Below are 55,981 nucleotides of genomic sequence, written 5' to 3'. Positions count from 1 at the left end.
CTTCCACAATCTTGAGGCCCTCCACGTAGAAATGGCGGGCCACCCGGTTTACAATAAAACCGGGCGCATCGGCCGCCCGCACGGGCTTTTTGCCCAGTTTCTCCGCCAGGGCAAACACCGCATCGGCTACGGCCGGAGCCGTGGCTACTCCGCTGATAACCTCCACCAGCGGCATAAGCGGCGCCGGGTTAAAGAAGTGCATGCCCACCACCCGCTCGGGGTGCTGAATGGGCGCCGCTAGCCGGGTGATTGGCAACGACGAGGTGTTAGATGCCAGAATAGTGGTGGGCGGGTTCAGCGCCGCCAGCTCCTGAAACAGCTGGTGCTTCACGCTGAGCTTCTCCACCACGGCTTCCACAATCAGGTCGGCCTGCACGGTGGAAAGGTCGGTGGTAGGGCGCAGGCGGGCCAGGGCTGCTTCCCGCTCTTCAGCAGTTAGCTTGCCTTTGTCCACCAGCTTGCTCAGGCCGGCCGCAATGCTCTGCTGGGCTTTCGTTAATACTGCTTCGTTGATATCGAAGAGGATGGTGGGAAAGCCGTGCTGCACGCACACCTGCGCAATGCCCAGCCCCATGGTGCCCGCGCCCACAATAGCAATGGTAGTAATGCCGGGTTGCTGGTTGGTGGCGCTGAGGGGTTGGGCAGAGGAATCAGACATAGAAAGCAGGCGTTATTTCAGAAGAACTTAGCTCAACGTAGTTTATTGCACGCCTTCAAACTGGCGCAGGAAACGCATGTCGTTTTCCGTGAACAGGCGCAGGTCTTTAATCTGGTACTTGAGCATGGCAATGCGCTCAATGCCCATGCCCCAGGCGTAGCCGGAGTAGCGTTCCGCATCAATGCCGGACTGCTCCAGCACGGCGGGGTCTACCATGCCGCAGCCGCCAATTTCTACCCAGCCGGTTTGCTTGCAGATGTTGCAGCCCTTGCCTTTGCAAATCAGGCAAGTAATGTCAATTTCGGCGCTGGGCTCGGTGAAGGGGAAGAAAGAGGGGCGGAAGCGCACCTGCACATCGGCTCCGAACAGCTCCTGCACAAAGTAGTACACGGTCTGCTTGAGGTCGGCGAAGCTCACGTTTTCATCCACGAACAGCGCCTCCACCTGATGGAACATCATGTGGGCACGGGCCGAAATGGCCTCGTTGCGGTACACGCGGCCGGGCATAATGCTGCGGATGGGCGGCTGCTGGGCCTTCATCACGCGCACCTGCACCGGGCTGGTGTGCGTGCGCAGCACCCATTCCTGCTCGCCGGGCGTGCGGTGCACAAAGAACGTGTCCTGCATATCCCGGGCCGGATGGTTTTCGGGGAAGTTCAGGGCCGTGAAATTGTGCCAGTCGTCCTCAATTTCCGGACCCTCGGCCACGTTAAAGCCAATGCGGGCCAGAATGCGCGTAATTTCCTCGCGCACCAAGCTTAGTGGGTGGCGGGTGCCCAGCGCATTGGGTACGGTGGGCAGAGAGTAGTCGAAGGTAGGGTCGGCGGGGGCATTGCTGGTAGCGGCCTCCAACTGTTGCTGGCGCTCGTCGAAGCGGGCCTGCGCCAGCTGCTTGAGCAGGTTAAGCTGCTGACCCACAGCGCGACGGTCTTCCTGGGGTACGGTTTTCAGCTGATCAAATAAATCAGCCAGCTGCCCTTTGCGACCGGTGAAAGCAATACGGAACTGCTCCAGCTGTTCCGGGGTTGTGAGGTCGTAGGTTTCAATGGCGGTCTGCAGCCGCGTGATATTCTCCTGCATAGTGTTACAAAGGTACACGCTCCCTGCAAACCGTCGGCACTCACTTTTTGATGGACTTTCTTCCCGCAAAAGCGTATTGAATCATTTCAGGTTGATAGCAAAATAGTATTAATGTGATAAATTATATGATTTATATAATAAATAACATTCCTTTTTTGTAGTTTACTCCTCTGCTTTTCATCCACCGACTCTCACTCGTAGAACCTCATAATTGCCATGCAAAAATCTGTTTTCTTCTGGCTTCTGGCAGCCACTACCGTCAGTAGCTCCGTAGCCCTGGCGCAACAAACCGCCACCCCGGCTCCGGCTACTCCCGCCACTACTACGCCGGCACCCGCTACTACCCCTGCTGCCTCCGATGGATTTGGTGCCCCTACCAATACCACCAGTGATATTGACGGCATGCAGGTAGCGCCGGGGTTTACCGCCGCCCCCGCTGCCCGGGTTACTACCGACTACCGCGGGCGGCCCATTCCCCGGTACGTGCGGCGTAAAGTGGCCGAGCCCTGGGGCGTGCCGGCCCCGGCCGCTGCGGCGCCGGAAGCGGCCCCTGTTATTGCCACTGATGCTAATTCGCAGGCCGGTGATGCCTTGGGTGGCCAAAGCGTAGAAGCCACGGAGCCAGCGGTAAAAGCAATGGTTCCTGCCAGCACGGCTACTACGGCCAAGAAGCCCGCCAGCACCACCTCCACCAAAGCGCCTGCTAAAAAAGCCCCCGCGCCCGCCAAGAAAAAAACGACTTCTGGCTGGGATTCCGGCGGATGGTAGTCAGGAAAGATATTTTGTAAGGAATGCCCAAATCTTATGGTTTGGGCATTTTTATTTTCAGCGTATTGGCTTGCTATTTGCTGATTATTAATCAATTAAATATTAGTCGAATGCAGTTTTTTGAGTGCTCACCGCTTAAGTCACCTTCTATATTCCACTTATACCCGCACGCAAATGAAATCCAGCACCCTATTACTCCTGGCAGCCGCGCTTCTCTTGCTGAGTGCACCCGCTGGCCTGGCCCAGAACAGGAAGCCCACTAAGGCTGCGTACCACCGCAGCAGCAGCACGCACCCGAAGCCCCGTGCCGGCGCCTACTCCCGCTACGATGCATCTAAGCGCCGTGGGGAAGAACATTTACAGCTGGCTCCCGGCATGCGGCTGAATATGCCCAGCCCACCTACCACCGACTATATGGGCCGCCCTCTGAAAAAGAAGCCCGCCAAACCAGTTTCCGGTGCTTCCAGCTTATCCTCTAAAAGTGGGGGTGAAGCCACCACCAAACAGCCGGCGGCTACCCCCGCAAATCTCCTAGAAAGCGCTAATACCCAAAGCGTATTCCTCGGCTTAACCAGCAGCACTGACCTCTTCTGAGTCAGCAGTGGTGGCTACGCTTGCCTGCGCGTGGTAGCGCAAGGTGCTGCTATTTTCGGGGCGCAATACCTCCTGTGCCGCAGCCAACAGCCCTTCCGGGGTTACGGCCTGAATCTGGGTACTCTCCTGGTTAATTAAATCAGCATTCCCCATCAGCTTGCAGTAAGCCAGATTCATGGCCCGGTTCAGCAACTCAATTTCGCCGAATACAATACTGGCTTCGGCCTGATTTTTTACTTTTTCCAGCTCTTCGCTGCCTACCAGGGTAGTGCGAAGCTCAGCTACTACCTTCTCTACGGCAGCTTCGGCCTGCTCCAGAGAAACCCCGGCATTCAGGCGGCCGCTGATAACCACCAAACCGGGCTCCAGGGAGCCGGTAACGGAGGCGGAAATCGAGTTAAACAAAGGCTCGTCCTTCACCAGCTGCTGATACAGGCGCGAGGACTTGCCCCGGCCCAGCACATCACTCAGCAAGTCCACGGTATAATACGCCTCGTCGGTGCGGGCGGGCATGTGGTACACTTTGTAGAAGGCATTCAGGGGCACATCGGCGGATACGTCCAGGGTGCGGGCCTGGGTCTGGCGCGGCTCCTGGGGCAGGTTGCGCTCATAGCGTGTGCCGCCCGGAATAGGGCCAAACCACTTTTCGGCCAGGCGCTGGGCCTCGGCGCGGGTTACGGCCCCGGCCACTACCAGAACGGCGTTGGCGGGCGAGTAGTGCTTGGCAAAGAAGTCGCGCACCTGTTGCATGGTGGCGTCTTCGATGTGGCTGATTTCCTTGCCGATGGTGGCCCAGTTATAGGGGTGCGTCTGGTAAGCCAGCGGGCGCAGCTTCAGCCACACGTCGCCATAGGGCTGGTTGAGGTAGTTCTGCTTAAACTCTTCCACCACTACTTTGCGCTGCACTTCCAGACCGTTTTCAGAAAACGCTAGGCTCAGCATCCGGTCCGATTCCAGCCAGAAACCGGTTTCAATATTGGCGGCCGGTAGCGTGAGGTAATAGTTGGTGATATCGGGGGAGGTGAAGGCATTGTTCTCGCCGCCCACCAGCTGCAGGGGCTCGTCGTAGCTGGGAATATTCACCGAGCCGGAGAACATCAAATGCTCAAACAAGTGCGCAAAGCCGGTATGCGCCGGGTCTTCGTCGCGCGAGCCTACGTTATATAAGATATTGAGCACGGCCATGGGCGTGCTGTGGTCTTCGTGCACAATGCAGCGCAGGCCGTTATCGAGGGTAAATTCTTCGAAATGAATCATAGGAGGGTGGGCAGCAGATGGGAAGCGGCGTCCTGGCCGCAGCCCGTTGTTCCGACTTAAACAGGGAAAGCACCCAAATGGGTGCTTTCTGTTCTTCAAAAATAGAAAAAAGCCGCTAGCGAAAGTAGCGCGAAGCTCCGGTTTCGCGCACGAGCGCAGCGAGTAGCAGGCGTATGTTCATGTCTGCACCCACGTGGGAACTCGCGTTGCTCGTGCGCAAAGCCGGAGCTTCGCGCTACAGGGGGTACCGCGCCTTATAGAGTGGCCTGCACGCCCAGCAGGAAAGTACGGGCGGTGGGGTAGGCGCCGGTATCGAGGCCGGCCTGTTGGCTATCGGCGCCCGCGCTGCTTACGTTGGGGTCAAAGCCGCGGTACTTAGATAGCACCAGCAGGTTGTGGCCGCCGGCCCAGACGCTGATGCTGCGGACTTCTTTTTGCCATACCTTACAGATGAGCGTGAGTGAGGTCAGGCGCACATGGTTGCCGGATTGCAGGTTATAGGAGGTCATGCCATACTGGGAAATATCCTGCCCTGTCCGGGGTACATCGGTTTCCTGATTATCAGGCGTCCAACGCTCGAGTATGCGGCCCGAAGCGTTGAATCCATAGACTATGGGGCTATCCAGATAGCGCAGGGGCACATTGAAAACCTGATAGCCAAACATACCATCCAGCTGCGCATCCAACGAAAAGCGTTCATACGAAATCTGTTGGCCTATACTTATCAGTTGGCGTGGCAAACCGCTCCCCAGTGCCTGGCGGTCCTCGTTGTTAATTTCGCCGTCGCCATTCGCATCGTGGAAGCGGGGTGCGCCGGTTGCGTCTACTCCCTCATAGCGCAGTCCGAAAAAGGTGCTGAATGGCTGTCCCTCGGTGGTGCTCTGGTAGGGGAAGCGAAAGGGGTAGAGCTGCGACTGGTACTGATTATGGTTGGCGGCAGCGGCCAGCGTAGTAGTGCCAGTAAATCGTCCGGCCTGCCACCGGCCAGTTGCTGTTAGTTCCAGACCGGTGTTCTGGACCTTGTAAAAGTTAGGTTCGTTGTGACTAAAAGGATAGGATTTGACTGCATTGCCTATGCCCGACCGGCGGGAATAAGCCGTTACGCCTGCCGTTAGTCTGTTCTGCCACAGGCCAGCCAGTATGCCGGCTTCCAGCTGGCGTATCCGGTCATGTACTAGCATAGCCGCTCTTCCGTCCGGGGTACCAGGGCTGGGTACCGCTATCTGAAAATAATTCCGCCCCAGATTACCCGAGCCGGAGGTATGGCCCCAGCCCACCCAGGCATCCAGCTTGCTGATAGCGTCTTTGCGCGGTAGAAAGCTTTCCTGGGCTACGTGCCAGGTGGCCTGAACGCCCGGCAGCCATTCCCACCGGTCATTTAGGGCGAAGGCACTGGAAGCATCACGGCGCAGGCTGCCCTGCAGCTGGTAGCGGTTGGCAAAAGTATAGCTGGTTTGGAGCAGGGTGCCCAGCTTTTCAGACTCATAACTAGCGCCACTTTTTCCTATGGCCCATCCGCCGGATATTATCCGTGGGTCCACTGGTACGTACTCTTTCCGCATATCCTCATAAAGGCTTTTCTGTGCTAAAGCCTCCAGGTCTGCTGATAGTATGTGTCGGCCTTCGCCCAGGCTATGCGTGAAGCGTAGTGCCGGATTCAGAGTCCAATCCTGATACGTGGCCTGCAATTCACCATGTGCCCCTGCCGCGTCACCCGGGTAAGGACTGCTGTAGGAATTACTGCGCAGAGATGCTTGTTCCAGGTTGCCTTTCACAGCCAGCAATAAGCCAGGCAGAAACTGGTAGCGCGCTTCCAGGTAAGTCAGCAACCGGTCTTGCCGTGGGGTCTGGTAATGTTCTTTCGCCTGTTTCACCGGGTTTACTACAGAGCCGTCGATAGTGTAGCTGCCATCCGGGTTGCGAACGGGAGTAGTAGGCGCCGCATACAGGGCATTTTCAAGTACATAATGAAAAGGCAGCCGCTGCCGGGTTTGGCTGATTCCTATTCCTGCCGCCAGATGCAGCCGCTGGCCCACCTGCTGTTCCAGGCCCAGCCGGGCACTGGCCCGGCGCAAGGTGGAGTTGAGCAATATCCCGTTCTGGCTCAGATAATCGGCACTGGTATAATAGTGAGTGCGGGCTGTGCCGCCATCCACACTCAAATGATGGTCCTGCACCGTGGCCGTGCGCAGCAGCTCGCTTTGCCAATCGGTGCCTTTGCCCAGGCGGGCAATTTGCTCCTCGGAAAAGAGAGGAGCCTTCCCTGCGTTGAGGCTGCTTTCATTGGCCAGCACGGCATACTCCTGGGCGTCCAGCAACTGGTAGCGGCTGCGCGCCTGCTGCACCCCGCCATAGCCTGAATAGCGCAGGCGAGGCGCCCCGGCCTGCCCGCGGCGAGTAGTGATGCGAATCACCCCATTCACGCCCTGGAAACCATAGCGTGCCGTTTCCAACGCACCTTTCAATACCTCCACGGAGGCAATGTCTTCAATTGGAAGACTAAGCAGCGGGTTGTTATCCAGCTCCAGCGCTTCCACGGGCTGGAAGCCATTTCCGGTTGGCGTTACCGCATCGTGATTAAGCTTGAACGTGTGTTGAAACGCCGGAACGCCATCTACCACATACAACGGCTGGGCTTCCTGTGCCAGGCTGGCTGCTCCCCGAATCCTCACCACCATGCCCGCCCCTGGCGCCCCGGAGTACGGCGTTGCCTGCACGCCGGCCACCCGCCGTAGCTGCTCCTGTAGCGGCAGGAAGTTGGTTAGCATAACACTGTCGCCAGGAATAGTGGTCAGCTGCGGAGGCTGGTAGCGGTAAGCTGGCAAGGTAGCGGCCGAATCAGGGTTTTGCGCCTGACCCGGAATAGCGGAACTGCTCACCAATAGGAAAACCAAGGGTAAACGATGCTTCATAAAGTAGAATAAACGATAAGAATCAGCGCCGAAGATAGAGGCTGCCCACCTGCTTCTTGCATTATGCCGCCGCAATGATTTTCCATCCAACCCAAACCCGTACTTTTGGCGCCATCATCTTCCCACCCGCCTGCTTTCCATGAACTTCGACCGCAAGGACTACTCCAACGACCAGCTTCTCCACCTGTACCAGGGCCTGCTGAAACCCCGGATGATTGAGGAAAAAATGCTCATTCTGCTGCGCCAGGGCAAAGTGAGCAAGTGGTTTTCGGGCATTGGGCAGGAAGCCATTTCGGTGGGCAGCACTCTGGCCCTGGACGAGGATGAGTACATTCTGCCCCTGCACCGCAACCTGGGCGTGTTCACTGGCCGCAACGTGCCCCTGGACCGCCTTTTTGCCCAATGGCAGGGCAAAACCACCGGCTATACCAAAGGCCGCGACCGGAGCTTCCACTTCGGCACCAACGAGCACCATATCGTGGGCATGATTTCCCACCTCGGCCCGCAGCTGGCCGTGGCCGGCGGCATTGCCCTGGCCGATCTGCTGGACCGCCGCAATAAAATCACCGTCACCTACAGCGGCGACGGTGGCGCTTCGGAAGGGGATTTCCACGAGGCCCTGAACGTGGCCGCCGTGTGGCAGCTGCCCGTCATCTTCATCATTGAAAACAACGGCTACGGCCTCAGCACGCCCTCCCGCGAGCAGTTCCGCTTTCGCTACTTCATTGATAAAGGCCCCGCCTACGGCATGGAAGCCGTGCAGGTAGACGGCAACAACGTGCTGGAAGTGTACGACACGGTGCGCCGCCTGGCCGAGGACCTGCGCCAGAATCCGCGCCCCGTGCTGCTGGAGGCGCTTACCTTCCGCATGCGCGGCCACGAGGAAGCCTCCGGCACCAAGTACGTGCCGCAGGAGCTGTTTGAGGAGTGGGCCCAGAAAGACCCGGTGCAGAACTACGAAAACTGGCTGATGGAGCAGGGCGTTCTGAGCGAAACCGCCCGCCACCAGTTCCGCGAAAAAATAAAGGCCGAAATTGAAGAAGGCCTGCGCGTGGCCGATGCCGTGCCCATGCCCACCGCCAGTCTGGAAGAGGAGGTGGCCGATATGTACGAGCCCTTCCAGGCACCCGACCGCGCCCCCGCCGCCGATGCGCCCGCTACCGACAAGCGCTTTGTAGATGCCATTTCCGATGGCCTGCGCCAGAGTATGGAAGAGTACCCGAGCTGGTGCTAATGGGCCAGGATATTGCCGACTACGGCGGGGTGTTTAAAATAACGGAAGGCTTTGTGGCCCAGTTTGGCAAGGAGCGGGTGCGCAACACACCCCTCTGCGAGTCGGCTATTGTGGGCGCCGGCCTGGGTTTGAGTATCAAAGGCAAGAAAGCCATGGTGGAAATGCAGTTCGCTGATTTCGTGACCTGCGGCTTCAACCAGATTGTGAATAACCTGGCCAAGAGCCACTACCGCTGGGGCCAGAATGCTGATGTGGTGGTGCGCATGCCCACCGGGGCCGGTTCGGCGGCCGGTCCGTTCCACTCCCAGAGCAACGAGGCGTGGTTTACCCACACGCCCGGCCTGAAAGTAGTATACCCCAGCAACCCCCACGATGCCAAAGGCCTGCTTTGCGCGGCCATTGAAGACCCGAACCCGGTGATGTACTTTGAGCACAAAATGCTCTACCGCAGCATCTCAGGCCCCGTGCCCGATGGCTACTACACTACGCCCATTGGTAAAGCGGCCCTGGTCCGTGAGGGCGAGGAGCTGAGCATTATCACCTACGGCATGGGCGTGCACTGGGCCACCCAACTGGCCGCCGAACTGAACCTGGACTGCGACATTCTGGACCTGCGCACCCTGCTGCCCTGGGACGAAGAAGCGGTACGGAAAACAGTAGAGAAAAACGGCCGCGTCATTATCCTGCACGAAGACACGCTCACGGGCGGCATCGGGGGAGAACTGGCCGCCTGGATTGCCGAGCACTGCTTCGAGAGCCTGGACGCGCCCGTGCAGCGCGTGGCTTCCCTGGATACCGCCATTCCGTTTGCGCCCCCGCTGGAAAAGCAGTTCCTGCCCCAGCAGCGTCTGCGCGAAACGGTAGAGAAGCTGCGCAACTATTAAAGTGTAGCGCGAAGCTCCGGCTTCGCGGACGAGCAACGCGAGTTCTGACGTATGCAGATGCCTGCTACTCGCGTTGCTCGTCCGCGAAGCCGGAGCTTCGCGCTACTTGCGTATCTTACCAATTGATTTTCCGCGGATAGTAGTACCCATGCAATTTTTCTCTTCTCTTAAGGTTGGTCGGTTCCTGAGTTTGCTGGTGCTGGCGTGTACGCTGCTGCTGGGCACGGGCTGCCACCGCTACCGTATTCCCAGCCCCAAAGGCCCGCCGCAACCCAAGGTGAAGCTGGGCAAAGCCAACAAGAATGGTACGGGTGTCTCGGCGGCTATATCGGATCTGAAGAACTCCAAAAACAGGTTCGATAAGCATGACATGCTGAAGCAGAAAAAGTATAAGCGCCGCCGATTGAAACACAAAGTGGGGCAGCGCAAGTTTATGGGTATCGTTTTCTAAACCAATTCCTTGCCCGGGCAGGCGGCCGGCTGCGTATACATTCTCAGGCTCTCCCGGTAATTACCTTCTGCTATTTCATATCCTCTACCACCATGGCTTTTCGCACGTTTTTCACCTCGGGGGTGTTGCTGGCTCTAACCTGCTGGCTTACCAGTGCTCCGGCCTGCGCCCAAACCAGCTATTCCAGCCCCGCTCAGCAACGAGCCGAAAACCGGAAGGCCCTCCGGGACGCCCGCCGGATCCAAACGCCCTACCAGGACTCGCACCTGGCCGTGACGCGGGAAACGTTTAAAGCCGGCGACAGCGGCAACCAAAAAGACCGGCCGAACGACGGCCGGGAGAAATATAAGTTCGACCACGAAGGGATTCCGCGCGTAAGCGTGCCCATGTCGGCCATGCTGCCCACGCATTGGCTGCGCCTACCCAAGAAACAAACGAAGAAGCCTACCACCACTCCATGAATTCCTGGATTCAACTAACCCAACCAGAACAGCTGGTCGATATCGTTCGCGAATCGGAAGAGCAGACTGTTCTTATTTTCAAGCACAGCACCAGCTGCTCCATTAGTGCCGCCGCCAAAAGCCGCCTGGAGCGCCAGTGGGCCGATGCCGGCCTGCAGAATGTAAAGCTGTACTACCTGGATTTACTGCGTTTCCGCCCTATCTCCAATGAAATTGCTGAGAAGTTTGGCGTGCGCCATGAGTCGCCCCAGCTGCTGCTGATTAAGCAGGGCGAGTGCCGCTACGATGCCTCGCACATGGGCATCCGCTTGAGCGACGTGCAGAGCCAGCTCTAGAATCCGTCAGGCCTAAAACAAAACGCCCCGCGTTGACTTCCATAAGTGGAATCAGCGCGGGGCGTTACTATACGGAAACGGCCGGAACCAGCGTTACCGGTCGTAGGTGAACTGAACCTGCTGCTGTATTTCGGAGTTCAGGCTAAGGGCTACCGGGCACGTACGGGCCGCATTTTCCAGAATGGTGCGTTCTTTGGCCGGCAGGGCAGCGGGCATATGAAAGTGCACATCTACCTGGGCAATGCGCCGCGGCTCGGCACTCATGTGCTTGGTTACTTCAAAGGTAGTGCCGGTTAAATCTACTTCGTGGCGGTTGGCCACGATGCCCATAATCGTCATCATGCATGAGCCCAGCGCCGTACTAACCAGGTCGGTGGGGGAGAAGGCCTCGCCCCGGCCGTGGTTATCCACGGGGGCGTCGGTCAGAATGGTGTTGCCGGAAGCTACGTGCGTAGCTTCGGTGCGCAAATTGCCGGCGTATTGAGCTGTGGCGGTTGACATATGCTTATGAAATTGAGCTAGACGAATGGTGGTAAATTTACGTACTTTCGAGAAGTCACGCCGGGCTGAGTTGGCCCTTGGCGGTTGGATGTTCCACGTTTTTTTCTTTTCGGGCGCTGTGCGTACCCATCTACTCTTTGGTTTTGCCCTGCTGGCTGTCTTGTGCGGCAGCCTGGCCCCGGCGCAGGCACAACAGGCCACCGAAACTCCTACCTACCAGAAAGAGTTTGCCTATGGCATCAACTTTAACACCAACGGCGGCCTCATTGGCGGCGGCATGGTGCGCTCTACCCATCAGCTGACCGCCGATATGGCGCGCTTCTGGATGGTGGAGGTGGTAGAGGTGAAACACCCCAAAGAGCAGCGGGTGCAAAATCCCTATACCGGCGGCGTTTATGTATTCGGAAAAACCAATTCGGCCTTTGTGCTGCGGCCTTCCGTAGGCGCGCAGAAGGTTATTTTCCGCAAAGCGCCCGATTCCGGCGTGCAGATAAACGGCCTGGTAGGCGCGGGCCCTTCGGTAGCTCTGCTGCTGCCCTATTATATCTACTACGACTACACCAAGCGGGATGCCCAGAACCGGCCCATCTCGCAGGAGGACATCCGGGCCGAACCTTATAGCCCGGAGAAGCACCGCAACGATGTTTTTATCTATGATCATGCCCCGCTCTTTTCGGGTATTAATGATCTGAAGCCCCAGGTAGGGGCACACGTGCGCGGCGCCCTCACGTTTGAGTACGGCCGTTACCGCGACGCCATTGCGGGCGTAGAAACGGGGTTTCTGTTTGAAGCGTATCCCAAGCCGGTATTATTGATACGCGCCCTGGGCACCCCCGATGATCAGTTAAACAACCGGTACTTCACCTCGGTTTATCTGACCATATACATCGGCAGCCGCAGCTAAGGCCAAAACAAGGCCGGTACATTCTTTACCAATAGCTGCCAACTGCCGCCTAGCCCCTACCTTTGTAGCATGGATGAAATGCTGACCCTGCCCGTGATTCAGCCGGAGGCTGCTGCGCCGGCTCGTCCGCGCAAGCCCGACTGGTTGCGCGTGAAGCTGCCCGTAGGCCCCGAGTACGCCAGCGTGCGCCGCCTGGTAGATGAACATAAGCTGCACACCATCTGTGAAAGCGGCAACTGCCCCAATATGGGAGAGTGCTGGGGAGCCGGCACGGCTACCTTCATGATTTTGGGCAACATATGCACGCGCTCCTGCTCGTTCTGCGCCGTGGCCACCGGTCGCCCCACCGAGTATGATACCGATGAGCCCCGCCGCGTGGCCGAAGCCATTCAGCTGATGGGCGTGAAGCACGCCGTGATTACCAGCGTAAACCGCGACGAGCTGAAAGACCGTGGTGCCAGCATCTGGCTGGAAACGGTGGTACGCATCAAGCAGCTCAGCCCGGAAACCACCATCGAAACCCTGATTCCCGACGTGAAAGCAAATTGGGAAGCCCTGGACGTAATGATTGCGGGCGGCCAGGAAGTGGTATCCCACAACATGGAAACCGTAGGCAGCCTCTACCGGCTGGTGCGCCCCCAGGGTAAGTACGACCGCAGCCTGGAGCAGATCCGCCGGACCAAAGCCGCCGGCCGTCGCACCAAATCCGGCATTATGCTGGGCTTGGGCGAAACCCGGGATGAAATGTACCAGGCCATGGATGACCTGGTAGCCAATGGCCTGGATATTCTCACGCTGGGCCAGTACCTGCAGCCTACCAAGCGCCACCTGGAAGTAGCCGAGTTTATCCACCCGGACCTCTTTGCCCACTACCGGGAAGAGGGCCTGCGCCGCGGCCTGAAGTACGTGGAAAGTGGCCCCCTGGTGCGCTCCAGCTACCACGCCGAACGCCACGTAAACGTTCCGATTTAATCGGAAGCTGCTGGCTATTAGCTGATAGTTGTTGGCTTTTCTTTAAGTCAAGCCCTAAAAAGGAAAGAGCCTGCTTCCATGGAAGCAGGCTCTTTCCTTTTTGCATAAAAGCCATCAGCCAATAGCCAGCAGCTCTTATCGTTGGGCCTGGTTATCCTGGGGTGGATACGTGCCCAGTACGCTGCCTACAATGCGGTACACTTCCGGCTCGGTAATGGTCTGGTTATCTACCCGCGCCTGGCCGTAGCCGCGCCAGGCCAGCTGCTTACGCTTAGCATCCACAATGTCGATGATAACGGTGCCGGCCTTGTAGTTGTCCACAATGTTTTGCTGCCGGCCGTAGCCATACCACCGGTACCCGTAGGGATAAATGCTGTTGTAGGCGGGGTCTACGCGCTGCTTGTCTTCCACTTTAGCGCTGTAGGCTACATACACGTCCGGGGTTTTGTCCGTAAGTGTCAGGCCTTTGCGGCTCATTTCTGCTTCCACGGCTTTGCGAATGCGCTGGTCCAGAAAGGAGTTGTAGCCCTGCGCGGGGCCACCTTCAGCATCAGAGGGCTGCTGCGGGTACCAGGCCCAGGTTTTGTAAGAGCGGAAGTTAATGCTATGGTCAAAATCAGCAGTAACCCCCACCCGGCCAGAGGTGGCGCAACCAGCACTACTCAGCAATATGCCCAGGCCTAGCACAGCAACAGCCAGGCGGCAAGAGAATAAACGAATGAGAGAGTTCATATAGCTTGGATGTAAAAGTAAAGTGAGCGAAGGCCCGCATAACTTACGTGCTTTTAGCATCTACAGGGCACGAAAAAGGACATTGCGGGCTTTGTTTTTTAACAGTTTGCTACCTCTCTCCGTTCCCTGTTTTGTAGAAGCCAACATGGAATCGGACAATTTTTTTTATTAGCACAACCTTTTGCAGTATCTTTTGGAATCTTAATACCACCTACTTCAGCATTATGGGTCGATTTCTCCTCTTCTTTTCCATCATTGGTCTTCTGTTTTCCTGCAGCTCTGCCTCTGAAACGTCTTCTTCTAAGCGCAACCAGGGTCCGGTAGCGCATAACACTATTGTAGACTGTGTGCTCTACGATGGTATGTCTAAAACGTCCAAAGAACTGGTGAAACTCTCGCCGGAAACGGAAGTACAGGTAACCGATACAGTGGACTATTATTTTATGAAAGTGCGTGTAGTAAAGGATGGCCAGACCTATAACGGCTATCTGCACCGCAACTGTTTCGGCATGTAGTTTACCAGTCCTGGAAAGTAGGCTGCCGGCTTACCGCCCTACCTACTTTTAGCGTAAACAAAAAGCCCCGCGCCAGATGGTGCGGGGCTTTTTGTTTGCTTGCTGCCGGGGGCCGGCCTGGTTAGTAGGAAGGACCCTTATCCGTAGGCACCAGCTGTTCTTCGGCATCTACGTACTGTTCCAGCGGCGTGCAGGAGCAAATGAGGTTCCGGTCGCCATAAGCTGAGTCGATGCGGGCTACGGTGGGCCAGAACTTGTAGGCGCGGGCGTACTCCGTGGGATATACTGCCTGCTCCCGCGAGTACGGACGCGTCCATTCGTGCGTGAGCACGGCGGCCGCCGTGTGCGGGGCGTGCTTCAGCATATTGTCCTTGGCATCGGCGCGGCCGGCTTCTACCTCCGCAATTTCCTTGCGGATGCCAATCATGGCCTCAATGAAGCGGTCCAGCTCCTCCTTACTTTCCGATTCCGTGGGCTCCACCATCAGCGTGCCCGCTACGGGGAACGATACGGTGGGCGCGTGGAAGCCGTAGTCCATCAGGCGCTTGGCAATATCCTCTACCTCAATGCCCGCCTTTTTGAACTGGCGGCAGTCGAGAATCATTTCGTGGGCGCAACGGCCATTGCTGCCGGTGTACAGCACGGGGTAGTGCTCTTCCAGGCGGGCCTTGATGTAGTTGGCGTTCAGAATGGCAATGCGCGTGGCCTGCGTCAGCCCCTCGCCACCCATCATGTTGATGTAGGCATAGGAGATGGGCAGAATGCTGGCTGAGCCCCAGGGCGCCGAGGTAACGGCGCCGTAGGTGCGGCCATCGGCATCTACCAGCACGTGACCGGGCAGGTAGGGAGCCAGGTCGGCCACTACGCCAATGGGGCCTACGCCGGGTCCGCCGCCGCCGTGCGGAATGCAGAAGGTTTTGTGCAGGTTCAGGTGGCACACATCGGCGCCAATGGTGGCGGGCGAGGTAAGACCTACCTGGGCATTCATGTTGGCGCCATCCATGTACACGCGGCCGCCGTGGTTATGAATGGTCTGGCAGATATCGATGATGGTTTCCTCGTACACGCCGTGCGTGCTGGGGTAGGTCACCATCAGGCAGCTGAGCTTATCCGCGTACTGCTCAGCTTTAGCTTTCAGGTCGGCCACGTCAATGTTGCCCTCCTCGGTGCTCTTCACCACTACTACCTGCATGCCCGCCATAACGGCCGAAGCAGGGTTGGTGCCGTGCGCCGAGGCCGGAATCAGGGCCACGTTGCGGTGCTGGTCGCCGCGGGCATCGTGGTAGCCTTTAATGGCCAACAGGCCGGCGTACTCACCCTGGGCACCCGAGTTAGGCTGCAGCGATACGGCGGCAAAACCGGTAACCTCGCACAGCCAGGCTTCCAGGTCCTTGAAAATCTCCGCGTAGCCCTGCGCCTGCTCCCGCGGAGCGAAGGGGTGCAGCCCACCAATTTCCGGCCAGGTCACCGGAATCATCTCGGCGGTGGCGTTCAGCTTCATGGTGCAGGAGCCCAGGGAAATCATGGAGTGAGCCAGGCTCAGGTCCTTGTTCTCCAGCTGCTTCATGTAGCGCAGCATCTCGTGCTCCGAATGGTGCGAGTTGAAGATGGGGTGCGTCAGGTACTCGCTGGTGCGGATCAGGTTGTCAGTCCAATTCACCGATACTTCAGCGGGCAATTCTACCGCGGGGGCGTCTTTGCCCAGCACTTTGCTGAACACGGCCACGATGTCGCGCACGTCTTCAATTTCGGTGTTCTGGTTCAGGGAGATGCCTACGCGGGGCGAGCCATGCTCTTCGAAATAGCGGAAGTTGATGCCAGCGGCCTCGGCTTCCAGCTTGATGGCATTTTGCAGCTCTACGCTTTCCAGCTTGATGTCCAGCGTATCGAAATAAAACTCATTCCGCTGATTCAGACCCAGATCTGACAGCGCGCCGGCCAGCGTTTGCGTGAGGCCGTGGATGTTGGAAGCAAACTGCTTGATGCGCTGCGGGCCGTGGTATACGGCATACATGCCGGCCAGCACCGACAGCAGCACCTGGGCGGTGCAGATGTTGGAAGTAGCTTTTTCGCGGCGGATGTGCTGCTCACGGGTCTGCAGGGCCATGCGGTAGGCCTTGTTGCCAGCGGCATCAATGCTCTGACCAATGATACGGCCGGGAATTACGCGCTTGAAGGCGTCTTTGGTAGCCAGGAAGCCCGCGTGCGGTCCGCCGTAGCCCATGGGCACGCCAAAACGCTGGGAGTTGCCCACCACGGCATCGGCGCCCATCTCACCGGGAGGCGTGAGCAGCGTGAGAGACATCAGGTCGGCGGCTACGGTCACGAACAGGCCGTGGTCGTGCGCTTTCGAGATGAAATCGGTGTAGTCGTACACGGCGCCATCGGCGGCGGGGTACTGCAGAATAGCCCCGAACAGGGACTCATCGGTGAGGTCGAAGGTGCGGTGGTTGCCTACTACCAGCTCAATGCCCAGCGGCGTGGCGCGGGTGCGCAGCACGTCAATGGTTTGGGGCAGCACCTGCTCCGAGACGAAGTAGCGGGTAGCATTCTTCTTCTTGGACAGGGAGTGGAACATGTGCAGTGTCTCGGCGGCGGCAGTGCCTTCGTCGAGCAGGCTGGCGTTGGCAATTTCGAGGCCCGTGAGGTCAATTATCATCGTCTGATAATTGATCAGGGCTTCCAGGCGGCCCTGGGCAATTTCGGCCTGGTAGGGCGTGTAGGCAGTATACCAGCCCGGGTTTTCGAGGATATTCCGCTGAATAACGGCCGGCAGCTGGGTGTCGTGGTAGCCCAGGCCGATGTAGTTTTTGAATAAGCGGTTTTTACCGGCAATCTGCTTGAACTTCGCCAAAAAAGCCCGCTCCGTGAGGGCAGCGGGCAGGTTCAGCGGCTTTTTCAGGCGAATAGCAGCCGGCACGGTTTCGTCGATGAGCTGGTCAATCGATTCCACACCGATGGTGCGCAGCATCTCGGCCACGGCCGTGTCGTCGGGCCCATTGTGGCGGTCCACGAACACATCGGCGGGCTTGGTTTTCAGCAACATAAAAGAATGGGTGAGGGTGGCAACAGCAAGGCTCCGGAAAGAGCCCTGACAAAGGTAGCGCGAAAAGGCTTCATGCTTAAACCCTCCAACCCGCAAAAGTTTAGGCTTGTTCCGGGAAATCTTTTTGCGGGGCCTCTCTGCTCATTAGATGGCATTTTGCAAAGTTGATTCTGTGTATTCCTGCGGAGAGCCCAAATAATTTAACCAGTTTTGGGGCCAGATTGCCACCCACCCCTTCTACTGCATGCGCTCCATCACCCTAGGCCTTATTCGTGAAGGCAAAACCCCGCCCGATAAGCGTGTTCCGCTCACTCCCAAAAAGTGCCTGGAAGCGCAAACTCAGTTTCCCGGCCTGCGCATTGTGGTGCAGGAAAGCCCGGTACGGTGTTTCACCGACCAGGAATACCGCGACTTGGGCCTGGAAGTGCGGGCTGACGTGGCGGACTGCGACATTCTGCTGGGCGTGAAAGAAGTGCCCCTGGCGCAGCTCATTCCCAACAAAACCTACCTGTTCTTCTCGCACACCATCAAAAAGCAGCCCGCCAACCGGGAGCTGCTCCGCCAGATTCTGCAAAAGAATATCACCCTCATCGACTATGAGATGCTCACTAATGCCCGGGGCGAGCGGATTGTGGCGTTTGGGCGTTGGGCTGGTATTGTGGGGGCCTACAACGGGCTGCTGACCTACGGCCACAAGCACGGCCTGTATGCGCTGAAACCCGCCTGGCAGTGCATTGATATGGAGGACATGCAGGAAGAGTTCTTCAAGGTGAAGCGGCTGCCGCCCATTAAAATTGCCGTTACGGGCTCGGGCCGCGTGGCCCAGGGGGCGCTGGAAGTGCTGGACCGCATGGGGCTGCGCCGGGTGAGCGTGTATGATTATCTGTACCTGGACTACAATGAGCCGGTATATACCCAGCTGCGTAGCTCTGACTATAACCGCCGCCGCGACGGCCGCGTGTGGGATACCCCGGATTTTCACAAGCATCCGCAGGAATATGAGTCCACCTTCGGGAAATTTCTGCCGGTAACGGATTTGCTGATTGCCTGTGCCTACTGGGACCCGGCTGCCCCTAAACTCTTTACCGAAGCGGATACCCGCCGCTCCGATTTCCGCATCAACACCATTGCCGATGTTACCTGCGACGTGGACGGCTCCGTGCCTACCACCAAGCGCAGTACTACCATTCAGGAACCGGCCTTCGATTATAACCCCGCTACCGGCGAGCTGGAGCCCCCGTATTCCCGGCCGGGCAACATCACGGAAATGGCGGTGGATAACCTGCCCTGCGAGCTGCCCCGCAACGCCTCCCGCGACTTCGGCCGACAGCTTATCGACAATGTGTTTCCGCACCTGCTCAGCGACACGCCCGATGATATAATTGAGCGCGCTACCATTACCAAAGGTGGTCAGCTAACGGAGCGCTACCAGTACCTGGCCGATTACGTGGCGGACTAAGGATAACTTGCTTATCAGGCGGCCGCCTTATTCCTGAATTTAAAAAAGCCTCCCGCAGAAATCAGATTTCCGTGGGAGGCTTTTTAAGTGGTTCTACGATGTACAACCAGCGTAGAGCGGTGCAGCAAAAGGCTAAATGCCGTTCAGTACGGGGTATTTTGCCCGCACCAGCATGTAAAGGCCGTAGGCCATCAGCCCCAGGGCTACCACGGCCAGAGCAGCAGGGCCCATGGCGGCCAGGAAATCAAAAGCTTCATCAGTGGTGCCTACGGCAGCAGCACGGTGCTGGCGCCCGGCCTGAATGAAGAAGTAGCCAATAATACCCAACACAATGCCCCGGGCCGTGTAGCCCAGCTGGCCCGTACGATACACAATTTGCTGCTGATTGGCCGGCAGGCCACTATCATTTACGTGTTTGCTGAAGGAGCCGGAGTAGGCGCGGTATAGCTGGTACAGGCCGGTGCCGATAATAATCAGGCCCAGCAGCATCACCAGCCACTCACCGGCCGGCCAGTTCAGCACTTTCGCTACCAGATGCTGGCGGGAGTTGCCGCCTTTATCGGCATAGCCGTTTATAGCCAGCTGGGCCGCATACCAGGCCACGCTGGCATATACCAGTCCGCTGCCGGCGTAGCCCAGCCGCCGCACCAAACCCTTGGCATCGGAGCCTTTGTTTTCGGTATCGCGCAGGGCCTGCGTAAAGCGCCAGATAATGTAGCCCAGCAGCCCAAAGGCAATCAGCCCCAGCAACACCTGGCCGCCGGGTAAGCTTTGCACGGTTTGTACGGCCTGTGCCTTATCAGCCGTTTGGCCACCCTGCTGCCCGGTAGCAGCCAGCAGCGCCAGAATGCCCATCAGAAAGTACACGACGCCTTTGGCCGCAAAACCAAAGCGGGCCAGTGCCCGAATGCCGGCTGAGGGCGAACCGGGTACTGCAGAAGAAATAGTATTGGCGAGCGACATAGAAGGAAATGAAAAGGGAGAGAACCTTCCCGCCTACGAAGAACAAGCGCAGCATGGCTAAATGAAAGCGCCCCGCTCCACCGGTTTCGGTGGAGCGGGGCGCTTCGCTTGGGGTTCTTCGTTGCTTAAAACGTGCGCTGAAACCAGGATTTGATGTCACTCAGGGTTTCGCCGGTTTTCTCCTGCATCCGCCCAAACCATTCGTCCTGCTTGCCTTCTTCATAGTCCAGGTCATTATCGGTGAGGTTACCCCACTTCTGCTTGGCCTGGCCTTTAATCTCATTCCAGTTTCCGCGGGCACGCAGCTCGGTCTTATCGTCCAGGTTATTACGATTAACGTCCATGACTAAAGGGAATTAGTGAAAAAAGTAAAAGATACTTTCCCCATGTACGTCCCATATGCAGACGTGGTTGAGTTTTTATTGCCACTGGGTAAGAGCAACAATCACTGCCACGCTCACTACTACCAGCGCCGCCCCTGCGCCCACGCCAAAACCAGCTGCTGCTTTGCCTAGCTTCTTGTTTTGAGCCTGCTGCTTATAGCCGCGTACATAATCGGGGTTTTGCAACAGCTCAGGGCGGGAAGGAATCAGGTTTTTGTCCTTGGGCGGGGTGGCCGCAATGGCCGCTCCGGTGGCAACACCCCCCAGCCCGTAGGCACTCATCGTTATAAACGTAGCCCCACAGGTGCCCCAGAAAGCCCCTTTGGCTTTAAACAGCTGCCGGGCATCAGACCGGCCCAACTGCTCGGCCTGCTGCGGGGTGAGGGCGGGCACCGTGGTGGTAGCAACGGCTTTGTTGCCCAGCACTTCTTTGGTGCCGTTGGCGTACCGGATGAGAAACACCTCGGTAGCGGGCAGCTGCAGGGTGTCGGTGCCGGTCATGTACACTACCTGGTCAGGGGTGATGCGCACCACTTTGGCCGGTAGCTCCTCGCCGGAGGTCCGCAGAATCACGTCCTGCGCCTGGGTTAAGGCCGGCATCAGCAAAAACAAGAAAAGTAGAAAGCGTTGCATACAGGGGAGGATTGAAAAAGCTGAAAAAAGGAAGAATCCGGAATTAGCGCCGCCGCGAGTTAAAGCCGAACAGCAGGCTGAAGCGGGCCCCGCCATTGCCGGGAACTACCGCAAAATTGACCGGGAAATTGACCCCGTAAGCCTGGAAGGAAGTGCCCACGGCCAGGGCAATATTGGCACTCACGGGCGTCAGGTTGGGCCCCAGGCCAAACTCAAACCCGTTTTTGCCCCGAATACCAATCAGCCCGTTTACGCTGGGGATAAACTTGCCCTGCTCCAGGCCGCCAATCAGCGGTACAATCTCAAACAGGCCGGAGGTACCGTTGGGCAGGCGGAAAATGCGCGTTTCAAACTGCCAGCCAAACTGCGTGAGGAAGGGGTTCAGACCAAACTCGTCCTTGGCCTTGTCTACCACGCCGCCCGTCAGTACCGTAATGCCGATGCGCGGCCCGCTTAGGTGTATGGGGTCGAAGGCGGGGTCCAGGTCGCCGGGTACTACGGAACCATCAGTAGGTACTGGCTGGCTTATTCGGCCGCCGGCCTGGGGCTGTGCCGCCTGAGGCTGTTGGGGCGAAATAATTTCCTTGGAGCCATTAGCGTAGCGAATCATGAACACCTCTGATTTGTACACCGAAATTAGTGGGCCTTCCGGGTTATCGAAGCGTTTGTAGGTGATGAGGGTAGGAGTTATCTCCACTACTTTCACCTGTACCTCCTCGCCGTTTTGCTTTACCAGCAAGTCCTGCGCCTGCGCCAGGCCGCTTACCAGCATCAGCCAGAATAAAAAAAGTAGTTGCTTTCCCATAGGGGGTGAGGTTAAAAGATTAATCTGGGATAAAGCTGAAGTTATTCCAGACAAGCTGCAAGACGATATAGTCCTCCGGCTGACTTCTTCATAAGTCTATGTCAGTTCGTAATAAATTGAATAATAATATTTTATATTCCAATATTCAGACTTTATAAATCTGCATATTGGACGCCTATATTTATATATTATGGATGACTTGCGCACGGCGCTGCTGGCCCTGCCCTTAGAAGAGCGAAAAGACTTCCTGCAATTCCTGCATCGGCAGGGTCGGAAAAGCAAAGGCCGCATGGATGTGCGCCTGGGCGAACTGCTGCTGCACAGGAAGGAATACACCACCGAGGAGTTGCTGGCGCTGCTGTACCCGCAGGAGCCCAACGCCGTGGCGTACTATGCCCTGCGCAAGCGGCTGCTCCGGCATTTTACTGATTATCTGGTGCTGCGCCAGCTGCAGCAGGACCCTACCACGGCCGCTACCGGGCGCGGGCTTCTGCAGCTGGCGCAATACCTTTTTGAAACCGGCGTGCCCCGGCTGGCCTGGGCCACGGTGCGCAAAGCCGAGAAGCTGGCCCAGGCCAACGACCAGTACGAGCTGCTGAACTCGGTATTTAACCTGCAGATTGCGCACGCCCACAGCGAGTATGCCGATGACCTGGCCAGCATTATCCGGCGCCGCAACCAGAATAAGAAATCGGCCGATGAAGAAGAGCGCGCCGCCATTGCCAGCAGCCTGATCCGGCAGCGCCTGCTGGAAGCCCGCGCTCTGGGCCGCAACGCCGCCTTCGATACCATTGCCCACGAGGTGCTGCGTGAGTATGATTTGCTGGAGGCCTTTGCCCGGCGCCCCTCCCTGCTCTACCAGCTGCTGTCCATTGCCCGCAACACCATGCTGGCCCGCCGCGACTTTGCCTCGTTTGAGCCGTTTATCATCCGCTGCTACCACCTCATGGAAAAGCGCCATGGGTTTGCGCCCGCGCACCGCTACTATCAGCTGGGCCTGCTCTACATGATAGCGCACGCGCTGTACCGCAACCGGCACTTTCAGCGCTCCATGGAATATCTGGAAACCCTGCGCCAAACCCTGGCCGATGGTCCCCGCAGCCTGCACGCCGAGTTCTACCCGCGCTATATTGCCCTGCTGGCGGCCAACCAGGCCTTTCTGCGCCGCAACGCCGACAGCATCCGGCTGCTGGAAAGTATGCTGCGGGGCGCTACTACGGCCCTGCGCCTCCAGGACCAGCTTACTATCCGGCTGGGGCTGGGCTTTCATTATTTCGCCGAAGGCCGCTACGCCAAAACCAACCAGGTGCTGCTGGCCATTGGCCGCTCCGACCAATGGTGCGAGCAGAAGATGGGCGTGGAGTGGACGCTGAATAAAAGCATGGGCGAAATGCTGGTGCAGCTGGAGCTGGGCAACCCCGATCTGGCCCTGAACCGCCTGCGCGCCATTGAGCGGAGCGTGCGGGAGCGGTTTGGCGAAACCGGCGCCTATCAGTATATCCTCAGCTATCTGGCCCTGGTGCGGGAAATTATTCAGGACCCGGCGGTGGCCACGCGTCCGGCCTTTGCCGAGCGGGTGGCCCAGATGCCCCACTTTCTGCCCCTGGAGCGGGAAGACCTGCAGGCCCTGAGCTTTTATGCCTGGCTGAAAGCCCGCACGCTGGGCCGGCCCTACTACGAGGTGTTGCTGGCCCTGGCCGGCGCCTGATTGTATAAACATAAAAGCGCCCCCGGCACGAAGCCGGGGGCGCTTTTATATAGAGTACTATAGCCCGTTTGGGCGGAGTACTTAGTTTTTAACTTCTTCTTTAACCTCGGCACCAGCTTCGTTGGCAGCCTGCTCGGTGGCAGTAGCAGCCTTTTCGCCGGCAGCTTCTACGGTCTGGCCAGCGCCTTCCATTGCATCATCCGTAGCGGCAGCAGCCGTGTCGGCAGCCATTTCGGTGTTAGCGGCAGCGTTGTCCATGGTGTTTTCAGCCTGGTTTTCTTCGGTCTTGGTGCAGGAAGTGGCAACAGCAGCGAAAGCAACGGCAACGAGGGCAGATTTCAGCGAGAATTTCATAAGAAGGATGTTTAGTCAGTTGGAAATGTTGCCCTTAATCAGGTTGCGGGAGAAAGGTAACCCACTGCCCCAGGGCTGGCGCCATATTTGTCGGGGCGGGGCAACGTCGGCCACCCGGCTGGCGTAGTTCTGCTTTCGGTTTCTGCTGCTTTCTTTTTTTATGATTCTGGTTCGCTTTTGCCTTTTTGCTTGTCTGTGGCTGTCGTTTTTAGTTAGCCACGCCCAATCTTCCAACGATGGTTTCGTGCGCCGCGACGGCACCATGTACGTGGTGCGCAACGGCGCCCAGCGGCCCATGACGCAGGATGTACACCTGCCCAATGGCCGCACCGTAAGCCGGGATGGATTTATTGTGGAAACCGATGGCCGCCACACGGAGCTGGCCGAAGGGCAGGGCTGCACGCTGCTGGGCGCGGTGGTTGCCGTGCATGCCGGCAGTAATGGCCAGCTAACCCTGGCCTCGCCGGCCCGTCCATCCTCCGCTACCCGTCGGGTGTCGGCTGGTTCTGGCGGGGGGCAGCGCTGGGAAGGACCGCGGGGCAAAGCCAAAGGCCACAAGAAAAAAGGCAAGCACAAAGGCTGGAAATTTCTCTTTGATGACTAACCGATAGCGCTGGCCTGCATCCGTAAACTAGTTTTCCACCGGGTCGCCGTCGGCGTCAATAAAGAAGGTTTTGCCGTCCTGCGTAACCCGGGCTTTCCCGTCAACAAAGTCGCTGGCTTGAGTGTATTGGCCAAAGGGTTCCGTACCCCGGTCGGGGTTGGCGAGGTAGCGGGGGGTAATAAAGGTATAGTGGCCTTTCATTTTTACGCGGGCCACCCCTTTATGGAAGGAATAAGCTTCCTGAAAAACCGGCGGTGGAGTTTCGCTTTCCTCGGGCCCGGTAATGTAAAACCAACCCCGCTGGTTGAGCACCGCGGCCCGGCCCTCGCTAAAGTCCAGCGCATTGTAGAAATACTGCGGAAATTCCTGGCCGTCCTCATCCACAAACGTGTACAGCTCGCCGATGCGGACCCGGGCGTAGCCATCGGCGTACGTTTTTAAGGCATCGTAAGCCGGCGGCAGCACTTCGTCCCCATCCGTATCGATAAAGCCATAAGCCCCGTCTTTCTTGACTACGGCATGGCCATTGGCGTCAAACTCTTCCACGGAGTTATAGCGGGCCGGAATCACCAGGTCGCCATCCTCATCGGCGTAGCCCCACAGGCCATCCTTTTGAAAGGGGTGGGGCGCATCGGCGGTGAGGTGGCTGAGGCCCCATAAGCTCAGGCCCACTACGGCCACGCCGGCCGCTGCCACCCCTACCCGGGGCAGGCGGCGGCGCCAGGCCCGCACGCGCCGAAATCCGGGCCCCACCAGTCCTTTCAGCTGGCTGGCGGCCGATGACTGCTGCTGAATCTGCTCTTCCAGTTGCCTGATTTTAGCATCCAGGGCCTGGTTGCGGGCCGCCGATTCGGCCTGTGAGGCGCGGATAGCTTCTTCCAGCGCCTCTTTCTCCTGGTTTTCGGTGGCCAGCTGCTGGCGTATGGTGGCGGCTTCGGGCGCTACGGCCGGGGCCTGCGCCAGTTGGGCGCGCAGCTGGGCAATGCTTTGCTCCCGCTCGACGTCGCGGGCTTCCATGGCCTGCAGCTGCCGGGCCAGCTCGGCCTGCATAGTGGCGCGCAGCTGCTCCAACTCCTGCTTTTCCTGCTGATGGGTTTGCCCGGATGTGGTTTGGTAGGCGTTGCGGTCTACATCCTCAATATCATCGGCCCCCAGCCAGCTCCAGAGCTGGGCTACTTTCTGCCGGAAAAAGTCGCCGGCATTTTCCGGGTAGGCCGGTTCCTGTTCAGGGGTATTTCCGGGAGTTGCTTCGGCCTCGGTAGGGGAGCTGCCTGCGGAGATAGTAGCCGGCGCGGCACCCAGCGTGTGGGCCAATTGGGTTAGCTCAACGGCAGAAAGATCTATTTCGGGCGTGGCCAGCTGGCTTAGCCGGCGGGTAAAGCGGGCGGGGTCTGCAAGCAGATGAAAGCTGCCGGAGCCGGGCACGGCACTCATGCCGGCTTCTACCTCCGGGGAAAAGGTAACCGGCTCGCCAAACAGCAATAGCCCGGTGGTGAAGTTCAGATTCGCCTGATCGGCCGTGAGGTGGGGGCGCAGGAAAGCAGCTAAGGCTTCTTTTTGCAGTTGAAAGGCCTGGTAGGGGTTAGCCGCGTTCTTGCAGGGCAGCGCGGCACCGCTCAGCTGCCAGGGCGCGGTGGCAAAATCAGTGAGGGTGAGGTGGCCGCCGTGGGGCTCCAGCAGGAGAATAACCACCGCGTGGGGGCGAATAAGCACGGCATCCAGCACCAGGCCGTCGGCTACGGCCAGCTGGCCCAGCAACAGGGTGTCGGGGGCCTCGGCTTCCGCTTGTAAGGCCTCCCGCACCGCTTCATACTGAGCTTGCCGGGTAGGGGTGGGGAAGGCGGAAAAGAGAACTTCGTATAACATAAGAGCAAAAAGCGGCCCGGGGCCCGGGCGCTTGTACGAAAAGGGGGCTGGCAGGGTGCCTTAACTTTTCCGGCGGCAAACAAGTATATGCCAGCACTACCTCGGCTTTTTTCGTTTCATTCTATGGATTCCATCACCCCCACTCCCCAGTCTACGCCTACTCCCACGATACCCCTGGAAGTAAGCGACGAACAAAACTCCGCCTTGGTCGAGGATACGCTCACCCTACTGAATGATGGGGTTCCCAGCCGGCAAAACAAGCATGGTCTGTCGGAAATCGGTCGTTGGGAGGAAGTGCTGCGTGCCAGCGGCCGGCCCGGCCTGGCCAAAATTACGCAGGAAATGACTGCGCTGCGCGAACAGCTCAGCCAGGAAACTCCCGATAACCACACGCTGGCCGAAATACTGGCCAGCCTGGGCAATGAAACCATTAAGGTGGCTGAAGAAGCTGCCAATGGCTACACCGCACCCCTCACGCATTTGGGTAAGATTCTCATCAAGCTGGGCTCCACGTTGTCGCGCTAGCGGCCATCCACCATCAGCTTTCAGCCAGAACGCCCGGCCACTTACGTGGCCGGGCGTTCTGTTGTCAGGTAAAGGAGTGCCGAAGCTTGCGCGGCCGGCGTACCTTTGCCGCCTATTCGCTTCTGACTTATGACTGCTGCTCCCAACCTGACCCTCTACGACCCATTTGATAGCATGCGCTTTGGCCCGCACCTGTGCTTTTTGTGCGGCGCGGCCGTAACGCCCCCCCAGGATACCGTACCGGTGTTTGCCGACTGGCTGATGGACCGCTACGACCTGCGTGCCCGCCAGATGCGCCTGCTGGATCAAAGCATTGTATCGTATGAGGAGCTGCGGATACCTTGCTGCCCTACCTGCCGCCAGCAGCACGTAGAGCCGCTGGAAGCCAACATAGCCGCGGCTGCCGAAAGCGGGCTGAACGGCCTGCGCGCCCTGCCGGAGAAAACGGTGTTTCTGTGGCTGGGCAAGATGTTTTATGGCATTCTGATAAAGGAGCTGCTCACGGAGCAGGCCCCCCTCATCAAGCCCCAGTATCCGCTGGCGGAAAACGCTCAGATGCTTCTGCGCTTTCAGGCCTTTTTTCAGGTGTTTCAGGCGTTGCGCGTACCCATTGAATTCGAGGACTTCACGCCAAGCTCCCTGTTTATTCTGGAAGTCGCCCCCGAGGAGGATACCATTGCCTTTGAGTATGACGACGACCTGACCACCATGGTCTTCAGTATTAAGCTGAACAACACCGTGCTGGTAGCCTGCCTGCTGGACAATGGCATTATCCGGCAGGCCATGCGCCAGGTATATGCCGATGCGCAGTCCCGCCCCCTGCACCCCGTGCAGATAGCAGAGTTTAAGGCCCGCGTGTACTACGCGGCCTATCTGTTTAATGTAGTGCCCGATTATTACCCGCGTACGGTACAGCCCGGCGACAGCCAGGTGGTGTACGACACCCTCATCGATGATATTACGCGGGAAATCTTTAACCCCTGGGAGAATTCAGGGTATGCGCAGTCGTTGCTGGAGATGTGGAAGCGGTGGCAGATTCCGCTCACGGATATTATGCGCGACCCGGCTCAGCCCCTGAGCTTTTTGTACGACGCCGCGGGGAAACCCCGCATCCTAACGACTTTCCCGGCCGCAGCGGCCGGGTAAACAGGTATTGGTTAAATGCTTAGCCTTCGTTCCAGGCTTCGGAAGCCGAAACCTTGGTAATGCGTACGCCTTTCCACAGACCGAAGTCGTCGCGGGTCATGCGGCCGCGAATTTCCCGCTCGTTCACCAACACATCAATGCAGTGGCGGTGGCGGCGGTTCATGGTGTCGTGAATAACATAGACGCCATCCAGCTCATCGGAAATACCCGATACCCGTACCTGGTCGCCGTACTTCAGCGGACCGCCCCAGCCTTTTAATAGGTCTCGGGATACGGCTACCCAGCGGGTTTTGCTGGAATGGTTGCGCGGAATGCGCGAGTTGTCGGCGGTGATAAACGGCTCAGAATCAGTCTGTCGTACATCGGGGGTGTACACCGTAGCCGTTACCGTATAATGAGGCAATTGCTTGGGCAGGTTGGCTGAATAGCTGCCGGGCTGCAGGGTTACCGCGCGGGGAGTGATAACCGGCGGCGCAACAATGGTGAAAGTGGCCGAATGGTTCGGCGAAGGGGGGAGCAGAGCAGTTTGGGGGGCGAAGATGAGGTTTAGCAGAAATAGAGCAATAGACATGGCGTTTGAGTTTGTGGACTTCCATTTAAGCCAGGAAGTATAAGCTTCGTCCAAATTTGACAACCCTGCCTGAGGCAAGGAGCGTACCGATGGAACGAGGCAAAGGTTACACTTTTTTTTAGATGGGTGCCTATAAGCTATATAATTTATGTTGATATCAATTTATTATTTTGTTTTATCAAGAAAATCGAGCTTCAAAAGCTTCCTAAAGATGCTATACCACACGGCGCTGCTGTTATGCCCAAGGCGAGATTTAAACTATATAATACAATTTCAATCATTTTTTAGTGCCAATATTTTACACCGATTCATATGCCGGTAATCCTTTGTTTTTGTGCGGTGTTGCCGAACACCAGCCTCCTTGGCGCGTAGGTAACTACCGCCCGGCTACCTCCCGGGTAAGACCTCAGAAAAAGCCTAGTTCCGCCATCTTATATGAAGGCGCCACCCAGCTTCCTTTCCTGGCTCAGGAGCAATTTTTTCGTTTTTATTCTCTGATGAAGCACTTCTTTCTTACTTCCCTGACTGCTTCCACCATGCTGGGCATGCTGCTGGCCGGTTGTCAGTCGGGCTCCCAGGAAGCCGGCAGCACCGCCCAGGCCCCCACCGATAGCACTGCCATTTCTACTCCTGCCACTACTTCCCCGAGCGTGGTACTGGAGCTGGTGGCACAAAACAACCGGCAATGGACCGGCATCACCATTGCCCCCAACGGCCGCCGCTTCGTGAATTTCCCGCGCTGGTCGGCTGATGTGCCTGTTTCCGTAGCCGAACTGCTGCCCGATGGCACTACCAAACCCTGGCCCGATGCCGCCCGCAATGCCTGGCAGCCCGGCGCCTCACCCGACCAGAAGTTTGCGTGTGTGCAAAGCGTGGTAGCCGATAGTAAAAACCGCCTGTGGGTGGTAGACCCCAACAATTCCGAGTTTAAAGGCGTGCTCCCCGCCGGCCCCCGCCTGCACGTTTTTGATATTGCCAGCAGCAAGCTCCTGCGTACCTATAAATTTCCGGCCGGTACCTGGAACAAGCAGTCCTACCTGAATGATGTGCGGGTTGATGTGGCCCGCAATGTGGCCTACCTCACCGATTCCGGCTCCGGCGCGCTGCTGGCGGTAGAGCTGGGTTCCGGCCAGGTGCACCGCCAGCTGGCCACCGATTCCGTCACTAAACCCAATCTGCCCTACCTCACTTTCAATGGAGAAAAGTGGACCAAACAGGTGCATTCCGATGGTATTGAGCTATCCGGCAGCGGCGACACACTCTACTTTTCCGTGCTCACTGGGGATAAGCTCTTCCGGGTGCCTACGCGCCTGCTGCGCCGGGCTACCCCTACCGATAGCCTGCATGCTGCCGTACAAACCGTTGCCACCATCGGCCCCGCCGATGGCCTGTGGCGCACCCGGGATGGTCGTATCTGGTCCGGCGCGCTTACCTCGGATGCTATTCGGGTAACCAACCCCCGCACCGGCCAAGTGTCCGACGTAGTGAAAGATGCCCGCATCCGGTGGGCCGATACGTTTGCTGAGGATGCCAACGGCTATATCTATTTCACTACTTCCCAGCTGCAGTATGAGCCCACTAAGCGGGGTAAGTACGAAATCTACCGCTTCCGCCCACAAGGGAAGTAAGCAGCAGGAATGTCCTATCAAGCTTGTCGAGGCAGCTCGCGTGAGGTCGTTGTTCTAACTATTAGAACTTTTAAACAGAACGCCATTCCATTAGAGCCGCTCAGCATGACGTTCCTATTTAACAACTTCCCACAATGACCTCACGCGAGCTGCTCCAACAAGCTTGATAGGACATTCCTGCTGCATGAAATTCTTCCTGCTTTCGATAGATTGCCGAATCCAACATAAAGTAACTCGGCTTCCTGAAAATCATTAGTTTGATTAACAGGTTTATTTGAATATGCGAATATCAGTTTTTGCTTTCTGCTATTCGCCTTTACCTTTACCGCCGTCACACCAGCTCCTACCGCATGGACGCTTACTCTTACATCGCCAACGCCCACGGCGAATATATTGACCAACTGTACCAGTCCTATAAGAACGACCCCGAGTCGGTGGATTTTGGCTGGCGCAAGTTTTTTGAAGGTTTCGACTTCTCGCAGCAATACCCCGAAGGCGGTATGCCGCAGGCCGATGGCGAAGGCGTTTTAACGACCTCGGCCAGCACCAACCAGGCCGGCGAAATTCGTGCCGTTGATAAGGTTTCGGCCGACAAGGAAACCCAGGTTCGCAACCTGATTCATGCCTACCGCAGCCGCGGCCACCTGGTGGCCCGCACCAACCCGGTGCGCGAGCGGAAAGACCGCAAAGCCCGCCTCAGCATTTCAGACTTTGGCCTGAGCGAAGCCGACCTCGACACTACTTTTAAGAACGGCGAAGTACTGGGCCTGGGCCCGAACGCCAAGCTGCGCGACATTGTGGCGGCGCTGGATAAGATTTATACCCGGACCATCGGCTTCGAGTATATGTACATCCGCGACCCGCAGGTGCTCGACTGGTTCCGCGAGAAAGTAGAAAAGGACTCGCTGAGCTTTAACCCTGGCATCGAGTACAAAAAGCGCATCCTGAGCAAGCTAAACGAGGCCGTTGTATTCGAGAACTTCCTGCATACCAAGTTTCTGGGTCAGAAGCGCTTCTCGCTGGAAGGCGGTGAAACCACCATTCCCGCGCTGGATGCCATCATCCGGAAGGGCGCAGAGCTGGGCGTAGAGGAAGTGATGATTGGCATGGCCCACCGCGGCCGTCTGAACGTGCTGGCCAACATCATGGGCAAAACCTACGAGCAGATCTTCTCGGAATTCGAGGGAACGGCCGTGCCGGATTTGACCATGGGCGACGGCGACGTGAAGTACCACATGGGCTACAGCAGCCAGGTAGATGCCGGTGGCCGCACCGTGAACCTGAAGCTGGCGCCCAACCCCAGTCACCTGGAAGCGGTGAACCCCGTGGTGGAAGGCTTCGTGCGCGCCAAGCTGGACCACGGCTACGCCAACAACTACGATAAAGTACTGCCCATCCTGATTCACGGCGACGCCGCCGTGGCCGGTCAGGGCATTGGCTACGAGGTAACGCAGATGTCGCAGCTGGAAGGCTACAAAACGGGCGGCACGGTACACTTCGTTATCAACAACCAGGTAGGCTTTACCACCGATTTTGAAGACGCCCGCTCGTCTATCTATAGCACTGACCTGGCCAAGATTATTGATGCGCCCGTGCTGCACGTGAACGGTGACGACCCCGAAGCCGTGGTGTTTGCCGTGCAGCTGGCTACTGAGTACCGCCAGCAGTTCCACGCCGATATCTTTATTGATATGGTGTGCTACCGCCGCCACGGCCACAACGAGTCGGATGAGCCCAAGTTCACCCAGCCTACGCTCTACAACCTCATCAGCAAGCACCAGAACCCGCGTGAGGTGTACAACGCCATGCTGGTGCAGCGCGGCGACGTAGACGCGCAGCTGGCCGCCCAGATGGACAAGGAGTTCCGCGACACCCTGCAGGCCCGCCTGGACCTGGTGAAGCAGAAGCCGCTGCCTTATAACTATCAGGCCCTCGAAAACGAGTGGCGCAGCCTGCGCCGCAGCAAGCCTGAGGACTTTGAGCAGTCGCCGCAAACCGGCATCAGCGAAGAAGTAGTACTGCAGGTGGGCAAGGCCCTGACAAGACTGCCTGAAGGATTCCGCCCCCTCAAGCAGATTGATAAGCTGATGGAGGAGCGCAAGAAGATGTTCTTCGACACGCGCGTGCTGAACTGGGCCGCCGGCGAGTTGCTGGCCTACGGCTCGTTGCTGGCCGAGAATCACATTGTGCGCCTGAGCGGCCAGGATGTGCAGCGCGGCACGTTCTCGCACCGCCACGCCGTACTGCACGATGCCGAAACCTCGGCCCCGTACAACTCGCTCAATCACATTGTAGCAGGTCAGGAGCAGCTGCGCATCTACAACTCGCTGCTGAGCGAGTACGCGGTGCTGGGCTTTGAATTTGGCTATGCCATGGCTAATCCCACGGCGCTGGTTATCTGGGAAGCCCAGTTCGGCGACTTCGCCAACGGTGCCCAGACCATGATTGACCAGTTCATCGTGTCCTCAGAAAGCAAGTGGCAGCGCATGAACGGTTTGGTGATGCTGCTACCCCACGGCTACGAAGGCCAGGGACCGGAGCACTCCAACGCCCGCCCCGAGCGTTTCCTGCAGCTGGCCGCCGAGAACAACATTGTGGTAGCCAACATGACCACGCCGGCCAACTTCTTCCACGCCCTGCGTCGTCAGCTGACCTGGGAGTTCCGCAAGCCGCTGGTGGTCATGTCGCCCAAATCCATGCTGCGCCACCCGCTGTGCGTGTCGCCGGTGGAGGAGTTCACCTCCGGCACCTTCCGCGAAGTGCTGGGCGACGTGTACGCCGAGGACAAGAAAGTGAAGCGCGTGCTGCTGTGCTCGGGCAAAGTCTACTTTGATCTGCTGGACGAGCAGCAGCAGTCGAAACGGACTGACGTGGCCATTGTGCGCCTGGAGCAGCTGCACCCCTTCCCCAAAAAGCAGCTGGCCGTAGAGCTGGCCAAGTACCCCAAAGCTAAGGTGTACTGGGTTCAGGAAGAGCCCGAGAACATGGGCTACTGGAACTACCTGCTCCGCTTTATGCGTCGCGAGCTGGAAGATGTGATTTCGCGTAAGCCCTCCGCGTCGCCGGCTACCGGCTACAACAAGGTGCACGTGAAAGAGCAGAAAGAGCTGGTGGCCCGTGCCTTCGGTGTTTCCACGGCGGAAGTAGAAGCCGAAAACATCAAAGCCACCGCCGAAGTAGCCAAGAAGCAGGACTAGTCCTTTGTCATTCCGACCAAAGTGAGAAATCTGATTTTACCTTTTGGAGGTGCCCCGGACTCCTCGCTTCTCTCGGAATGACAACCGCCAAAAATACCCCACCGAAACCCTTCAACACTCCCCCTATGGGTCTGGAAATTAAAATCCCCGCTGTCGGCGAGTCTATCACCGAGGTTACCATTGCCAAGTGGCTCAAGAAAGACGGCGAGGCCGTGAAGCGCGACGAAGTCATTGCCGAGCTGGAGTCAGACAAAGCCACGTTTGAGCTGCCTGCCGAAACCGATGGCGTGCTGAAAATCCGCGTGGCCGAAGGCGAAACCATTGGCATCGGAACTGTTATTGCGGATATCAACGGGGATGGTGCCGCGCCTACGGCGGCCCCCGCTGCGGCCCAGGCGCCAGCGGCCAGTGCCCCGGCGCAGCCCGCGGCTGACCCCGTAAGCAAAGGCGAGGAAAACCCCCAGGCCAGCAACCAAAGCGGCTACGGTGGCTCACAGGCGGGTTCCGCCAACACGCCTACGGCAGCCGCAGCACCGGCCAGCACCGGCGGGGGCGCTACGGTAGAAATGAAGATTCCGGCCGTGGGCGAATCCATCACGGAAGTAACGGTGGCCAAGTGGCTGAAGGAAGACGGTGCCCAGGTACAGCGCGACGAAATTATTGCCGAGCTGGAATCGGATAAGGCCACGTTTGAGCTGCCCGCCGAAGGCAGCGGCATTCTGCGCCATGGCGCGAAGGAAGGCGAAACCATCGGAATCGGGGCTACTATTGCCCGCATTGAAGGTGGTAGCGGCGCTCCGGCGGCCGTTTCAGCTCCGGCCGCTGCGCCTGCATCTACTCAGGCTGCGCCAGCTGCGGCAGCTGCGGCAGCTCCTGCCACTACCAGCTACGCTACGGGCACGCCCTCGCCGGCTGCTGGTAAAATCCTTGGTGAGAAAGGCATTAGCCCCGCCGATGTGCAGGGGTCCGGTCGGGATGGTCGCATAACGAAGGAAGATGCCCAGAACGCCCAGGCCCGTCCGGCTGCTCCGGCACCCGTTGCTGCCCCCGTGGCACCCGCCACAACTGCGCCCGCTGCCTCTGGCAACTCGCAACCGGCAACTGGCAACCGGGTGCAGCGCCGCGAGCGGATGAGCAACCTGCGTAAAACGGTGGCCCGCCGCCTGGTAACGGTGAAAAATGAAACGGCCATGCTCACCACCTTCAACGAGGTGAACATGCAGCCTATCATGGACCTGCGCAACAAGTTCAAGGACAAGTTTAAGGAGAAGCACAACGTGGGCCTCGGCTTCATGTCGTTCTTCACCAAGGCCGTGTGCGTGGCCCTGAAAGAGTGGCCCGCCGTGAATGCCCAGATTGATGGCACCGACATCGTGTACAACGACTTCTGTGACATCAGCATTGCTGTATCGGCCCCCAAAGGCCTGGTGGTGCCGGTTATCCGCAACGCCGAGGAGCTGTCGTTTGATGGTATCGAGAAAGAAATTCAGCGCCTCGCTGGCCTGGCCCGCGACAACAAGCTCACCATTGAGCAAATGACGGGTGGCACGTTCACCATCACCAACGGTGGGGTGTTCGGCTCCATGATGAGCACGCCTATCATCAACGCCCCGCAGTCGGCTATTCTGGGTATGCACAACATTGTGCAGCGCCCCATTGCCGAAAACGGTCAGGTGGTGATTCGCCCCATGATGTATCTGGCTTTGAGCTACGACCACCGCATCATCGACGGCCGCGAGTCGGTATCGTTCCTGGTGCGCGTGAAGGAGCTGCTGGAAGATCCGACCCGCCTGCTGCTGGGCGTATAAGCCCTCAGTTGCTCGTAAATCGTAAAAGCGTCTGCCTCTACTGTAGGGGCAGACGCTTTTTTATGTCGGTACCTGGTAGACTGCGTACTTTCGGGACCGAAGTAGCCTTCCTTTTGATTTATATTTTTTGCTGATGCCGCACCGGATTCTGGGAATAAACTGCAGTGGCTTTCATTCCTCCGCCTGCCTGCTGGGGCCCGATGGCCGGGTGCAGGTAGCCATTGCCGAGGAGCGGCTCACGCGCATCAAGCAGGATAAGTCGTTTCCGCGGCAGGCCATCCGCTATTGCTGTGCGGCGGCCGGCATTGGAGTAAAAGATATTACCGACGTTTTTGTGGGCTGGAACCCCGCGCCCTACCTCACGCGCCCCGACCAAACCACTGCCGATGCCTTCCAGAACCGGGGCAAGCTGGCCCAGCTGGCTCTCAATGAGCTGGTGGCCCTGCAGGGCGGCGTCGGCAGCCTGGACCAGACGTTGTACGGTTTGCACGGCACCCAAACCCGTATTCATTACGTCAACCACCACCACGCGCACATGGCCAACGCCCTGCTGCCGTCCGGGTTTGCGGAGGCGGATGTGTTTGTGGCCGATGGTTTTGGCGAGACAACCACTGGCCTGCTGGGCACAGCCTCCGCGCACGGTTTTGAGGAGCTGGCCGCCAACCGCACGCCCCACTCGCTGGGCCTGTTCTACGCCGCCTTCACCGATTTCCTTGGCTTCCGCCCCAACAGCGACGAGTGGAAAATTATGGCCCTGGCCGCCCGCGGCAACTGGCGCACCTACTACGAGCGGCTGCGCCCGCTCATTCAGGTGCAGGGGCTGCACTACGAGCTGGACCTGCGCTACTTTGAGTTTTTCCTGTTTTTCACGCCGCACTACTACTCCCCCAAGCTGGTAGAGCTGCTGGGCCCGCCCTTGGCCCCTGGGGCCGCGCCTACGCAGCGGGAGTATGATATTGTGGCAGCCGTGCAGCACATTACGGAGCAGGTGGTGTTTGAGCTGCTCAACAACCTGCACCGGCAAACCGGCCAGCGGAAGCTGGTGCTGGGCGGGGGCGTGCTGATGAACTCCGTGCTGAACGGCAAGCTCCGGCACCACACGCCCTACCACGAAATCTTCATCGGCGGCACGCCCGATGATACCGGTATCAGCGTGGGCAGTGCCCTCTACGGCCGGCATTTTGTGCTGGGCGAAAAGAAAATACAGGAACCCGCCCGCCATAATTTCTTTGGCCGGGAGTACCCGGAGGTGGAAATTGAAATGGAGCTGGAGCGCCGCAAGCTGCGTTACCAGCGCCCGATGGATATCGTGACGGAAACGGCCGCGCTGCTGCAGGCCGGGAAAGTAGTAGGCTGGTTTCAGGGGGCTTCGGAGCTGGGGCAACGGGCCCTGGGCCACCGCAGCATTCTGGCCAACCCCACGCTGGCCGCTATGAAAGAGCAGGTAAATGCCAGCATCAAGTACCGGGAAGGCTTCCGGCCCTTTGCCCCGGCCGTGCCCGAAGCCCATCAGCAGGACTACTTCGACCTGTTGCCCGGCGAGACGTCCTACTTCATGGAAAAGGTGTTCCCTCTGCGGCCCGAGGCCCGGGAGCAGCTGCCCGCCGTCACGCACGATGACGGCACCGGCCGGCTCCAGACGGTGTGCCCCACTACCAACCCGTTGTTTCACCAGCTGCTGCTGGCCTTTGGGCAGCTCAGCGGCGTGCCGGTGCTGTTGAACACTTCCTTCAATCTGAATGGCATGCCGCTGGTGGAGTCGCCTGCAGATGCGCTGGATTGCTACTTCCGCTCCGGCCTGGATGCCCTGGTGCTGGGGCCGTTTTTGCTGTTGAAGCAGGAGGTCTAAGGGAAGCAAGGGAATCAGCCTAAAAAGAAAAAGCCCACCCGAAATTGCTTCGGGAGGGCTTTTTGTATAGGGAAATCAGGGAAACTACGCGGTTTGGGCCCGGGAAAACAGGGTGGCCAGCTTGTGCTTGGCTTCCTCGGCTTTGCTGCCGGAGAATTGCTCTTCTACGGTGCGTTCCAGCAAGGAAATCCAACGCTGGGAGCGGGTGCCCTGGGTATTCAGCACGGAGTGCAGCGGGATAGGCTCGTTTTCCCGGTAGCGGGTGGTGCCCAGCAAGGTGCTGCTCCAGTAATCATAGAGGGAAGTGAGGTGGCGGGGCCAGTGAATCTGGGCTACGGCCTGGCACAAGGGCGCCAGAAGCTCGTCATCATTTGCTTTGCTAAAAGCGGTATCTACCAGCGTCTTAATGTCGCCTTCGTTCCGGATGTCGTGGAGAGCTGCAGAAGATTTCATAGCAGGTGAGGGTTGACGGGTGGATACGTAGCGAATTTACGCAGGTTTCACGGAATTCGCATTCGATTGCAGGAATTTTGTTGCAAATTTTTCTTCTAACCGTCCAAATCACCGCTTTCCGGCTAGATAATCTGCAACGGATTGCGGGCCTGCGCCATACGATACTCGAAAATGGTAGCAATGTTGCCAGCTTTGCGAATGGCATCATCGGCTACGGGGCCGGCAAAATGGGCGTCTACATTTTCAGTGAACAGCGTAAGCCAGCGGCGAAAGTGCTTGCTGTCAATGGGCAGAACGAGGTGTTTGGGGAAGGGTCGGCCCCGGTAGCGGCTGGTGCCGAGCAGCAGGCTGCTCCAGAAGTCGTACATGATAGGCAGGTGCTTTTCCCAATGCACCTGGGCTATTTCGTTAAAAATGGGGCCGAGCAGCTCATCGGCATTTACTTTATCGTAGAACCGGTCTACTAGTAAACGGATGTCGGCTTCGGTGGAAATATCAGAAAGCGGGGCGGGGGCAGACATGGGTAAGAAACGTCGAATGCAAAAAGAAATGACTTAGGCAAGCTGGGCAGCGGGAGCTTGCGAGTGAAATGCCTGGCGTTGCGCATGGCGGAAAGCCAGCACACCAGTGAGTAGCAAAGCGGCTACTTTACTCACTTCCAGAATAATATATACTACGTGCTGCGAACTGGGAGGGGCAGGATGGCCGGCTAATAAGGCTTCGGCGCGCACATCCAGGGCGGGCAGCAGCCACAGGGTTTGGGCCAGCAGCACCAGCAGGGCCGTGAGCAACGTTAGCCAGATGTGAGAAGGCAGCCGCAGCCGCCCGGCACATACCAGCGCCACCACGCTCAGGGCCAGCTCTACTTTGTTCAGGGCCTGAAACACAATGCGGCCAATGCCTAACCCCAGCGGCACCGTAATGTGCGGGGCCGTGAACTTAAGCGGGGCTTCGAGAAAGGAAATAGCCAGCACCATGCCCGCCCACATAAACAGGGCCAGCACGAGCAGCAGGGATAAGGTACTTGGAGAGGAACGCATAGCAAAAAGTAGGCAGGGAAGGGAAACGGACCGCGAATTTACCATTCAAAATTGCGGCGTGGCCCGGGCAGGCGGGCTGATGACTGTCATCCAGGAAGCTGACTTTCCTCAGGTTTTGCCCCCGCCCGGGGCCGGACCTTTGCTTAATCCATCAGTCCTTGAATGCCGTGGCCGCTTCCGTTTCTGAAACTACCGTTCACGTAGCCTGCACCCACTGCGGCGACGACTGCCCCGGGCAACCTGTTCTGCTGCAGGAGCAGCCCTTCTGCTGTCAGGGCTGCAAAGCCGTGTACGAGCTGCTGCAGACCAATAACCTCTGCCAATACTACTCCCTGGACGAGCACCCCGGCCGCAAAGTAGCCGACGTAGAGCTGCCCGGCCGCTTCGACTATCTGGATTCCGAAGCCGTGCAGGCTCAGCTGCTCAGTTTCCGCAGCCCCTCGCTGGCCCGCCTCACGCTTACCTTGCCCCAGATGCACTGCGCTTCCTGCATTTACCTGCTGGAGCACTTATACCAGCTGGATACCGGCGTATCGGAGGCCCGGGTAAACTTTCTGCGCAAGGAAATCAGCCTGAGCTACCAGCCCGATGCTACTAGCCTAAAAAACGTGGTGAAGCTGTTGGCCTCATTGGGCTATGAGCCGCAGATTACACTGGCCGAGCTGGGTGGCCCCGCCGCGCAGGTAAACCGTACCATATACTACCAGTTGGGGCTGGCGGCTTTCTGCTTTGGCAACGTGATGCTGCTGGCCTTTCCGGAGTACTTCTCGTTCACGGGCCAGCTGGCGGCGGAGTTCGGCCGCTTCTTCGGCTATCTGAGCTTGCTGCTGAGTTTGCCGGTGCTGCTGTTCAGCGCCCGCGACTTTTACCGCTCGGCCTGGGCCGGGCTGCGGCAGCGCTACATCAACCTCGATTTTCCCATTAGCCTGGGGCTGACTTCGCTGTTCACGGTAAGCGTGTACGAAGTCCTCACGCACCGCGGCCCCGGCTACTTCGACTCCTTCACGGGGCTGGTGTTTTTCATGCTGATTGGCAAATGGGTACAGCAGCGCACCTACGACGCCCTGCGCTTCGACCGGGACTTTACTTCCTACTTCCCCGTGGCCGTTACGCTGCTCACGCCGGCCGGCGAGAAGTCGGTGTCGGTGAAGGAGCTGCAGGTGGGGCACCGCATCCGGGTGCGCAACCAGGAGGTTATTCCCGCCGATGCCATGCTGATGCGCGGCACCGGGCAGATTGACTATTCCTTTGTATCGGGGGAAAGCGCGCCGGTGGCCAAGGTGGCCGGGGAGGTGGTGTACGCCGGCGGCCGGCAGGTAGGGGAGGCCGTAGAGCTGGAGGTGGTGCGCGAAGTGTCGCAGGGCTACCTCACCCAGCTCTGGAACAACCCCACCTTTCAGAAGCAGACCCACGCCACCCTGGAAACCTACGCCAACCGCGTGGGCCGCTACTTTGTGGGCGTTACGCTGCTGCTGGCGCTGGGCACTATTGTGTATTGGTTTCCCCGCGACCAGCAGATGATGTGGCGCGCCTTCACCTCCGTGCTGGTTATTGCCTGCCCCTGCGCCCTTTCGTTGGCTACGCCTTTTGCCCTGGGCAGCGCCCTCACGGTTTTTGGCCGCCGCAAATTCTACCTCAAAAATTCCGCCGTGGCCGAAGTGCTGGGCCGCGCCGATACTATTGTCTTCGATAAAACCGGCACGCTCACAGACGTGAAACGCTCTGCCGTGGAGTACGAAGGCCCCGCGCTAAGCCAGTCGGAACGGCAGGCCCTGGCAGCGCTGGTAACCCAATCCACCCACCCGCTGAGCCAGCGGCTGGCCGAGGAGCTGCCGGCCGGGGAAGGCCCGGTAACGGATTTCCGCGAAACGCCCGGCCAGGGTCTGCGCGGCACCGTGGCGGGGCAGGAGCTGCGCGTGGGCTCGGCCACTTTTGTGGGGCTGACCTCCGATAAAGCCAGTGCCACTACTACCGATGCCCTGCAGTCCCGGGTGTACGTGCGCCTGACCGATGGCCGCACCGGCTGCTTCCGCTTCCGCAACGTGTACCGCGTCGACCTACCCAAAATCCTGGCCGACCTGGGCCAGCGCTACCAACTGGCCGTGCTTTCCGGCGACAACGACTCCGAGCGGGCCCGCCTGCGGGAGCTGTTCGGAGCCAAGGCCGAGCTGCGCTTCCGCCAGAGCCCCGAGGATAAGCTGGCCTACGTGGCGGAGCTGCAGCAGCAGGGCCGCACCGTTATTATGCTGGGTGATGGCCTGAACGATGCCGGGGCCCTGCGCCAGGCCAACGCCGGCATTGCCCTAACCGATACGCTCAGCAATTTCTCCCCCGCCTGCGACGCCATTCTGGATGCCGGCAGCTTTGGTAAGTTCAGCACGTTTCTGCGCTTCACCCAAGACTCACTGCAGATTGTGCTGGCCACGTTCGTGCTGTCCTTTATCTACAACGGCATTGGCTTGGGGCTGGCCACGCAGGGCCGGTTTACGCCCATTGTCTCGGCTATTCTGATGCCCATCAGCTCGCTCACCGTTATCATTTTCTCCACGCTGCTGGTTCGCTACGCGGCCTACAAGCGCAACCTCTGATTCTGTATGGAAATCATCTTCGGCCTTATCACCATCAGCCTCATAGTGGCCATTCTGTTCCTGGTGGCTTTTGTGTGGGCCGTGCGCACCAAGCAGTACGACGATACCTACACGCCCTCCGTGCGCATGCTCTTCGAGGACGAACCCATGGACCCGCCACAAAAGCCGTAGCACGTTTAGTCGCACGTACCGCATAGTAGCGCACATAGTAGCGCGAAGCTCCGGCTTCGCGTACGAGCGCAGCGAGTAGCAGGCGTCTGCATACATATTTTCAACGCGTAGGAACTCGCGTTGCTCGTACGCGAAGCCGGAGCTTCGCGCTACTAAGCGCGCTACTGTTTCCGTGCTACCGTTTCCGTGCTACTGTTCGGATTACAGTTCGCGCTACTTGAAGGCAGCCATCTGCCGCCAATGGCCGTAAGCAGCAGTCTTACTTTCTGATGATATAACGGATATACGTATGGCTTCTTCTTCGGCTTTCTGGAAAACAATGGGCATGGGCGTAATTGCCGGCATGCGGAGTATGTCGGCGCCGGCCTTGCTGAGCGGCGCGTTGCGGGAGCAGCCTTCGGGGCGGCTGGCGCACTCTAAATTCAGCTGGCTGCAGAACGGGGCCGTTTCCGCGGGGTTGAAAGCCCTGGCCGGGGCCGAAATGGTAGGCGACAAGCTGCCCACGATGCCCAACCGCACCGAGCCCGTGAGTGTGGTGGGCCGCACGCTTTCCGGCGCGCTGGTGGGTGCGGCCCTGTATAAGCTCAACCGCCAGAAGCTATTGCGCGGTGCGGCGGTGGGTGGGCTGGGCGCCCTGGCCGGCACCTTCGGGGCGTTTGCCCTGCGCAAGCTGGCCGATAACAGCGGCACCACCAAGGAGCCCTGGACGGGCTTTATTGAGGATGCGCTGGTAGTGGCCGGCGGCAAATCCCTGCTGCATAACTACCAGCCCCGGCAATAATCCGCCTGTCGGGCTGACATCAATCAGACCGGCAACTGACTTTCGTCATCTTTTGCCTGCCCCCTGAAAAGGACCTTTGAAGAAGTAAAACCACTACTTCTATAAAGGTCCTTTTCTGTATGATAGTTGACCCGAAACCGCAGGTAGCCCAGCCGCAGGCACCACCCACGCGGGCCCTCGAGACGTTCTTCTACGACAACAAGATTGTTCGTGATTTCGGCATTGCCACCATCTTCTGGGGCATTGCCGGTATGCTGGTCGGTATCCTGGCGGCGTTTCAGCTGGCCCAGCCCGACGTGAACATGCACACCTCGTTCACCACGTTCGGGCGCATCCGGCCGCTGCACACCAATGCCGTGATTTTTGCCTTCGTGGGCAACGGTATTTTCATGGGCGTGTACTATTCGCTGCAGCGCCTGTGCAAAACGCCCATGTACTCCAAGAAGCTCAGCAAGCTGCACTTCTGGGGCTGGCAGCTGATTATTCTGAGCGCGCTGATTTCCCTGCCCATGGGCTTCACCACCAGCAAGGAGTACGCCGAGCTGGAGTGGCCCATTGATATTGCTATTACGCTGGTGTGGGTGGTGTTCGGCTGGAACATGTTCGGCACCATTGCCCAGCGGCGCGAGCGGCACCTGTACGTGGGTATCTGGTTTTACATTGCCACGTTCATTACCGTAGCGGTGCTGCACATTGTGAACTCTATGGCGGTGCCGGTGAGCTTCATGAAAAGCTACTCTGCCTACGCCGGCGTGCAGGATGCGCTGGTGCAGTGGTGGTACGGCCACAACGCCGTGGCCTTCTTCCTGACCACGCCCTACCTGGGTTTGATGTACTACTTCCTGCCCAAGGCAGCGGGCCGGCCGGTGTATTCTTACCGCCTGTCTATCATTCACTTCTGGTCGCTGATTTTCATTTACATCTGGGCCGGTCCTCACCACCTGTTGTATACCTCCCTGCCCGACTGGGCCCAGAGCCTGGGCGTGGCTTTCTCCGTGATGCTGCTGGCGCCCAGCTGGGGCGGCATGATCAACGGTTTGCTCACGCTGCGCGGCGCCTGGGATAAGGTGCGCGAAGAGCCCGTGCTGAAGTTCCTGGTAGTGGCCATTACGGCCTACGGCATGGCCACCTTCGAAGGGCCCATGCTCAGCCTGAAAAACGTAAACGCCATTGCCCACTTTACCGACTGGATTGTAGCGCACGTGCACGTGGGTGCTCTGGGCTGGAACGGCTTCCTCACCTTTGCCATGCTCTACTGGCTGTGGCCCCGCCTGTACCGCACGCCCCTGTACTCCAAGAAGCTGGCTAACACCCACTTCCTCATTGGCACCATCGGCATCCTGTTCTACGCCCTGCCCATGTACTGGGCCGGCTTTACCCAGGGCCTGATGTGGAAGCAGTTCAATGCCGAGGGCATGCTGCAGTACCCCAACTTCCTGGAAACCGTGCTGCAGATTGTACCCATGTACTACCTGCGCGGTATTGGCGGGGTGCTCTACCTGAGCGGCGTATTCCTGATGCTGTACAACCTGGTGAAAACTGCCCGGGCCGGCTCGCTGCTGGCCGATGAAAAAGCCCAGGCGCCCGCCCTGCTGCCCGCCACCGAAGACCCTCACGCCGATGCCGGCCACTGGCACCGCTGGATTGAGCGCCGCCCCGTGCAAATGGCCGTTTGGGCTACCGTGGCCATCGGTATTGGTGGGGCCGTGGAGATGATTCCCACGTTCCTGATCAAGTCGAACGTGCCCACCATTGCCTCGGTGAAGCCTTACACCTCCCTGGAATTGCAGGGCCGCGACATCTACATCAAGGAAGGCTGCTCTAACTGCCACACCCAGATGGTGCGCCCCTTCCGCTCCGAGACGGAGCGCTACGGCGAGTACTCAAAAGCCGGCGAGTTTGTGTACGACCGTCCCTTCCTGTGGGGCAGCAAGCGCACCGGTCCCGATTTGCACCGCGTGGGCGCCAAGTACCCGCACTCCTGGCACTACAACCACATGCTGGACCCTACCAGCATGTCGCCGGGCTCCATCATGCCGCCTTACCCCTGGCTGTTTGAGAACGACATTGACTACTCCACGCTGCCTAAGAAAATTCGGGTACTCCAGGGCCTGGGCACGCCCTACCCCGCCGGCTACGACAAGCAGGCTGTGGCCGATGCCCGCCGCCAGGCCGACGGCATTGTGCAGGAGCTGAAGAAAGAGCAAATCGAAGTGAAATCGGACAAGGAAATTGTGGCCCTCATTGCTTACCTGCAGCGCCTGGGTACCGATATCAAAGTGAAGCCGGAGCAGGCGGCCGCCTCGGCCCAGTAAAGTTCGGCATCCACTCCTTCAAACTGCACTACCGCTATGTACAAGAATGTTTTGGAATCCATCACTGGCATTGAGATATACCCGCTTATCTCCTTTGTCATCTTCTTCCTCTTCTTCCTGGGGCTGCTGATTTGGGTGGTTATCGCCAACCGCCAGCACCTGCACACCATGAGCCTGATGCCCCTGCTCGGCGACGATGAAGCCCCGGCCACTCACGCAGAATCTGACGCGCTATGTTAGCTAAACGCACTGTGCTGCTGACGGCCACCGGCCTGCTCACCGGCTACTTAGCCGCCGCGCAAACGCCCGCCGCGGCCCCCGCTACCTCTGGCTCCAGCATTCTGTTCTGGCTGCTGCTGGGCATTCTGGGCATCGTCCTGATAGTTACCCTGGTTACGGGCGCCTCGGCCGCAGCGGCCATTCAACATCACCCCATATCGCAGGACGCTGCCAGCCACGATCAAAACAACTCCACTGAGAAAGGAGCATCTATATGATAACTTCTAAACTGACTTCCCGCTGGCCCCTGGCCGCTGCTCTGCTGCTGCAGGCCGGCACAGCCCTGGCGCAGGCTCCGGCCGAAGCGGCGGCCGCTCCGGCCAAACCTGCCGGACCCGACACGCAGGTGATGCTGTTCTGGTTTTTGCTGAGCACGCTGCTGCTGGTGCTCCTGGTGTTTGTGCTGCTCTTCACGATGATAGTAGTGAAGATGAAGCCCCAGCTGCGCAAGCTCTACGAGCTGCCCACCGTGCACGACACCTGGAGCGGCAAAGTAGTAGGCCTGCTCATCGGCGACACGGCCCTGGTAGTGGGCAAGAACAAGGACGAGCTGATGGGCCACGACTACGACGGCATCACGGAGTTCGACAACGACCTGCCGCCGTGGTGGAAATACGGCTTCTACGTGACTATTCTGTTTGCCGTGGCCTATATGGGCTACTACCACGTGGCCAATGCCGGGCAGCTGCAGCTGGCCGAGTACGAAACCGAAATGCGCCAGGCCACGCTGCTGGTATCCGCCGACAACGACGACCCCAACAAGCTGACCACCTACACAGCCCTGAAAACTCCGGCCGATCTGGATGCCGGTAAAACCATCTTCGCCACTAACTGCGCGCCCTGCCACGGCCCCAATGCCGAGGGCAAAGTAGGCCCCAACCTGACCGACGAATACTGGCTGCATGGCGGCGACATCAACCACGTGTACAAGACCATCAAGTTCGGCGTCACCAGCAAAGGCATGGTGGCCTGGAAGGGTAAGCTGGCCAGCAAGCAGATTCTGCAGGTGTCTTCTTACATCGAGAGCCTCAAAGGTTCGAAACCCGCCAACGCTAAAGAGCCCCAGGGCGAAAAAGAGCTTTAATCCGGGCTGCTCCGTCCGCATTCGTTTCTCACCGTTCAGGCGCTGCTGCCATAAGCCCGCGCCACCCGCTATGTCCGTTACCACTTTTCAACCCAACGACGACTTTCGCGACACCATCTCCACGGTAGATGCGGAGGGCAAGCGTGTGTGGCTGTATCCGAAGAAGCCCAGCGGCCCGCTGTACCGCGCCCGCAAGTGGATTAGCTACGCCCTGCTGGCCCTGCTGTTTGTGGGCCCCTGGCTGCGCTTTCAGGAGCTGCCGCTGCTGATGCTGAACCTGCCCGAGCGGAAGTTCATCATCTTCGGACAGATCTTCTGGCCCCAGGATTTCTTTATTCTGCTGGTGGGCGCGCTGGCATTCCTGCTGTTCATTATTCTGTTTACGATAGTGTACGGCCGCATTTTCTGCGGCTGGGTGTGCCCCCAAACTATCTTTCTGGAGTTTGTTTTCCGCCGCATAGAGTACTGGATTGAAGGCGACGCACCCCAGCAGAAAGCCCTGGACCGCGCCGACTGGACCTGGAATAAAATCTGGCGCAAAACCACCAAGCACGCGCTGTTTCTGCTGATTTCGTTTCTGATTGCCAACACCTTCCTGGCCTACATTATTGGGTCTGATGCGCTGGTGAAGATCATTACCGATCCGCTGACGGCGCACCTGGGCGGCCTGGCCTCCATGGTGGTGTTCACGGGCGTTTTTTACGCGGTGTTTGCCAAGTTTCGGGAGCAGGTGTGCACCATTGCCTGCCCCTACGGCCGCCTGCAGGGCGTGCTACTTGATAAAGACAGCCTGGTAGTAGCCTATGACTACAAGCGCGGCGAGCCCCGCGAGAAGCTGCGCAAAAACCAGGAGCGCACCGCCGGCGACTGTATCGACTGCTACCAGTGCGTGCAGGTTTGCCCCACCGGCATTGATATCCGCAACGGCGCCCAGCAGCTGGAATGCACTAACTGCACGGCCTGCATCGATGCCTGCAACAACATCATGGCCATGATTGATCTGCCGAAAGGGCTGATCCGCCATGCCTCGGAAAACGACATTGCCAACGGCACCAGGTTCCGCCTCACCGGCCGCATGAAAGCCCTTTCGGCGGTGCTGGTAGTGTTGCTGATGGGCCTCACGTTCCTGCTGGTGTCGCGCTCCAACGTGCAGGCCACGGTGCTCCGCACGCCGGGCCAGCTGTTCCAGAAAACGGAGCGGGGCACTATTTCCAACCTGTACAATATCTCCGTCATCAACAAAACCAACCATCCGTACCCCATCACTCTGAAGGTGCTGGAACCCGCCGGCGGTACTATTTCTCTGGTGGGCAAAGATGGCCTCACGCTGCCGGCCCAGGGCCTGACGGAAGGCGTGTTTTTTGCCGAGCTGCCGAAGTCGGCGCTGCACGCCACCAACCAGAAAATCCGCATCGGGGTGTTTAGCGGCGACAAGCTGATTACGGAAACCAATACCAAATTTCTGGGCCCGCCGCAGTAGCGGAGCCCCTGCTTCTCCGACGATTCTCATTCCAGTATATCATGGTTACTCCCGCCCCTCAAAAACGCACCCTCTGGCCCTACGCTATTATTGCGGCCTTCGTGCTGTTTGCCGGCTACATTGGCTACATGGTGCAGCAGGCCATGCGCACGCAGGTAGACCTGGTCAGCACCGACTACTACCAGCAGGAGCTGGCCTACCAGCAGCGCATGGAGTCAGTAGCGCGCACGGCGGCTTTGCCCGCGCCGGTGCAGGTGGCCTACGATGCCGCTACCCAGCGCATCACGCTGCAGCTGCCGGAGGCTTTGGCCAGGCAAACGGTGCAGGGCACGCTGCACTTCTTCCGGCCTTCCGATCAGAAGCTGGATTTTAAGCTGCCCTTCACGCCCGCGGGCAAGCCGGCACGGCAGCAGCTGAGCACCAGTAAGCTGCAACCCGGTCTGTGGCGGCTGCGGGTAGAGTTTACGGCCGGTGGCCAGCAGTATTTCCTGGAGAAGGAGCTTTCCATCTGACCACTTCCTGGCTTTGCCGCTTAATCCGCGGAAGCCCCTGTTCCTTATAGGCGGCCCACCGGGCCGCGCCGCTCACGTCCTGCTTATGAAACGCCTTCTTCCTGTTCTGGGTCTGTTGCTGGCTTCCTGCGGAGATGTCAAGAATCCTAACGGCATGCCCGACCAGCCCACCGGTCCGGCAACGGTGAAGGTACTGCCGTCCCGGCCGGCCAAACCCGATCCGGCCGCGGCTAAAACCGAAAACGCCGTGATGCCCTCGGACACCTCCCTAACCGGGGCCTGGCTGATGCTGGACGGCGCACTGCGCGGCCACGATGCCCAGGTGCTGAACCAGCTAATGGACCCCGAATATGGCCTCTGGATTCTGGAAAAGGCCGGCAACACGCCGTTGGTCACCCGGGTGGCCAATGTGAGCAACTTCCGCAGCCAGGAACAGCAGCCGCTTTTCAACCTGGAAAAAACGCTAATGACCTGTGCCGCGCCCACGGCGGTTACCAAACTACCCACCGCCAGCTGCCCGGCCGGCACCTTCCCCGCCGAAGGCTGCTTTAGCGCATCGGCCACGGGTTTTCGGGCGCTTAACTTCTGGCCGCAGGCCGCCATTAAGGGGGGCACCCGGCAGCAGGGCCAGGCCGCGCAGGGGCGGGCTATGGGCTCGGTGCTGCAAACGCGCACCGGCTACCAGTATCACTTCTCCAAATCGGCGGGGGCTGGTGGGCGCTGGCGGCTGGTGTTCATTGATATGCGCGGCGCCTGCCCCAAGTAAGCAGCTTCGCCGCAGCGTTTTTATAACAGGTTTCTCTCTTCGTCATGCTCTGGGCTGGTTTCTTATTCGGGTTGCTGGGTAGCTTTCACTGCGTGGGCATGTGCGGAGCTATTGCGCTGGCGCTGCCGGGCCAGAACAACCCGGTGGGCTGGCGCTATGTGCGGGGCCGGGTGCTTTACAACCTGGGCCGCGTAACTACTTACACCCTGCTGGGGGCCCTGGCCGGCCTAGCAGGCCAGAGCCTGCGCCTGGCCGGCTGGCAGCAGGGCTTGTCCATTGCCTCGGGCCTGCTGATTCTGCTGCTGGTGGCCGTGCCGGAGCGCTACACCGGTCGCGCGGCCGAGGTGCTGGGGTTGAGCCGGGTGCTGGCCGCCGTGAAAAATCGGTTGGTTTACTACTTCCAGCAGCCCACCGCCCGCGCCCTCTACACCACCGGCCTTCTCAATGGCCTGCTGCCCTGCGGCATGGTGTATCTGGCATTGGCCGGGGCCATTAGCGCGCCGGGTGTGCCGGGCGCTATGCTGTATATGGCTTTGTTTGGGCTGGGTACAGTGCCCCTGATGCTGGCGCTGTCTTTAACGGGGCGGCTGGTGCCGCTGCAGTGGCGCGCCCGGTTGCGGGCGGCGGTGCCGGTGGGCGCTACGCTTATGGCGGCTCTGTTTATTCTGCGCGGGCTGGGACTGGGTATCCCTTATGTAAGCCCGGCGCTCAGCCAGCCTGCTACTGCCATTACCACTACAGTTGCCGCGCAGCCGCTCACGGTGCATCAGTGCCGGTAATTTTCCTTCATCTTTCTCTTCGTCGATTTTCAGGCCCGAACTCTCTTTTCCATGAAAACCATTCTCATTCCCCTGACGCTCACGGCCTCCGACGAATATGCCTTGGCTTACGCCAATAAGCTGGCTGTGCGGTGGCGCGCCAACCTGGTACTGCTGTTTTGCCAGCCCGGCCCCGCGCTTTCCAGCACCGACGAAGATGCCCTGCTCACCCGCATGCAAAACCACGTGGAGCGCATGCGCTACCAGCAGCTGGTGCGTCAGGATGCCCGGCGCCTGCACTACCATTTCCGGGCTCTGGCCGGCACCCTGCCTGAGCATATTGCGGAGGTGGTAAGCCAGAGCGCCGCCGATTTGGTAGTGATGGGTCTGGAGCACACGCATTGCCCCGCCAAGGCCATGACGGATACGCACCCCGTGCGCGTAAGCTCCCTGGTGCGCTGCCCGGTGCTGGTGGTGCCGCCCGGCCGGCGGCCCCTGCCTACGCGCCTGGTATTTGCCACTGATTTCACCCAGCTGAGCCTGAGCGCCCTGCCCCGCCTTTCGGCCCTGGCCGATGCCCTGCCCGGACAAATGGAATTGGTGCAGGTGTATGGCCGGGAGCAGCGCCAGAATATGGCGGGCTTTAAGCGGGCACTAGCCGCCAGCCGCCGTCAGCTGACGTGGCCGCAGGTTAATGTGCAGCTGTTGGAAGATGATGATATGGTAGAAGGCATCAGCGAGTACTGCGCCCACGTGCAGGCCCAGCTTCTTATTCTGGCCCCCACGGACGAGGCTCAGCTTTGCCGCTTCTTCGATACCTGCCACACCACCACGCTGGCCTACCACCAGCAGATTCCGGTACTGCTGCTGCGCGCCAATCCGGCTACGCCCGCGGTGCACTGCTGTGCCCGCTGCGCCTCCCGCATGGCCCTTCCGGAAATGCAAACAACTATTCCCCTTTCCGCGGCCGGCTTTACTTTGGGCTAGTGTAGAGGGCTTAGGCCACCCGGGAAGCTTCCAGCGGACGCGCGGGAGCCTTTCGGCGGCCACCTAATACCACCAGCACTACGGCAATGACAATCAGCGCGGCCCCGCCCAGCATCTGGGCATTCAGGGTTTCGCCCGCAAAAGCCCAGCCCAGCAGCACGGCCACTACGGGGTTTACAAAGGCATAGGTGCCGGCCAAGGCGGGCTCTACGTGGCGCAGCAGCCAGATGTAGGCCGTGAAGGCCACAATGGAGCCAAACGTAACCAGGTAAGCATAGGCTATCCACGACTTGGTAGTAATAGCCGCCACGTGAAAGCCCGTAGCCTCGCCGCGCAACAGGCCCACCACAATCATGGCCAGGCCACCGCACAGCATCTGCATCCCTCCCGACACGAAGGGGGAGGAGGCGGGCTGCTTTTTCTTGGAGTAGAGCGAGCCAATGGCCCACACCAGCGCGGCCGTGAGCACGCAGGCAATGCCAATGCCCTCGTGGCCGGGAATGGCTACGTGCGAGGCGCCGGGCGTACGCGCCAGCAGGTACACGCCCGCCAGTCCGCAGCCCAGCCCCAGCGTTACCCAGGCCGTGGGCCTTGCCGAAATACCGCTCAGCCAGCCCAGCAGGGCCAGAAACATAGGTACCGTGGCTACCAGCAGCGCCGCCAGCCCCGTAGGAATATACTGCTCGCCCAGGGTTACGCCACCATTGCCGAAGCCCAGCAGACACACCCCGATAACCACTGCGTGCAGCCAGCCTTGGGCGGTGGGCGCCGGGGCGCCGCGCAGCCGCATAAAGCTGTAGAGCAGCGCGCCGGCCAGGGCATAGCGCGTGCCGGCCATCAGCAGGGGCGGAATGGAATCAATAGCGAAGCGGATGCCCAGATAGGTAGACCCCCAGATGATATAAAGAGCGGCAAAAGCCAGTAGAAAGGAGGCGCGAGCCGGACGAGACATAACGGAAGTACTGAGTTCAGCGCAAACCTACACCAGAATACCCGGCGGGTTGCGCCGGAATCTTGCTGATTTTCAGAATCGGCCCCGGCAAGTGCGGCAACGCAGGCGTCTGGTTGAGGTCTTTAACGGAAGCCTTACCTTGGGCCTCGTTCCGCACCCTCGCCCTTTTTATGACCCGAAAATTTCTCCTGCTCCCCGTTCTGCTGCTGAGCCTGACTCTGACCCAGGCCGCCCAGGCCCAGCTGATGCAGCCCAAAGCCACCTTCACCCGCGCCGATTCTTTGCGCGGTGCCCTCACGCCGCTGCGCACCTGCTACGACATCAATTACTACCACCTGGATGTGAAGCTGGACGTGGACAACCGCTCCCTCAGCGGCTCCAACCTGTTCCGCTTCACGGCCACCCAGGACTTCACCAGGCTGCAGTTTGATCTGTTCGACAACCTGAAAGTGGAAAAGGTGGACTACCACGGGCAGTCGGTGCCGTTCACGCGGGAGGCCAACGCCGTGTTCGTGACGTTCCCGCAGGCTATCCGGCAGGGCGCTAAGGACGAGTTTCGGGTGTACTACTCGGGGAAACCCACCGTGGCCAAGAAAGCGCCCTGGGATGGGGGGCTGGTGTTTACCAAGGATGCCAAGGGCAAGCCGTGGGTGGCCTCGGCCTGCCAGGGCGTGGGCGCCAGCATCTGGTGGCCCACCAAAGACCACCAGGCCGATGAGGTAGATTCCATGCTCATCAGCATCTCGGTGCCCAAGGGCCTGAAGGATGTTTCCAACGGCCGCCTGCGCAAGGTTACCAAGCTGAAAGGCGGCTACTCGCGCTACGACTGGTTTGTGGACAACCCCATCAACAACTACGATGTGGCCCTGAACGTGGGCGACTACCAACATTTCTCCGACACCTTCAATGGCGAGAAAGGCAAGCTCACGCTGGATTACTGGGTGCTGCCCGAGAACCTCAGCAAAGCCAAAACCCACTTTGCCGCCAACGTAAAGCCCATGCTGAAGGCGTTTGAGTACTGGTTTGGGCCGTACCCGTTTTACAAGGATGGCTTTAAGCTGGTAGATGCCCCGCACCTGGGTATGGAGCACCAGAGCGCCGTGGCCTACGGCAATAAATACCAGAACGGCTACCTCGGCCAGGACCGTTCCGATACCGGCTACGGCCTGAAGTGGGACTTTATCATCATCCACGAAAGCGGCCACGAGTGGTTCGGCAACAACATTACCAGCAAGGATATTGCTGATATGTGGATTCATGAAGGCTTTACCACCTACACCGAGGCCATGTTTGTGGAGCAGCAGGATGGCCCCGTGGCCGCTGCGGCCTACATTCACGGCCAGCGCAAATGGATCAGCAACGACCAGCCCATCATTGGGCCATACGGGGTAAACAAGGAAGGCTCCGGCGACATGTACCCCAAAGGCGCGGCTATGCTCCACATGCTGCGCCTCACGGTGAACGACGACACCAAATGGCGGCAGATCCTGCGCGGCCTGGGTCAGCAGTTCTATCACCAGACCGTAACGACGGAGCAGGTTATCGACTACATCAACCAGCAGAGCGGCCAGAACCTCACGCCCATTTTCGACCAGTACCTGCGCCACCCCAACATTCCTACGCTGGAAGTGCGCTTCGCCCCCGATGGCAAGCCCCTGGCCCGCTGGATTGCCGATGAGCCGGCCTTCGATATGCCCGTGCGCCTGCGCACCAAAGGCGGCGAGTACCAGCGCGTGAAGCTCACCCGCAAATTCCAGCCCCTGGATGTACCCGGCCTCAACAAAGACAACCTGGAAGTCGATACCCAGAACTACTACATCGGGGTGCTGGTAGAGTAGGGGGGCGTGTCATTGCGAGGAGGCACGACGAAGCAATCCGTCCTCTAAAACGTGACCAACGCCCTTTTACCAGAAAGCCTTCTTTTGCACGCCCTTCCAGAAACCCCCTCTCCCAGGCAGCACTGCCCATGCCCTACTATGTGTATATCCTGACCAACGCAAACCACACCGTGCTCTACATCGGCGTAACCAACAACCTGCTACGCCGGGTACACGAGCACAAAACGGGCACCTACCCAGGATTTACCAAAAAGTACAATGTGCATAAGCTGCTCTACTGGGAGCAGTACACCGAAATCAAAACCGCCATCGACCGGGAAAAACAGCTAAAAGCCGGCTCCCGCCAGAAAAAGCTGAATCTGATCCAGGAGTTCAATCCGGAGTGGCAGGAGCTGTTTGATACGCTGCAGTAATGTGTCATTACTCCAGTGTCATTGCGAGGAGGCACGACGAAGCAATCCGTCCTCTGAAATGTGCTAAGCCTTAATAAACCAGAAAGCCCTTGACACACCACACATCAAGGGCTTTCTGGTAAAGGAAGTGTCTGGTACTTTGAGGACGGATTGCTTCGTCGTGCCTCCTCGCAATGACACAATATCATTTCATCCTTTTCCCCACTTCACAACTTCACCGTCCGTACCTTCGCGCCCGTTGATTCCCACCGAATTCATCCGCTGACTATGAACCAATACGACGTTACCGTCATCGGCTCCGGGCCGGGCGGTTATGTGGCGGCCATCCGCTGCGCCCAGCTCGGCCTCAAAACGGCCCTTATTGAGAAGTACGACACCCTGGGCGGCACCTGCCTCAACGTAGGCTGCATCCCCAGCAAGGCCCTCCTCGATTCCACGGAGCACTTCCACAATGCCCACACCACCTTCAAGGAACATGGCATTGAGCTGAGCGACCTGCAAATCAACATGAACCAGCTCATCGACCGTAAAAACGGGGTGGTGAAGGCCAATACCGACGGCATTGCGTTCCTGATGAAGAAGAACAAAATCGACGTGCTGCATGGCGTCGGTTCGTTCGTCGATAAAAACCACATTAGCATTGCGCCCACCGCCGGTGGCGAGGCCCAGCAGATTGAGACCAAAAACGTCATCATTGCTACCGGCTCTAAGCCCACCGTGCTGCCCTTTATTGCGCAGGACAAGGAGCGCATCATCACCAGCACCGAGGCCCTGAACATCCGGGAAGTGCCCAAGCACATGATTGTGATTGGCGGCGGCGTAATCGGGCTGGAAATGGCTTCCGTGTACGCCCGCCTCGGCGCCAAAGTATCGGTGGTGGAGTTCATGGACTCGCTGATTCCCACCATGGACCGCGGCCTCGGCAAGGAGCTGAAGCGCATTCTGGGCAAAATCGGCATCGAGTTTTTCCTGAGCCACAAAGTAACCGGTGCTACCCGCGCGGGCGACGCCGTGACGGTAACCGCTACCAATCCCAAGGGCGAGGAAGTGAAGTTTGAGGGCGACTACTGCCTGGTGGCCGTGGGCCGCGTGCCCTACACCGCGGGCCTCAACCTGGAAGCCGCCGGCGTAGCAATGGAAGAGCGCGGCCGCATTAAGGTTGATGAGCACCTGCAAACCAACGTGCCCGGCATCTACGCCATCGGCGACGTGGTGCGCGGCGCTATGCTGGCCCACAAGGCTGAGGAAGAAGGCGTGTTCGTAGCCGAAACCATTGTGGGGCAGAAGCCGCACATCAACTACCTGCTCATCCCCGGGGTGGTGTACACCTGGCCGGAAGTGGCCGGTGTGGGCTACACCGAAGAGCAGCTGAAGGAAATGGGCAAGGCCTACAAAACCGGCAACTTCCCCTTCCGTGCCTCGGGCCGCGCCCGCGCCTCCATGGACCTCGACGGCTTCGTGAAAGTGCTGGCCGACAAGGAAACCGACGAAATCCTGGGCGTACACATGATCGGCCCGCGCATCGCCGACCTCATTGCCGAAGCCGTAACGGCCATGGAGTTCCGCGCCTCCGCCGAGGACGTAGCCCGCATGAGCCACGCCCACCCTACCTACGCTGAAGCTATGAAGGAAGCGTGTTTAGCGGCAACGGAGAACCGGGCTATTCACATGTAATACTGCGCTTGCAGTAGAAATAAAAATAGGCTGAAACTCTATGGGTTTCAGTCTATTTTTATTTATTAGAAATTAAGTAACTATATTTCGACGATATTGTATTTAATATCGGAAATATCGAAACTATTTATTAATTCTAAAAATTCATCAATTGACAATACTCTCGGAAGTATATCATTTAGCCAATATCTTTTGCTAGTATAAGGTATATACTCAACGAAAGGAGAAATTGCCACTGGTATTATATATTTTACATTCTCAATGTTATAATTTGTTCCTTTTTTGTGCTGTATAAGCCATTGTGCTTTTTGTTCTATCTGAGTAATGCCTTTCTCGATTACTTTAGATTCGCGCAGTTTTAAAGCATTGTGTGAGCCATTAAAAAATGAGGACCTTCTTGCTGCCGCCTTGCACTCGGCTATTATTAATACGTCTCCTATAAGATGTGAAAAATCAATTTGTTTACTTGATCTATCGAGTCCTTTGCACGGTGTTGTTGGTAAATAAGATTTTTTTTCAATTGCTTCTTCAAAGAGAGGTCCTCTGAACCCGTGTTCATTTAAGCTTATCTTATCGAATAGGTTATTTAGTATTATTGGTATAAGTGAATAATCTATGAAGTAATGGTTTTCTCCTGTTTGTATAAGTAATTTTAAGGTGCCTCGGTCGAATATGTTAACGTTCTCTTGGTGACGGTTTTCTAGATACTCAAATGCGGAAGTAAGTTGTTCTATGGTTGTTTCCTCTTCTTTGAGAATTTTCCCTGCAATCGGGCTATAATAATATGCTTCTCCTATTATTCCTTCTTTAGTAGATGGTCCCTCATAACCCCTTGATATCCAATTTATATAAATTGAACTTCTTTCCTCAATTGTTAGATGTAGTGCACGCCAACAAAGAGAGGTAATTAATGTGATGATATGCTTAAAATTAACTTTGTTTTGCTTAATGAAGTCCTTTTCAAAAGGTAGGTGAGACTTTAAATACTTTCTTATAGGATATGGTATCAGTAGATAATTTACTGCTTGTTCGTCACTAATTATAAAATTTAAATTGCTCTTAAAAAAATCATTCATGTAGGCAATGG

The 55,981-nt window shown here is 58.4% G+C and carries 51 protein-coding genes and 1 pseudogene (2 of these 52 only partly in view); 33 read left to right on the top strand and 19 right to left on the bottom strand.

What is annotated here, in order from left to right:
- A protein-coding gene (locus PK28_RS00510; protein WP_044510337.1) for a 3-hydroxyacyl-CoA dehydrogenase NAD-binding domain-containing protein crosses the window boundary here: on the bottom strand, positions 1-658 show its 5' portion. The gene continues 236 nt to the left of window position 1, outside the view; only the first 658 of its 894 coding nucleotides appear in the window; it begins with the start codon at positions 656-658; its stop codon lies off the left edge, out of view.
- A 42-nt stretch (positions 659-700) separates the two neighbouring features.
- Positions 701-1,738: a phenylalanine--tRNA ligase subunit alpha gene (pheS, locus tag PK28_RS00505; RefSeq protein ID WP_044510334.1), complete on the bottom strand. Its 1,038-nt coding sequence runs from the start codon at positions 1,736-1,738 to the stop codon at positions 701-703.
- Positions 1,739-1,954: 216 nt separating this feature from the next.
- On the opposite strand from pheS, the gene PK28_RS00500 reads away from it, so the two are divergent.
- Positions 1,955-2,506: a hypothetical protein gene (locus PK28_RS00500; RefSeq protein ID WP_044510331.1), complete on the top strand. Its 552-nt coding sequence runs from the start codon at positions 1,955-1,957 to the stop codon at positions 2,504-2,506.
- A gap of 174 nt (positions 2,507-2,680) precedes the next feature.
- A complete protein-coding gene (locus tag PK28_RS00495; RefSeq protein ID WP_156126176.1) occupies positions 2,681-3,100 on the top strand; it encodes a hypothetical protein in 420 nt (139 codons plus the stop codon).
- On the opposite strand, the gene PK28_RS00490 is transcribed toward PK28_RS00495, so the two are convergent.
- Positions 3,074-4,357: a M16 family metallopeptidase gene (locus PK28_RS00490; protein ID WP_044510327.1), complete on the bottom strand. Its 1,284-nt coding sequence runs from the start codon at positions 4,355-4,357 to the stop codon at positions 3,074-3,076. The genes PK28_RS00495 and PK28_RS00490 overlap by 27 nt on opposite strands.
- Positions 4,358-4,611: 254 nt before the next feature.
- On the bottom strand, positions 4,612-7,269 hold the full coding sequence (locus tag PK28_RS00485; RefSeq protein WP_082016883.1) for a SusC/RagA family TonB-linked outer membrane protein: 2,658 nt from the start codon (positions 7,267-7,269) through the stop codon (positions 4,612-4,614).
- A 139-nt stretch (positions 7,270-7,408) separates the two neighbouring features.
- Between PK28_RS00485 and PK28_RS00480 the strand changes: the two are divergent.
- The 4 genes and pseudogenes from PK28_RS00480 (at position 7,409) to ytxJ (ending at position 10,634) form a co-directional block, all read left to right on the top strand.
- Positions 7,409-9,387 (top strand): annotated as a pseudogene (locus PK28_RS00480) (alpha-ketoacid dehydrogenase subunit alpha/beta).
- A gap of 148 nt (positions 9,388-9,535) precedes the next feature.
- Complete coding sequence (locus tag PK28_RS00475; protein WP_156126175.1) at positions 9,536-9,838, top strand: hypothetical protein; 303 nt, start codon at positions 9,536-9,538, stop codon at positions 9,836-9,838.
- A 92-nt stretch (positions 9,839-9,930) separates the two neighbouring features.
- Entirely contained in the window at positions 9,931-10,299 is a 369-nt protein-coding gene (locus PK28_RS00470) for a cupredoxin domain-containing protein (RefSeq protein ID WP_044510318.1), read from the top strand.
- Positions 10,296-10,634 (top strand): bacillithiol system redox-active protein YtxJ, encoded by a 339-nt coding sequence (ytxJ, locus tag PK28_RS00465; RefSeq protein ID WP_044510316.1) that lies wholly within the window; start codon positions 10,296-10,298, stop codon positions 10,632-10,634. The genes PK28_RS00470 and ytxJ overlap by 4 nt, the downstream gene beginning before the upstream one ends.
- A 93-nt stretch (positions 10,635-10,727) precedes the next feature.
- Here the strand turns inward: ytxJ and PK28_RS00460 are convergent, their stop codons facing one another.
- Positions 10,728-11,135: an OsmC family protein gene (locus PK28_RS00460; protein ID WP_044510314.1), complete on the bottom strand. Its 408-nt coding sequence runs from the start codon at positions 11,133-11,135 to the stop codon at positions 10,728-10,730.
- Positions 11,136-11,253: 118 nt separating this feature from the next.
- On the opposite strand from PK28_RS00460, the gene PK28_RS00455 reads away from it, so the two are divergent.
- Together PK28_RS00455 and lipA are read left to right on the top strand one after the other, a co-directional pair.
- Positions 11,254-12,039: a hypothetical protein gene (locus PK28_RS00455; RefSeq protein ID WP_156126174.1), complete on the top strand. Its 786-nt coding sequence runs from the start codon at positions 11,254-11,256 to the stop codon at positions 12,037-12,039.
- A gap of 78 nt (positions 12,040-12,117) precedes the next feature.
- Positions 12,118-13,011 carry a lipoyl synthase gene (lipA, locus tag PK28_RS00450; RefSeq protein ID WP_044515898.1) on the top strand — a complete coding sequence of 298 codons (894 nt, stop codon included), beginning with the start codon at positions 12,118-12,120 and terminating at the stop codon, positions 13,009-13,011.
- Positions 13,012-13,146: 135 nt separating this feature from the next.
- Here lipA and PK28_RS00445 read toward each other — a convergent pair whose 3' ends face one another.
- Entirely contained in the window at positions 13,147-13,743 is a 597-nt protein-coding gene (locus PK28_RS00445; protein WP_197070442.1) for a DUF4136 domain-containing protein, read from the bottom strand.
- 224 nt (positions 13,744-13,967) lie between these two features.
- Here PK28_RS00445 and PK28_RS00440 point away from each other — a divergent pair, with 224 nt between their 5' ends.
- Positions 13,968-14,258, top strand: coding sequence for a hypothetical protein (locus PK28_RS00440; protein WP_044510310.1), 291 nt, complete (start codon positions 13,968-13,970; stop codon positions 14,256-14,258).
- Positions 14,259-14,379: 121 nt separating this feature from the next.
- Here the strand turns inward: PK28_RS00440 and gcvP are convergent, their stop codons facing one another.
- Positions 14,380-17,304: an aminomethyl-transferring glycine dehydrogenase gene (gene gcvP, locus PK28_RS00435; protein WP_044510307.1), complete on the bottom strand. Its 2,925-nt coding sequence runs from the start codon at positions 17,302-17,304 to the stop codon at positions 14,380-14,382.
- Between the two features lie 244 nt (positions 17,305-17,548).
- Here gcvP and PK28_RS00430 point away from each other — a divergent pair, with 244 nt between their 5' ends.
- Positions 17,549-18,763, top strand: a complete 1,215-nt coding sequence (locus PK28_RS00430; protein ID WP_044510304.1) for an NAD(P)-dependent oxidoreductase — start codon at positions 17,549-17,551, stop codon at positions 18,761-18,763.
- Between the two features lie 132 nt (positions 18,764-18,895).
- Here the strand turns inward: PK28_RS00430 and PK28_RS00425 are convergent, their stop codons facing one another.
- The 4 genes from PK28_RS00425 to PK28_RS00410 all read right to left on the bottom strand — a co-directional run bounded on the left by PK28_RS00425 (position 18,896) and on the right by PK28_RS00410 (position 21,547).
- Complete coding sequence (locus tag PK28_RS00425) at positions 18,896-19,726, bottom strand: DUF1206 domain-containing protein (protein WP_044510302.1); 831 nt, start codon at positions 19,724-19,726, stop codon at positions 18,896-18,898.
- Between the two features lie 125 nt (positions 19,727-19,851).
- Positions 19,852-20,070, bottom strand: a complete 219-nt coding sequence (locus tag PK28_RS00420; RefSeq protein WP_044510300.1) for a CsbD family protein — start codon at positions 20,068-20,070, stop codon at positions 19,852-19,854.
- Positions 20,071-20,145: 75 nt separating this feature from the next.
- Positions 20,146-20,742: a hypothetical protein gene (locus tag PK28_RS00415; protein ID WP_044510297.1), complete on the bottom strand. Its 597-nt coding sequence runs from the start codon at positions 20,740-20,742 to the stop codon at positions 20,146-20,148.
- Between the two features lie 43 nt (positions 20,743-20,785).
- Positions 20,786-21,547, bottom strand: coding sequence for a hypothetical protein (locus PK28_RS00410; RefSeq protein ID WP_044510295.1), 762 nt, complete (start codon positions 21,545-21,547; stop codon positions 20,786-20,788).
- Between the two features lie 190 nt (positions 21,548-21,737).
- Between PK28_RS00410 and PK28_RS00405 the strand changes: the two genes are divergently transcribed.
- Positions 21,738-23,255: a hypothetical protein gene (locus tag PK28_RS00405; protein WP_044510292.1), complete on the top strand. Its 1,518-nt coding sequence runs from the start codon at positions 21,738-21,740 to the stop codon at positions 23,253-23,255.
- Between the two features lie 81 nt (positions 23,256-23,336).
- On the opposite strand, the gene PK28_RS00400 is transcribed toward PK28_RS00405, so the two are convergent.
- Positions 23,337-23,609 (bottom strand): hypothetical protein, encoded by a 273-nt coding sequence (locus tag PK28_RS00400; protein WP_044510289.1) that lies wholly within the window; start codon positions 23,607-23,609, stop codon positions 23,337-23,339.
- Positions 23,610-23,769: 160 nt separating this feature from the next.
- On the opposite strand from PK28_RS00400, the gene PK28_RS00395 reads away from it, so the two are divergent.
- Positions 23,770-24,213 (top strand): DUF6799 domain-containing protein, encoded by a 444-nt coding sequence (locus PK28_RS00395; protein WP_044510288.1) that lies wholly within the window; start codon positions 23,770-23,772, stop codon positions 24,211-24,213.
- Between the two features lie 27 nt (positions 24,214-24,240).
- On the opposite strand, the gene PK28_RS00390 is transcribed toward PK28_RS00395, so the two are convergent.
- Complete coding sequence (locus PK28_RS00390) at positions 24,241-26,079, bottom strand: WG repeat-containing protein (protein ID WP_044510285.1); 1,839 nt, start codon at positions 26,077-26,079, stop codon at positions 24,241-24,243.
- Between the two features lie 123 nt (positions 26,080-26,202).
- Between PK28_RS00390 and PK28_RS00385 the strand changes: the two genes are divergently transcribed.
- Positions 26,203-26,604 (top strand): hypothetical protein, encoded by a 402-nt coding sequence (locus tag PK28_RS00385; protein WP_044510283.1) that lies wholly within the window; start codon positions 26,203-26,205, stop codon positions 26,602-26,604.
- Between the two features lie 129 nt (positions 26,605-26,733).
- On the top strand, positions 26,734-27,750 hold the full coding sequence (locus tag PK28_RS00380) for a hypothetical protein (RefSeq protein WP_082016881.1): 1,017 nt from the start codon (positions 26,734-26,736) through the stop codon (positions 27,748-27,750).
- Positions 27,751-27,769: 19 nt separating this feature from the next.
- Here the strand turns inward: PK28_RS00380 and PK28_RS19465 are convergent, their stop codons facing one another.
- Positions 27,770-28,321: an RlpA-like double-psi beta-barrel domain-containing protein gene (locus tag PK28_RS19465; RefSeq protein ID WP_052430500.1), complete on the bottom strand. Its 552-nt coding sequence runs from the start codon at positions 28,319-28,321 to the stop codon at positions 27,770-27,772.
- Positions 28,322-28,818: 497 nt separating this feature from the next.
- On the opposite strand from PK28_RS19465, the gene PK28_RS00370 reads away from it, so the two are divergent.
- From PK28_RS00370 to PK28_RS18710, 4 genes are all read left to right on the top strand, one after another.
- Complete coding sequence (locus PK28_RS00370; RefSeq protein WP_156126173.1) at positions 28,819-29,949, top strand: L-dopachrome tautomerase-related protein; 1,131 nt, start codon at positions 28,819-28,821, stop codon at positions 29,947-29,949.
- 350 nt (positions 29,950-30,299) lie between these two features.
- Complete coding sequence (locus PK28_RS00365) at positions 30,300-33,146, top strand: 2-oxoglutarate dehydrogenase E1 component (protein ID WP_044510281.1); 2,847 nt, start codon at positions 30,300-30,302, stop codon at positions 33,144-33,146.
- 125 nt (positions 33,147-33,271) lie between these two features.
- Positions 33,272-34,954: a 2-oxoglutarate dehydrogenase complex dihydrolipoyllysine-residue succinyltransferase gene (gene odhB / locus PK28_RS00360; protein ID WP_044510279.1), complete on the top strand. Its 1,683-nt coding sequence runs from the start codon at positions 33,272-33,274 to the stop codon at positions 34,952-34,954.
- A 133-nt stretch (positions 34,955-35,087) separates the two neighbouring features.
- Entirely contained in the window at positions 35,088-36,803 is a 1,716-nt protein-coding gene (locus PK28_RS18710) for a carbamoyltransferase family protein (protein WP_048825358.1), read from the top strand.
- An 84-nt stretch (positions 36,804-36,887) separates the two neighbouring features.
- On the opposite strand, the gene PK28_RS00350 is transcribed toward PK28_RS18710, so the two are convergent.
- From PK28_RS00350 to PK28_RS00340, 3 genes are all read right to left on the bottom strand, one after another.
- Positions 36,888-37,256 carry a group III truncated hemoglobin gene (locus tag PK28_RS00350; protein WP_044510277.1) on the bottom strand — a complete coding sequence of 123 codons (369 nt, stop codon included), beginning with the start codon at positions 37,254-37,256 and terminating at the stop codon, positions 36,888-36,890.
- 122 nt (positions 37,257-37,378) lie between these two features.
- Positions 37,379-37,777, bottom strand: a complete 399-nt coding sequence (locus PK28_RS00345; RefSeq protein WP_044510276.1) for a group III truncated hemoglobin — start codon at positions 37,775-37,777, stop codon at positions 37,379-37,381.
- A gap of 33 nt (positions 37,778-37,810) precedes the next feature.
- A complete protein-coding gene (locus PK28_RS00340) occupies positions 37,811-38,296 on the bottom strand; it encodes a hypothetical protein (protein ID WP_044510273.1) in 486 nt (161 codons plus the stop codon).
- Positions 38,297-38,463: 167 nt separating this feature from the next.
- Here PK28_RS00340 and PK28_RS00335 point away from each other — a divergent pair, with 167 nt between their 5' ends.
- The 12 genes from PK28_RS00335 to PK28_RS00285 all read left to right on the top strand — a co-directional run bounded on the left by PK28_RS00335 (position 38,464) and on the right by PK28_RS00285 (position 50,017).
- A complete protein-coding gene (locus PK28_RS00335) occupies positions 38,464-40,884 on the top strand; it encodes a heavy metal translocating P-type ATPase (RefSeq protein ID WP_044515884.1) in 2,421 nt (806 codons plus the stop codon).
- A gap of 6 nt (positions 40,885-40,890) precedes the next feature.
- Complete coding sequence (ccoS, locus tag PK28_RS19650; protein WP_065814121.1) at positions 40,891-41,055, top strand: cbb3-type cytochrome oxidase assembly protein CcoS; 165 nt, start codon at positions 40,891-40,893, stop codon at positions 41,053-41,055.
- A 289-nt stretch (positions 41,056-41,344) separates the two neighbouring features.
- Positions 41,345-41,836: a DUF4126 family protein gene (locus PK28_RS00330; RefSeq protein ID WP_044510271.1), complete on the top strand. Its 492-nt coding sequence runs from the start codon at positions 41,345-41,347 to the stop codon at positions 41,834-41,836.
- A gap of 119 nt (positions 41,837-41,955) precedes the next feature.
- Positions 41,956-44,151, top strand: coding sequence for a cytochrome-c oxidase, cbb3-type subunit I (gene ccoN / locus PK28_RS00325; protein ID WP_044510268.1), 2,196 nt, complete (start codon positions 41,956-41,958; stop codon positions 44,149-44,151).
- 36 nt (positions 44,152-44,187) lie between these two features.
- Positions 44,188-44,391, top strand: coding sequence for a hypothetical protein (locus tag PK28_RS00320; RefSeq protein ID WP_044510266.1), 204 nt, complete (start codon positions 44,188-44,190; stop codon positions 44,389-44,391).
- Positions 44,385-44,648 (top strand): hypothetical protein, encoded by a 264-nt coding sequence (locus PK28_RS00315; protein ID WP_044510264.1) that lies wholly within the window; start codon positions 44,385-44,387, stop codon positions 44,646-44,648. Before PK28_RS00320 ends, PK28_RS00315 begins: the two co-directional genes overlap by 7 nt.
- Positions 44,645-45,514: a cbb3-type cytochrome c oxidase N-terminal domain-containing protein gene (locus tag PK28_RS00310; RefSeq protein WP_052430499.1), complete on the top strand. Its 870-nt coding sequence runs from the start codon at positions 44,645-44,647 to the stop codon at positions 45,512-45,514. The genes PK28_RS00315 and PK28_RS00310 overlap by 4 nt, the downstream gene beginning before the upstream one ends.
- 70 nt (positions 45,515-45,584) lie before the next feature.
- Positions 45,585-46,994 (top strand): cytochrome c oxidase accessory protein CcoG, encoded by a 1,410-nt coding sequence (ccoG, locus tag PK28_RS00305; RefSeq protein WP_044510262.1) that lies wholly within the window; start codon positions 45,585-45,587, stop codon positions 46,992-46,994.
- A 41-nt stretch (positions 46,995-47,035) separates the two neighbouring features.
- Positions 47,036-47,506 carry a FixH family protein gene (locus PK28_RS00300; protein ID WP_044510260.1) on the top strand — a complete coding sequence of 157 codons (471 nt, stop codon included), beginning with the start codon at positions 47,036-47,038 and terminating at the stop codon, positions 47,504-47,506.
- 85 nt (positions 47,507-47,591) lie between these two features.
- Positions 47,592-48,272 carry a hypothetical protein gene (locus tag PK28_RS00295; RefSeq protein ID WP_156126172.1) on the top strand — a complete coding sequence of 227 codons (681 nt, stop codon included), beginning with the start codon at positions 47,592-47,594 and terminating at the stop codon, positions 48,270-48,272.
- Positions 48,273-48,316: 44 nt separating this feature from the next.
- Positions 48,317-49,051 carry a sulfite exporter TauE/SafE family protein gene (locus PK28_RS00290; protein WP_044510256.1) on the top strand — a complete coding sequence of 245 codons (735 nt, stop codon included), beginning with the start codon at positions 48,317-48,319 and terminating at the stop codon, positions 49,049-49,051.
- Between the two features lie 51 nt (positions 49,052-49,102).
- The gene (locus tag PK28_RS00285; protein ID WP_044510254.1) at positions 49,103-50,017 is read left to right on the top strand and encodes a universal stress protein; all 915 of its coding nucleotides are present in this window, start codon (positions 49,103-49,105) and stop codon (positions 50,015-50,017) included.
- 10 nt (positions 50,018-50,027) lie between these two features.
- Here PK28_RS00285 and yedA read toward each other — a convergent pair whose 3' ends face one another.
- Positions 50,028-50,969 (bottom strand): drug/metabolite exporter YedA, encoded by a 942-nt coding sequence (yedA, locus tag PK28_RS00280; protein WP_044510251.1) that lies wholly within the window; start codon positions 50,967-50,969, stop codon positions 50,028-50,030.
- A gap of 170 nt (positions 50,970-51,139) precedes the next feature.
- Between yedA and PK28_RS00275 the strand changes: the two genes are divergently transcribed.
- The 3 genes from PK28_RS00275 to lpdA all read left to right on the top strand — a co-directional run bounded on the left by PK28_RS00275 (position 51,140) and on the right by lpdA (position 54,894).
- Positions 51,140-52,807 (top strand): M1 family metallopeptidase, encoded by a 1,668-nt coding sequence (locus PK28_RS00275; RefSeq protein WP_044510248.1) that lies wholly within the window; start codon positions 51,140-51,142, stop codon positions 52,805-52,807.
- Positions 52,808-52,935: 128 nt separating this feature from the next.
- The gene (locus tag PK28_RS00270; RefSeq protein WP_044510245.1) at positions 52,936-53,220 is read left to right on the top strand and encodes a GIY-YIG nuclease family protein; all 285 of its coding nucleotides are present in this window, start codon (positions 52,936-52,938) and stop codon (positions 53,218-53,220) included.
- A 267-nt stretch (positions 53,221-53,487) separates the two neighbouring features.
- Complete coding sequence (gene lpdA, locus PK28_RS00265; protein WP_044510243.1) at positions 53,488-54,894, top strand: dihydrolipoyl dehydrogenase; 1,407 nt, start codon at positions 53,488-53,490, stop codon at positions 54,892-54,894.
- Positions 54,895-54,974: 80 nt separating this feature from the next.
- Here the strand turns inward: lpdA and PK28_RS20235 are convergent, their stop codons facing one another.
- Positions 54,975-55,981, bottom strand: the 3' portion of a protein-coding gene (locus PK28_RS20235) for a hypothetical protein (protein ID WP_156126171.1). The gene runs 769 nt beyond the window's last position; only the last 1,007 of its 1,776 coding nucleotides appear in the window; the start codon falls outside the window, past its right edge; it ends in the stop codon at positions 54,975-54,977.

Origin of the sequence: Hymenobacter sp. DG25B, from assembly GCF_000801315.1 — a bacterium.
In the GTDB taxonomy this organism is placed as follows: Bacteria; Bacteroidota; Bacteroidia; order Cytophagales; family Hymenobacteraceae; genus Hymenobacter.
The sequence above is the reverse complement of the archived record's forward strand: the minus strand, read 5'-3'. Positions and strand labels throughout refer to the sequence as shown.

What these genes read in the sequence shown, in the direction of transcription:
- pheS (WP_044510334.1), bottom strand. Translation starts at nt 1,738, where the DNA reads ATGCAGGAGAATATCACGCGGCTGCAGACCGCCATTGAAACCTACGAC.
- PK28_RS00500 (WP_044510331.1), top strand. Translation starts at nt 1,955, where the DNA reads ATGCAAAAATCTGTTTTCTTCTGGCTTCTGGCAGCCACTACCGTCAGT.
- PK28_RS00495 (WP_156126176.1), top strand. Translation starts at nt 2,681, where the DNA reads ATGAAATCCAGCACCCTATTACTCCTGGCAGCCGCGCTTCTCTTGCTG.
- PK28_RS00490 (WP_044510327.1), bottom strand. Translation starts at nt 4,357, where the DNA reads ATGATTCATTTCGAAGAATTTACCCTCGATAACGGCCTGCGCTGCATT.
- PK28_RS00485 (WP_082016883.1), bottom strand. Translation starts at nt 7,269, where the DNA reads ATGAAGCATCGTTTACCCTTGGTTTTCCTATTGGTGAGCAGTTCCGCT.
- PK28_RS00475 (WP_156126175.1), top strand. Translation starts at nt 9,536, where the DNA reads ATGCAATTTTTCTCTTCTCTTAAGGTTGGTCGGTTCCTGAGTTTGCTG.
- PK28_RS00470 (WP_044510318.1), top strand. Translation starts at nt 9,931, where the DNA reads ATGGCTTTTCGCACGTTTTTCACCTCGGGGGTGTTGCTGGCTCTAACC.
- ytxJ (WP_044510316.1), top strand. Translation starts at nt 10,296, where the DNA reads ATGAATTCCTGGATTCAACTAACCCAACCAGAACAGCTGGTCGATATC.
- PK28_RS00460 (WP_044510314.1), bottom strand. Translation starts at nt 11,135, where the DNA reads ATGTCAACCGCCACAGCTCAATACGCCGGCAATTTGCGCACCGAAGCT.
- lipA (WP_044515898.1), top strand. Translation starts at nt 12,118, where the DNA reads ATGCTGACCCTGCCCGTGATTCAGCCGGAGGCTGCTGCGCCGGCTCGT.
- PK28_RS00445 (WP_197070442.1), bottom strand. Translation starts at nt 13,743, where the DNA reads ATGAACTCTCTCATTCGTTTATTCTCTTGCCGCCTGGCTGTTGCTGTG.
- PK28_RS00440 (WP_044510310.1), top strand. Translation starts at nt 13,968, where the DNA reads ATGGGTCGATTTCTCCTCTTCTTTTCCATCATTGGTCTTCTGTTTTCC.
- gcvP (WP_044510307.1), bottom strand. Translation starts at nt 17,304, where the DNA reads ATGTTGCTGAAAACCAAGCCCGCCGATGTGTTCGTGGACCGCCACAAT.
- PK28_RS00430 (WP_044510304.1), top strand. Translation starts at nt 17,549, where the DNA reads ATGCGCTCCATCACCCTAGGCCTTATTCGTGAAGGCAAAACCCCGCCC.
- PK28_RS00425 (WP_044510302.1), bottom strand. Translation starts at nt 19,726, where the DNA reads ATGTCGCTCGCCAATACTATTTCTTCTGCAGTACCCGGTTCGCCCTCA.
- PK28_RS00420 (WP_044510300.1), bottom strand. Translation starts at nt 20,070, where the DNA reads ATGGACGTTAATCGTAATAACCTGGACGATAAGACCGAGCTGCGTGCC.
- PK28_RS00415 (WP_044510297.1), bottom strand. Translation starts at nt 20,742, where the DNA reads ATGCAACGCTTTCTACTTTTCTTGTTTTTGCTGATGCCGGCCTTAACC.
- PK28_RS00410 (WP_044510295.1), bottom strand. Translation starts at nt 21,547, where the DNA reads ATGGGAAAGCAACTACTTTTTTTATTCTGGCTGATGCTGGTAAGCGGC.
- PK28_RS00405 (WP_044510292.1), top strand. Translation starts at nt 21,738, where the DNA reads ATGGATGACTTGCGCACGGCGCTGCTGGCCCTGCCCTTAGAAGAGCGA.
- PK28_RS00400 (WP_044510289.1), bottom strand. Translation starts at nt 23,609, where the DNA reads ATGAAATTCTCGCTGAAATCTGCCCTCGTTGCCGTTGCTTTCGCTGCT.
- PK28_RS00395 (WP_044510288.1), top strand. Translation starts at nt 23,770, where the DNA reads ATGATTCTGGTTCGCTTTTGCCTTTTTGCTTGTCTGTGGCTGTCGTTT.
- PK28_RS00390 (WP_044510285.1), bottom strand. Translation starts at nt 26,079, where the DNA reads ATGTTATACGAAGTTCTCTTTTCCGCCTTCCCCACCCCTACCCGGCAA.
- PK28_RS00385 (WP_044510283.1), top strand. Translation starts at nt 26,203, where the DNA reads ATGGATTCCATCACCCCCACTCCCCAGTCTACGCCTACTCCCACGATA.
- PK28_RS00380 (WP_082016881.1), top strand. Translation starts at nt 26,734, where the DNA reads ATGACTGCTGCTCCCAACCTGACCCTCTACGACCCATTTGATAGCATG.
- PK28_RS19465 (WP_052430500.1), bottom strand. Translation starts at nt 28,321, where the DNA reads ATGTCTATTGCTCTATTTCTGCTAAACCTCATCTTCGCCCCCCAAACT.
- PK28_RS00370 (WP_156126173.1), top strand. Translation starts at nt 28,819, where the DNA reads ATGAAGCACTTCTTTCTTACTTCCCTGACTGCTTCCACCATGCTGGGC.
- PK28_RS00365 (WP_044510281.1), top strand. Translation starts at nt 30,300, where the DNA reads ATGGACGCTTACTCTTACATCGCCAACGCCCACGGCGAATATATTGAC.
- odhB (WP_044510279.1), top strand. Translation starts at nt 33,272, where the DNA reads ATGGGTCTGGAAATTAAAATCCCCGCTGTCGGCGAGTCTATCACCGAG.
- PK28_RS18710 (WP_048825358.1), top strand. Translation starts at nt 35,088, where the DNA reads ATGCCGCACCGGATTCTGGGAATAAACTGCAGTGGCTTTCATTCCTCC.
- PK28_RS00350 (WP_044510277.1), bottom strand. Translation starts at nt 37,256, where the DNA reads ATGAAATCTTCTGCAGCTCTCCACGACATCCGGAACGAAGGCGACATT.
- PK28_RS00345 (WP_044510276.1), bottom strand. Translation starts at nt 37,777, where the DNA reads ATGTCTGCCCCCGCCCCGCTTTCTGATATTTCCACCGAAGCCGACATC.
- PK28_RS00340 (WP_044510273.1), bottom strand. Translation starts at nt 38,296, where the DNA reads ATGCGTTCCTCTCCAAGTACCTTATCCCTGCTGCTCGTGCTGGCCCTG.
- ccoS (WP_065814121.1), top strand. Translation starts at nt 40,891, where the DNA reads ATGGAAATCATCTTCGGCCTTATCACCATCAGCCTCATAGTGGCCATT.
- PK28_RS00330 (WP_044510271.1), top strand. Translation starts at nt 41,345, where the DNA reads ATGGCTTCTTCTTCGGCTTTCTGGAAAACAATGGGCATGGGCGTAATT.
- ccoN (WP_044510268.1), top strand. Translation starts at nt 41,956, where the DNA reads ATGATAGTTGACCCGAAACCGCAGGTAGCCCAGCCGCAGGCACCACCC.
- PK28_RS00320 (WP_044510266.1), top strand. Translation starts at nt 44,188, where the DNA reads ATGTACAAGAATGTTTTGGAATCCATCACTGGCATTGAGATATACCCG.
- PK28_RS00315 (WP_044510264.1), top strand. Translation starts at nt 44,385, where the DNA reads ATGTTAGCTAAACGCACTGTGCTGCTGACGGCCACCGGCCTGCTCACC.
- PK28_RS00310 (WP_052430499.1), top strand. Translation starts at nt 44,645, where the DNA reads ATGATAACTTCTAAACTGACTTCCCGCTGGCCCCTGGCCGCTGCTCTG.
- ccoG (WP_044510262.1), top strand. Translation starts at nt 45,585, where the DNA reads ATGTCCGTTACCACTTTTCAACCCAACGACGACTTTCGCGACACCATC.
- PK28_RS00300 (WP_044510260.1), top strand. Translation starts at nt 47,036, where the DNA reads ATGGTTACTCCCGCCCCTCAAAAACGCACCCTCTGGCCCTACGCTATT.
- PK28_RS00295 (WP_156126172.1), top strand. Translation starts at nt 47,592, where the DNA reads ATGAAACGCCTTCTTCCTGTTCTGGGTCTGTTGCTGGCTTCCTGCGGA.
- PK28_RS00290 (WP_044510256.1), top strand. Translation starts at nt 48,317, where the DNA reads ATGCTCTGGGCTGGTTTCTTATTCGGGTTGCTGGGTAGCTTTCACTGC.
- PK28_RS00285 (WP_044510254.1), top strand. Translation starts at nt 49,103, where the DNA reads ATGAAAACCATTCTCATTCCCCTGACGCTCACGGCCTCCGACGAATAT.
- yedA (WP_044510251.1), bottom strand. Translation starts at nt 50,969, where the DNA reads ATGTCTCGTCCGGCTCGCGCCTCCTTTCTACTGGCTTTTGCCGCTCTT.
- PK28_RS00275 (WP_044510248.1), top strand. Translation starts at nt 51,140, where the DNA reads ATGACCCGAAAATTTCTCCTGCTCCCCGTTCTGCTGCTGAGCCTGACT.
- PK28_RS00270 (WP_044510245.1), top strand. Translation starts at nt 52,936, where the DNA reads ATGCCCTACTATGTGTATATCCTGACCAACGCAAACCACACCGTGCTC.
- lpdA (WP_044510243.1), top strand. Translation starts at nt 53,488, where the DNA reads ATGAACCAATACGACGTTACCGTCATCGGCTCCGGGCCGGGCGGTTAT.